Here is a 55,968-nt window from a genome sequence, read left to right on the forward strand (position 1 = left end):
ACCGCCGCGGCGAACGGCGTGATCTTCGCCTCCGCCAGCGCACGGACCGTCTCACGGAGCATCTCGTGCTCCTCCGGCAGGCGATACAGGTCGAAGTCCTTGGCCATGGTCTGGGGCTCCCCTAGCAATGCTTGTGGCACTTTTGGCACTGAGTACCCTCAGCAAAACACACTCAGTGCCATGGGTCCAGTAGCAGGGTGCCGACATGGGCAGGGGGAAGGGGCGGGGCAACTCCGGATCGCTCCGGTTCCACGAGATCGCAGGACGCGGGCCGGACGGTACGGAGTGCGTCGTGCGGCGCGTCGGCGGAGGGTGCGCCGGGGCGACCGGCTCGGTGAGGGCGGCACGACCGTCGAGCGGATCGACGCGTACACCCGCACCGACGTGGCGTTCGGCGATGCCGCGTGCTCCGCGCGGGTCCGGCTCTCCGGCCCGTCCTGCGGCCCTCGCTCGTGCTCTGCGCGACCGGACCGCGCCGCTACGGCTTCATCGGTCCGCGGGCCGCCCGCGGCTCGCGCCCCGGGGCGGCGAGCACTGCGCCTGCGCCGGGGGCGACGCCGTCCGGGTCGCCGGGGAGATCACCTGGGCGCGGGGCCCGGGGGCGCCTGGACCGCGGTCGAGGTGAGGAACCTCTCCACCGGTTACGCCCCCGACCCCGCGTGCCGCCCCTCGGTCGCCGCCGCCCTGGACGCGCCCGGCCTCGCCCGCCCCGGTGCCTTCACCCACCCCGTGGTGTTCCGCCGCGGCCCCGCCCCCGCGTGCGCGGAACCCGACCTCGTCAGGGACGGGGACCACGTGTGCGCGTGCAGGACGGGGCCGGCGGAGGTGTGGAACCCGGGGCCTCGGCGACCGCTCAGAAGCGGTCCGGGGTGAAGAGGGACAGGTCCTGGCTCGCCTTGCCCTCGGTGACGAGTTCCCGCAGGGACTCGCCGATGGCCGGGACGAACTTGAAGGCGTGGCCCGAGGTGCCGGCCGCCACCGTGACGCGGCCGTGTTCCGAGGCCCTGCCGATGACGAAGGCCTGGTCCGGGGTGTTGTCGTAGAGGCACACCGCGCTCCTGCGGTAGCGCCCGGTGCCCAGCGCGGGGATGCGGGTGCGCAGGAAGTCCTGGATCTCGGTGATCTCCTCGGGCCGGACGAAGCGGTCCACCAGGTCGGGGTCGGCCGGGGTGCCGCCGCTGTGGACGCCCGCCTTCACCCCGCCGTGCAGTCCGTTCGCCGCGGGGTGCCCGTAGCCGATCATGCCGGCGCCCTCCCAGATCCAGTACGGGAAGCGGCCCGGCTGGAACGCGGCGGCGCCGCCATCCGGTTCGAACCACAGCATCACCTTGCGCAGCACCTGCACGGGCAGGTCGAGGCCCGGCAGCAGGCCCGGTGTCCAGCAGCCGGCGGTGACCACGACGTGCCCCACGGCGTACGTCGTGCGCGCCGTGCGGATCTGCACCCCGTGCCCGCTCTCGGTGATCTCGTGGACCTCCTCGTCGAAGCGCAGGTCCGCCGAGTGCCTGCGGGCGAGGTCCAGCTGGACGCGTACGGTCTGCTCCGGCTGGACGTAGCCGGAACCGGGGTCGTACACGGCCGCGGAGTTCTCTTCCGGGGTGAACTGCGGGTAGCGGGCGTGGACTTCCTCGCCCGACAGGTACTCGTGCTCCAGGCCGCACTCCCGCGCGCTGGCGAGGGCCGCCGGGACGAGCTCCCCGTCGGCGGGTCCGACGCACAGGCCGCCCGTGCGGTGGAAGAGCTTCTCGCCGCTCGCCTCCTCCAGCTCCGCCCAGAGGGTGTAGGCGCGGCGCAGGTACGGCACGTAGCCCGGGCCCATGAAGTACGCCTGCCACACGCCGCGGGACTCGCCGTGGCTGGCGCCCTGGTCGTGCACCGGCCCGTACCGCTCCAGGCCGAGGACCCGCAGTCCGGTCGCGGCCAGCGCGTGGCAGGCGGCGCTGCCGAGCCCGCCCAGGCCCACCACGGCGACGTCGTAGCGTTCCATCACTCGGATCCCTTCACGTCGGGCTGCGGAGTCTCGAACCCGGCCATCATGGAGGCCAGTTGGCGGTGCGTGCCGTGCTCGCTCGCGGCGAAGTGACAGGTGGTCCGCTCGCGGGTGTCGGGCTTCAGCTCCTGGCTCAGCTTGAACATCCCGTCGACCTCGGCGACGTCCAGCTCGAAGGCGCCGACCCCGGGCACGATCCTCTCGAAGTACTCCAGCGAGCCCTTCATGTCCCAGCCCTGGCCGAAGCGCCCTTCGAGCACCTCGACGGTCCGGTGGATCACGGCGAGCGTCTCCTCGCCCGGCGGCAGCGGCCGCAGGGTGCCGCGGACGTGGACGGCGGTGAAGTTCCAGGTGGGGGCCGCCGGCGTGTAGCCGTACACCTCGGGGGAAAGGTAGCCGTGCGGTCCGCGGAAGATCAGCAGCGCGGGCTGCGCGCCTTCGGAGAGCCGCTCCCAGTGCGGGTTGGCCCGGTTGAGGTGTCCGAGGAGCCGGTGTCCGCGCAGGTCGGCGGGGCCGGCGGCGAGCGCCGTCTCGACCTCGGCCGGCAGCACGACCGGCAGGTGCGTGGCGAACGGCACCGGCTCCGCCCCCGTGACGAGGGTGGCCAGCGGTCCGGCGCGCACGACCTCGAGGGCCGCCGCCGGGCTGCCCCGGTAGTGGTCGGGAACGTACACGGCAGGTACTCCTTCACATCGGGAGGCGGTGGGGGAGCCGGGGTCTGCCTTCGGACACCGCGAGGCCGGGTGCTCCGCAAGGCTCGCCCTACGGGCGGCGCAGCAGCGAGGCGGCGATCTCCCCGGCCCGTACGGCCGTGTTGGAGAGCAGCGTCGAGGAGAGTCCGTGGGTGTGTTCCGTGGCGCCCTGGACGTAGAGCCCGCCGCGCACGGCGTCCTCCGTGGCGATCCGGTAGTCCCGGGTCATCAGCAGGCCGCCGTCGGCGTCCCGCCGGCAGAGCTTCATGACCTCCGCGTCGACCAGTTCGTCCGGGGCGACCGGGCGGTACCCGGTGGCGTACACCAGGTAGTCGGTGCCGACCTCGCGCCGTTCCCGGGTCGGCAGCGACTCGACGGTCAGCCGCAGCCCGTCGGTCCCCTCGCGTACGTCGAGCAGCCGGGAGACGTTGTCGATGACGAGTCGCCGCTCGTCGGTCACCTTCTCCTGGTACCAGATGCGGTACAGCTCCTCGATCAACTCCTGGTCGACGACCGAGTAGTTGGTGTTGGCGTGCCGTTCCACCAGCATGGACCGGACCGGCTGCGGGGCGCCGAAGAAGGTGTCGACCGCCGCCGGGTCGAAGATCCGGTTGGCGAACGGCGAGTCGTCGGCCGGATGGTAGCCGTAGGCCGAGAACACCGCCCGCACCTCGGCGCGCGGGAAGCGCCCGTGGAGGTACGCCGTGACCTCGGCCCCGCTCTGGCCGGCGCCGACCACGGTGAACCGCAGCGGGGCGTCCTCGGGGACGCCCTCCAGGCGGGTGAGCAGCCGGCCGCTGTGCCAGATGCGCTCCGACTCGGCGGCCCCGTCCGGGAGACGGGGGCGCAGGCCCGGGGCCAGGACCACGTTCCGCGCGGTCCGCACCTCGTGGCGGACGGCGCCGGTCTCCGGCGCCGTGTGGGCGAGGTGCACACGGAAGGAGCTCACCTCGGGCCCCGACCACGTGGGCTCGACCCGCACGACCTCGCTGCCGTAGCTCACCCGGTCCGCGCAGGCGCGCGCCGCCCAGGCGAGGTAGTCGTGGAACTCGACGCGACTCGGGAACAGCGCCTTGTGGTTGATGAAGTCGACGAGCCGGCCCCGGTCGTGCAGATAGCCGAGGAAGGAGTACGGGCTGCCCGGGTTCCGCAGGGTCACCAGGTCCTTGAGGAAGTGGACCTGCATGGTGGCGTCCTTCAGGAGCATCCCGCCGTGCCAGGAGAACCGGGGCGAGCGCTCGAAGAAACGGGTCCGCGGCCCGCTCGGCCCGGCCTCGCCGAGGGCGAGGGCGAGCGCCAGGTTGGACGGTCCGAAACCGACGCCGAGCACGTCGAGCGGGCCGTCGTCCGCCGCGCCGGGAGGGACGGCGGGCCGGGAGTCCCGGGCCGGGTTCACCGGGCCCGTCCGGGGTAGCGCGCGGTGGTCCGGCGGACCAGGCGCCGGTGCCCGTCCGGCACCTGCTCGGCGCGGTGCATCAGCGAGGGGTTGTCCCAGACCAGCAGGTCGCCGGGGCGCCACACGTGCACGTACTGCCAGTCGGCGCGCAGGGTGTGCGCGTACAGCTCGTCGAGCAGGGCGCGGCTCTCGTCCTCGGAGAGGCCCTCGATCCGGTCCAGGCACATCTCGTTGAGGTACAGGGCCTCTTCGCCGGTGACCGGGTGGGGGCGCACCAGCGGGTGCGAGACCGGCGGGAAGGCCGCCAGCTCCGCCCGGGCCTCCGCGTCGCCGACCGGCTTGGCCGCCCGCCGCAGCGTGGCGTGGTTCCGCCCGAAGTCGTGGACCGCGCGCAGCGGGGCGACCCGCTCCCGCAGCCTGGACGGCAGCGCGGCCAGGGGCACCCGCAGGTCGTTGAAGTGCGTGCGGCCGCCCTCGGGCGGGACCGTCACGCCGTACAGCAGGGTGGCGTCGGTGGGCTCGGCCCGGAAGGAGGCGTCGCTGTGCCAGTGCTCGGCCGGCCGCCGGGGCGCGCCGTGCGGCGCCTCGCGCATCTCCTCGACGTACGGGCTGTCGGGGTGCGCGAAGGTGGGGTCCCAGGGCAGCGTCGGCGCGCCGAACAGCTCGGTGATCCGCACCTGCGCCGCCGGCGACAGATCGACGCCGGAGAAGACCAGTAACTGGTGTCTGTACAGGGCCTCGACGAGTTCCGCCGCCTGTTCCCCGGCCTCCGGGGTGCCGAGGCCGGAGTCGAACACCTCGACGCCGAAGGATCCGTTCAGGGGTTTCACGCTGAGCATCCGCGGGCTCCTTGCCGCCAGTGTCGCCGTCGTCCGTACCGTCGCGGACGGGGAGCGGACATCACCGTCCCACCGTCACCGCATTACATCGCAGTCTCCACCCGATAACACCGGGGCGGGCGTGGGACCTTGGTCCTATTGATGGGTCAGGAGGCGCCCTGACACGCTGACCCACCATGGACGCAGCGAAACCGGAAATTCTCTACGACCCCCGTGATCCGAAGATGCGCAGCGACCCATATCCCTTCTATGCGCGACTGCGCGAAACGGAACCGGTCCACCGGACTCCCTTCGGGTTCTGGGTCGTCTCCGGATACGAAGAGGCCGGGCAGCTCCTGCGCGATCCACGACTCACCAGTGAATTCCACCGGGACAAGAAGTGGGCGGAACACCGGGGCGGCTGGCACAGCCCCGTCGTCGACGACACCCGCATGTGGATGCTGATGCTGGACGGCGGTGCGCACCGGCGTATTCGCGGCCTGGTGAATCCGGTCTTCAACGCGCGTTCCGTGCAGGAGATGCGCCCGCGCATCTCACGGATCCTGGCGAAGGTCCTGGACGACATGGGCGCGGGCGAGGGCATCGACCTCATCGACGAGCTCGCGCTGCCGCTGCCGGTGACCGTGATCTGCGGCCTGGTCGGCCTGCCCGTCGAGGACCGCGACCAGTGCCGCAAGTGGACCGAGGCGATCGGACACGTCGTCGACCCGGCCCTGGACGAGACCACCATGCGGGCCATGAACGACTCGGTGGTGGAGTTCCGCGCCTACATCGCGGAACACCTGGCCAAGCGGCGCAGCGAGCCCCAGGACGACATCCTCACCCGGCTGATGCTCGCGGAGGTGGACGGCGAGCGCCTGTCCGACGACGAGATCATCGCCAACGTCCTGCTGCTCTTCAACGCCGGCCACGAGACCACCGTCAACCTCATCGGCAACGGCATGCTGGCGCTGCTGCGCCACCCCGAGCAGCTGCGGGCCCTGCGGGAGGATCCCGGACTCATCGAGGAGGGCGTCGACGAATTCGTCAGGTACGACGCCCCCGTGCAGCTCGTCGCGCGCATCACCACCGCGGACGTCGAGGTCGGGGACCGGACCATCGCGGCGGGATCGAAACTCATGATTCTGCTGGGCGCCGCCAACCGTGATCCGCGCCGGTACGTGAATCCGGACACCCTGGACATGACGCGCTCCGACATCAAGCCCCTGGCTTTCGGCGGCGGACCGCACTACTGCATCGGCGCGCTCCTCGGAAAGATCGAAGGACGTCTCGTCTTCACCGAACTGCTGCGGCGCTACCGCGACATCTCGCTCACCACCGAGGACGTCGTCTGGCGCCCCCACGTGAATTTCCGCGGCCTCAGCGAACTCCGCGTCGACCTGGTTCCCTGACCGGTCCGCAATTCCCGGCGCCCACCGGTAACAGGCCCGTCGTCTCCAGGAAAGGAACATTCCCTTGCCGAGTCCGTTGTTGTCCGGCGACACCCTCACCGAATGTTTTCTGCATTACGTCAGGTCGGCACCGGACGCCGTCGCCGTCTTTCCCGGCAGCGAGGAGCGGATCACCGGCGCCGAGCTCGCCGAGTCCTCCCTCTCCTGCGCCCTCGGACTCATGGAGCACGGCGTCGGTCCCGGCTCCGTGGTCGGGCTGCTCGTCCCCACCGACGCCCGCTTCCTGAGCCTGTTCTTCGGCGTCCAGCGGGCCGGCGCCGCCTGCAGCGTCCTGCCGCTCCCGGCCGGGTTCGGCGACGAACAGGGCACCGCCCGCCGACTGGCCCGGGTGCTGCGGGTCGCCGGTATCCGTCACCTCGTCCTCGGCCCCGCCTTCGAGAACCTGGGCGCCCTGCTCACCGAGCAGGTACCCGGCCTCGTCCTGATCGACCCGGCGGTCGCCGCGCCCGGCACCGTCCACCGGCTGCCTGCCGTCGACCCCGCCGCGCTGTCCGTCGTGCAGTTCACCTCCGGCAGCACCAGCGACCCCAAGGGCGTGATGCTCACCCAGCGTGCCATGGCCGCCGGCGTCCTCGCCTGCGCGGTCTCCGGGGAGTTCACCCCCGACGACGTCTTCATGCAGTGGGTCCCCACCTTCCACGACATGGGCCTCGTCGGACTCTTCTCCCACCTGCTCAACGGGTCCGACGTGCACGTCTTCACCCCCACCGCCTTCCTGCGCCGTCCCGCGCAGCTCCTCGAGTACTTCGCCGAGCATCGCGGCACGGTGATCACCGGACCCAACTTCTCCTACGAGCAGTTCGTGGACTCCGCCCCCGCCGAACGCGTCAAGGAACTCGACCTGTCCGCCTGGCGCCTCGCCTTCAACGGCGCCGAGCCGGTCAGCGCCGAGACCGTCGAGCGCTTCACCCACCACTTCGCCCCCGCGGGCCTGCGCGACACCGTCATGTACCCGGTGTACGGGATGGCCGAGGCCACCCTCGGCATCACCTTCCCCCGGCCGGGCAGCCCGGTCCGCATCCTGTCCGTCGACCGCGACGAACTCGCCGTGAGCGGCCGCGCCGTGCCCGTGGCCCGCGGCGCCCGCGGCGCCAAGGACGTGGTCGCGCTCGGCGGCGTCGTCCACGGCCTGGAGATGCGGATCGTCGCCGAGGACGGCCGCGCGTGCGCGCCCGGCGAGCTCGGCGAAGTGCGCATCGCCGGCCCCGCCGTGACCTCCGGCTACTTCGACAACCCGCAGGCCACCGCCGCCGCCTTCGACGGACGCTGGTTCCGCACCGGCGACGTCGGCTTCACCCACGACGGGGACCTGTTCGTCACCGGCCGCACCAAGGACATGGTCATCGTCCGCGGCCAGAACTACTTCCCCGACGACATCGAGGCCGTGGCCCGCGAGGTGCCCGGCGTCTACCGCAAGCGCTGCGTCGCCTTCTCCGACACCGAGGGCGACGGGCGCGAGGTGGTCCGTGTGGTCGTCGAGGCCGACCCCCGGCAGTCCGGCGAGGACCTCGGAGCCGAGATCGCCGCCCGGGTGGTGCGCGAGATGGACTTCACCGACGTCCGCGTGCACCTGGTGAAGCCGCGCTGGATCACCCGTACCACCAGCGGCAAATGGCAGCGCGCCCGCACCCGCGAACGCCTCGCGGAACTCTCCCACGGCAGCGCCGCCGAGGCCGTCGCCGCAGCCCGAACCGAACCGGAGGACACCCCGTGACCACCCCCCAGAAGCTGGAGACCGCCCGCGACCTCGACGCGGAGCCGCTGCACAGCTACGACGTCTTCCCGATCTACCAGAACGCCTCGTGGGAGATGAGCGACATCCCCTGGGACGAGTTCCGGCCCGACCTGGTGCGCCCCGAGTACATCGCCTTCGCCATGGGCGCCGTGATGGGCGAGTCCAACTCGATCGCCGCGCAGCACGGCTTCTTCAACGAGTTCGTCGACGACTACGACTTCTCGGCCTTCGTGTGCCTCTGGGGCTACCAGGAGCTCCAGCACCACCTGGCGTTCAAGAAGTGGCTGCGGCTGGCCGGCACCGACGTCGGCTACGAGCAGATCAACGCGATGCGGGCCCCGTACCCGCCCGGCATCACCCCGTCGGCGACCCTCGCCACGAACATCATCTCCGAGATCGCCACCAACCACATGTACAAGTGCGTGAGCCGGGTGGCCGAAGAGCCGGTGATCGCCAAGATCATGAAGCGGGCGAGCGGCGACGAGGCGCGCCACGCCCGGGAGTTCATCCACTACACCGCCCGACGCCTGGTCAGCCGCCCCGAGGAGCTGGGCTCGGTCCTGGAGACCTTCTACGTCTACATGGCCGACCCCGAGGGCCGCTACAACCACCCGGTCAGCAAGTTCAAGGGCAACCTTCCCGAACTCGACGGCCACGTCACCATCGACGAGGTCTTCCGCTACTTCGGCCAGGTCGACGACGGCACCGAGTGGGACCGCATCCACAAGCAGCTCTTCAGCACCCTCACGGAGCTCACCGGCCGCCCCATCGAGAAGCTCCGCGACATCCGCCGCGTCCTCGCCGAACTGCCCCGCCCCCAGGACGCCGCCTGATGTCCGCGGCCACCCCCGTCGAACTGCCCTGGCTCGACGAACCGCGCTTCCGCTGCTTCGGCTGCTCCCCGCGCAACCGCATCGGCCTCGCCCTGGAGATGTTCCGGCTCGACGACGGCCGGCTCGCCACCGACATCACCTTCTCCGACGACTACGCCTCCTACCCCGGCGTCGTCCACGGCGGCATCGTCAGCGTCCTCGTCGACGAGCTCATGGGCGACCTGATCGCCCTCGACCGGGGCCTGCTCGCCTTCTCCGTCACCCTGCGCACCAAGTTCCTGCGCCCCCTGCGGACCGGTACGCCCTACCGGGCGATCGCCCGCATCAGCCGCGAGGGCAGCGGCGTCGTGCACGCCGAGGCCGATGTCCTCGACCTCGACGGCACCCCGCACGCCATGGCGAACTCCGCCTACCAGCCCATCAGTTCGGAGCAGGCCGAGGGCCACATGGGCCTCGTCGGCGCCGACCGCGAACGCCTCGCCCACTACTTCGACCACGCGATTGGATGACCATGTCCCTCCAGGAGTCCGCAGTCCTCGACGAGGTGCGCGCCCAGACCGCCAAGGAACTCGGCATCGACCTCTCCGAGATCGCCGACGAGACCGTCCTCAAGGAGCTGCCCGGCGCCGACTCGGTCCGGCTGCTGCGCGTCGTCGCCCAGATCGAGCGCGTCTACGACGTCGAGTTCGAGGACGAGGACATCTTCGACGTCCGCACACCCCGCCAGCTCGCCTCCCTCGTCCTCGCCCAGACGGCCGGCGCGGAGGCCTGACATGACCACCCACGCGACCGAGGACACCCGCCCGCCGGTGGTGCACGCCGGCCGCGACGGTGACCTCGCCCTGGCCCCCGAGGACGCCCGGCGCGCCACCAACGAGCACTACGAGCTGCCGCCGGAGGTCTTCCGGGCCTTCCTCGACGAGCGGGTCAAGTACAGCTCCGCGCTCTACCGCACGCCGAACGCCACCCTGGAGGAGGCGCAGACCGCCAAGCTGCACTTCGTCGCCGAACGGCTGCAGCTGCGCGGCGGCGAGTGCCTCCTCGACATCGGCTGCGGCTGGGGCAGTCTCACCCTCTTCATGGCCAAGGAGTACGGCTGCGAGGTCACCGGCGTCACGCCCTCCGCCCCGCAGGCCGCGTACATCCACGAGAAGGCGGCCGAACTGGGCGTCGCCGACCGCGTCGACGTCAGGGTCGGCTCGTACAGCGACCTCGACATCGACGGCCGCTACGACGCCGCCACCATGCTCGGCTCCATCATCCACATGCCCGACCGGGTCGCCGTGCTGCGCAAGGTGTACGACGCGCTGCGCCGCCAGGGCCGGCTCTACCTCTCCGAGAGCTGCTTCCGCAGCGACGAGGTGTACCGCGAGTTCGCCGCCCGGCCCGGCACCCGGCACGTCACCGAGACCATCTTCGGCTTCGCCGACATGGTCCCCTTCTCCCACCTGATCCAGGCCACCGAGTCGGCCGGCTTCAGCCTCGCCGGACTCGACGACCTCACCGCCCACTACCACCGCACCATCGAGGAGTGGGAACGCCGGGCCGAGGCCAACCGGGACCGCATCGAGGCCGCCGCCCCCGGCATGACCGACCCGCTCGTCCACTACCTGCGGGTCGCCAACGCCGGCTGGGGCTACACCTCCAAGCACTACGCCCTGACCGCCGCCAAGTCCCGGCTCGGACCCAAGGTGGTGGACTGACATGGCGGAGACCGCCCTGCTCGACGACCTGCTGCCGGCCCTCCAGATGCACGAGATCGTCGACCAGGCGGTGACCCGCGCCGGCGAGCGGACCTGGAGCCTCGCCGACCTCGACTGGGACGCCCTGCGGCCGGAACGCCTCACCGAGGCCGACCGCTCCGCCGTGCGGTTCATCACCTTCGTCGAGGACCACATCCCCGGCTACCTCTCGCACTTCCTGGAGGCCTTCCCGGTCGCCGACGCCGAGCAGGAGCTGGAGCGCTTCGGCTTCAACCGGGAGTACTTCCGCTTCCTCGTCGCCTGGGCCTCGGACGAGGAGCGGCACGCCTCCGCGCTCGCCCGCTACCAGGTCGAGACCGGCATGGCGACGCGCGAGGGCATTCTGCAGAGCCTGGCCGAGGAGGGCCGGAAGAAGTTCGAGCTGCCCTACGAGCACCCGGTCCAGTCCTTCACCTACACCCTCGTCCAGGAGAAGGCGACCCAGCTCTTCTACCAGCGCTTCCGAGAGACGGTCAGCGAACCCTTCCTCAAGGAGCTGCTCGGCCGCCTCGCCCGCGACGAGGCCCGCCACTTCGCCTTCTACAGCAACCTCGTCGGCGCGTACGTCGCCCGGGACGGCGCCGCCGCCGTCCCCGGCCTCAAGGACGTCATCGCCACCTTCCGGATGCCGCTCGCCGACACCATGAAGGGCTACTGGCGCTGGTCCCTCAAGGTCGCCGACTCCACCGCCTACGACCACACCGAGGCCTACGACGCGGTCGTACGCCTGGTCCGCGGCTTCGTCGACACCCCCGGAGAGCCGAGCGTCGCGGACCTGGGCGAGTTCGTCCAGGCGATCCGGCGCGTCCGGTGACCCCGGGCGTACGGATCCCGGGCGTACGGAGCCCGAGCGCACGCATCCCGGGCGTACGGAGCCCGGGTACGCCGTGAGCGCGGTCCCGGCCGGCCCGGGCGGCGCGCCCGCCCGGGTCACCGTCGTGCACTGCGACTGGGCCGGGCGACCGGCCCCCGAGACCCCGCTCGGCCCGCGCGAACGCGCATACGCCGCCCGGCTGGACGGCGCCCGGCGCGCCGAGTGGGTTCGCACCCGGCTCACCGCCAAGGCCGCGCTCCTCCGGGCCGGCGGGCCGCCGGACGCCGAGATCCTGCCGGATCCCGGCGGTGCCCCACGGCTCCACGAGCCGTCGGGCCGATGGGCCCTCTCCCTCGCCCACACAGGGGAGCTGACCGCGTGCGCGGTCTCCCGGACGGGGGCGGCCTCCTTGGTCGGCGTGGATGTCGAACCCGTCGACGCCCGCAACGACATCCTGCTGCCCCGGCTGCTCGGCCCGGACGAGCCTCCCCGGCTCGGCCCGGGACCACGCCCGCCGGGACTGCTCGCCACGGTCCTCGTGGCCGCCAAGGAGGCCGCCCTCAAGGCCTATCGGCGCCCCTCGCCGGCCCTGCGCGCCTACCGGCTGCGCCAGGACGCGGACGGGGGGCTGCACGTCCGCGTCGCGGACGCCCCGTACCCCGCGCTGCGCGTGTGGTGGACCTGCCACGCCGGGCTCGTGACGGCCGTCTGCGCCGCCGGCGAACGCCCGCCCGAGCAGTACGCAGCGTCCGCCGACGCCGTCCTCACCGCCCTGGCGGGCCCGCCCGTACGCGGGCACCCGCCCGCCCCGCGCCTCCCATGACGCCCTTCGGCGACGGCGGAGGCGCGGGGCGGGCGCGTGGGGGTGTCAGTGGCGGATCACTCCCGTGCTGTCGCCGCGCAGCACCGCCTCGCCGTCCTGGTTGGTGATCTCGATGTCGAACTCCACGCCCGTGCCCGAGCGCACCTCGCTCAGCGCGCGCACGGTCACCTCCGCGGTGATGGTGTCGCCGGACCAGACCGGCCGCAGGAACTCCCAGCCCATCCGCCGCGCGATGAAGTGCAACTGCCCGCCGATCTTCGTGGCGAGCGAGGCCGTGAGCAGGCCGTGGGCCATCGCCCGGCCGTGCTCGGGCAGATGGTGCCGGCCGCGGTCCCCGGCGAGGTCGGCGAAGGCGACGATGTCCTCGTCGGTGATCGTCCGGCTCTCGCGGAGCACCTGGCCGACCTTCAGGTCGGGGGCGTCGCTCATCGGGCACCCTCCGCGGCGGGGGCCTTCGGGGCCTTGTCGCGGATCAGGCAGCTGCTCTTGCCCACGGCGCACAGCCGGCCGTCCGAGTCCACCACCCGGCAGGACGCCAGTCCGCGGTTGCGGCCCAGGTGCACGACCTCGGCGTCCACCGTGACGAGGCCCGAGGCCTCGTGCACCGGGCGCAGGAAGTCCACGTTGAGATCGAGGGTGACGATGTCCTTGTCCTCGGGGATCGCGGACAGGATCGAGCAGCCGAGCGCCGAGTCCATGACCGTCGACAGGATGCCGCCCGCGAGCAGCCCGAGGTGGTTCGTGAAGAAGTTCTTCACCGGCATCGTGAACTGCACCGTGCCCGGGTCGGCTTTGACCACCTCGATACCGAGGACCTGTGCGACGGGCGGTGCGACGATATCGCCCGAGATGAGCCCGCGCAGATATGACAGACCCGTTGCGTCGGCCTGGGTGGCGAAAAGGGGCCCCTGGTCCCGCCATTCGAGTACGGCGGTGTGAGTGCGGGGGGCATGTACCTCTGACACTTCGCTCCTCCATGTGAGCGCCGGACATGAGGACGCCAGTCTGGCAGCCTGTTCCGACCAGCCGCAACATGCCGTGAAGCACAGAGAGTTGACGGCCCGGCAGCTCACTGGGCCAAACGTCCCAAGGCCCTTTCGTTGACAGTGGGGGATTGCGGGCCGTTTGATGAAATAACGTCCGGGTGCACCGCTCCGCGATTGGATTGATGACTTCGATGGACAGTGAAATTCGATCGTCGCCAAGCCGTTTCGCCCGCCTTCTCGGGGTGGGTGCCTACCGTCCGGGACGGGTGGTCGGAAACGAGGAGATCTGCCGGTTCATCGATTCCGACAGCGCCTGGATAGAGGCGCGTTCGGGAATTGTGACCCGGCATTTCGCCGATCCCGCCGAGACCGTTCCCGTGATGGGCGCGCGGGCCGCGGAGAAGGCGCTGAGCGCGGCCGGTCTCGCCCCGGCCGACGTCTCCTGCGTGATCGTCGCGAGCATGTCGTACCTCCATCAGGCGCCGCCCGCCGCGGCCGCATGTGCCGCCGAGCTCGGCGCCCGCGGGGCCGCCGCCTTCGACCTCGGCGCGGCCTGCGCCGGCTTCTCCCACGGCCTGGCCGTGGCCTCCAGCCTGGTGTCCGGCGGGCAGGCCGATCACGTGCTGGTGGTGGGTGCGGAGCGGATGAGCGACATCGTCGACCCCCGCGACCGCTCGACGGCCTTCATCTTCGGCGACGGGGCGGGCGCGGCCGTCGTCGGCCCGTCCCCCGAGCCGGGCATCGCCCGCGCCGTCTGGGGCACCGACACGGAGCACCTGCGGGCCATCGAACAGAGCCGGTCCTTCGCCGAGCTGCGGCACGACCCCCTGGTGCGGTGGCCGTTCCTGGAGATGGCGGGGCCGGAGGTGTTCCGCTGGGCGATCGGCGCGGTCGCCGAGGTGTGCCGGGAGGCGCTGGAGGTGGCCGGGGTGACCGCGGCGGACATCGAGGCCTTCGTGCCGCACCAGGCGAACGTGCGGATCATCGACGCGGCCGTGAAGGCGATGGGGCTGCCGGCCTCCGTCGAGGTCGCGCGGACGGTCCGCGACGACGGCAACGTCTCCGGGGCGTCCATCCCGCTCGCCCTCGACACCCTGATCGCCGGCGGCCGGGTGCGGCCCGGCGCGCTCGTCCTGACGGCCGGCTTCGGCTCCGGCCTCAGCTACTCGGCCCAGGTCGTCGTCGCCCCCTGACCCTCCCCTGCAACGCCCTCCGCGCGCCCTACTCGGCGCGTCCGGCCTTCTCCCCGCCCAGCCTGTGCGCGCTCGCCCTGTCCCGCGTGGGCACGCTCGCCTTGCCTCGCCCGTGCGCGCTCGCCCTGCTCCGCCTGTGCGCGCTCGCCCTGCGTGGGCACGCGCGCCCTGTCCCGCCTGGGCGCGCGTGCCCCACTCCGGCGGGTGTCCGTCCGCCGCACTCCGCGCGCGCGCCCTACTCGGCGCGTCCGGCCTTCTCCCCGCCCCGCCCGTGCGCGCTCGCCCCGTCCCGCGTGGGCACGCTCGCCTTGCCCCGCCCGTGCGCGCTCGCCCTGCGTGGGCACGTTCGCCCTGCCCCGCGTGGGCACGCTCGCCCCACTCCGAGCGTGCGTCCGCCGCACTCCGTGCGTGCGTCCGCCCCACTCCGTGTGGGCACGCTCGCCCCACTCGACGTGGGCACGCTCGCCCCACTCCGTGTGGGCAATCGTCCCGCTGGGGCGGGACGGGTGGGCACACGGGACGTCAGCCCCTGCCGGGCCCAGGCTCCCTGCACGCAGGCCCGCCCCATGCCGGCCCTCGCTCGGCGTCGCCCGCCCCGGGGCACTCACGCTCCGAGGTCGCCTGCTCCGCGGACGTCGCCCGAAACCCGTGGGGCACCGGGGTCCGGGACCTCCGCGGGGGTGGGGGGGGGGGGGGTGGGGGTGTCCGGACTGCGAGCTTCCCTTCGCTTCGCTCGGGAAGGTCGCCGCCACGTCCGGACACCCCCACCCCCGCTCCGGCCCCGCACCCCTTCCCGCCGTCGTCGGCGTCAGCCGTCGCGCGTGAGGTCATCGGCCCGACGAGGCCCGCGTCAGGCCCCCAGGACGTCCGGGCCCGCCGGCCCGCCGCCGTCCTGGGCGCCCGGCCCGAGGCCCTCCATCGCCCGCAGTTGGTCCAGTATCGCCTTCGCGAATTCGAGTCCCTTGGGCGAGAGGCCGACCGCGCGCATGGCCACACCGGTCACCCCCGCGCGCTCCAGGGATTGCAGGTCCTGTTGGGTGATTCCGGCGTCGCGCCAGGCCGCGAGTTCGTCGAGTTTCTTCTCCGTACGTGCCGCGGAATCGTCGTCGAAGAAATACGAGACCGGGACCCCGAAGAATTTCGCCAGGGCTTCCAGGTGGTGCAACCGAGGATTTCCCCGCTCACCCTTGCGGAGATAGGCGATGTACTGCTTCGAAATGTCTCCGCCCCGGTCCCGGATCGCCCGGGCGACCTCCTCGTTGCTGAACGGGCCACGGCCACGCGGGTGGACGGTCTCGAAGAGGCGGTTCAGCCTCTGGGCCAGCGATCCGGGTGGCTGTGTACCCATGTGTCCCAACTCCTCTGGTCTCTTTGCTGACAACTGGAGGCGTGCGTGGGGGGCGACGGCGGCCACGCCAGTTGACGAGGCTGTGACGGCGACGTAGTGTCCACGAGGGATCGACGGAGCATTCACGGTAGTACCTCGTACGGAGGTTACTGCATGCCATGTGCTCCCTCAATGTCCATGCCATCACTTGTTGTTGGGGTGTGCATGAAGCCTCCGGTCCGACCTGCCGTGAGGTCAATCACCTAGGAACCGAGCGACTTTCGACGACGCTCAGATGTGACTGTGCGGACATTCCTACCGGTCCGTTCCGCACGAATTCACCGAGCGCCTGTTTTCTCATGCCCTTCACGAGAGGCAAGGAGGAGGCAAGACGTGGAAGAAGCGCCGGCCACGAAACTCACCTGCCGGGAGTTAGGTGTACTGCGCCTGCTGGCCCGGGGGTTGAGCAACCGGCTCATCGCCCGAAGGCTCGACATCTCCGAGAAGACCGTCAAGAACCATCTCAGCGGGATCTATCCGAAGATCGGCGCCACCGACCGTACGCAGGCCGCCCTCTACGCGCAGCGCGTCGGCCTGACCGAGGCGGTGCCCTGTGCCCCGGACCCCGCTCTCCTCACCGGGGCGTCCACTCCCGTCGCCGACCCCGCCCTCACCGCCCGCGAACGCGGTGTACTCGGGCTGCTCGCCCGGGGGTTGAGCAACCGCCTGATCGCCCGCCGACTTGACATATCCGAGAAGACCGTGAAGAACCATCTGAGCGGCATCTACCCGAAGATCGGGGCCGCCGACCGTACCCAGGCCGCCCTCTACGCCCAGCGCGTGGGTCTCGCCGCCTGAGCGGCCGACAGCAGGATCTTTTTCCGAGCGCATCCCTGCCACATGATGGAACCAGGGCAGTGTCGTGTGGAGGGGGAGCCATGAAGCGCCGTCATCTACGTCGAAAATGCGGCGATCTGATCCAGAGTCTCGACCTCGCCGTCCCCTTCTCGGTGGAGGACCTCTGCGGCCAGATCGCCGAGCGGCGCGGGCGCGCCATCCGGCTCGCGCCCCTGGCGTTCCCGCCCAGCGGCCCCGCCGGGCTCCTCGTCTCCACCGGCACCGTCGACTACGTCTTCTACGAGGCGCACACCACGACCACCCATCAGACCCATGTGGTGGTGCACGAGTTGGGGCATCTGCTGTGGGGCCACTCGTCCACCGGTCCGGGACTCGGCGCCCTCCTCCCCGAGGACATCGACCCCGCCCTGATCCAGCACATGCTCGGCCGCACCCACTACAGCCGCCCCGAGGAGTACGCCGCCGAGTACTTCGCCACCCAGGTGCTGCGCCTCGTTAGCGGACCGCCCCTCGACACCGCCGCCGTCCCGCCCGACACGGTCGACCTCGTGGCCCGGCTCGAACGCTCTCTGCACCACGGACGCGGTCCCCGGACGTGACCGCCGGGACGCTCGACACCGTCTTCAGCTACACGCACACCCTCTCCGGGGTCGTCAGCCTCAGCGCCTTCGGCTACAAGTGGCGCGACCTCCGGCGCGACCCGGGCAACCTGGCCCTGCGCGCCCTGTGCGGCACGCGCCTGTTCAACGGGCTCGCCTATCTGGTGCTCGCCCCGGTGACCTACCGGTGGATCGGGGCGCACACCGGGATCCCCAACCTCGGCACGCTCGTGGGCCACTGCTTCATCGTCCTGGGCGCCCTGTCGGCGCACGTCATGGTCGCCGGCTGGTTCGGCTCGCCCGAGGAGGCCCGGCGCCGACTGCCACGGATGGCGATGCTCTACCTCACCGCGATCGCCGTCATGACCGGGCTGTTCTTCGCCGCGCCGCTGCCCGGCGCCCATCCCGTGGACTTCGAGGTCCACTTCGCGACCCATCCGACCGCCGGTGCCTACGTGGTCGTCTTCCTCGTCACGTACGGACTGAACCTCGCCAACACCGCCCGGCACACCTGGCCCTCCTCGCGCGGCCTGGCCCGGCCCTGGCTCGCCCAGTCGCTGCGGCTCGCCGCCGTCGGCTCCGTCTTCGTGCTGGGCTTCATCCTCGGGAAGCTGCTCGGGGTCCTCGGCCGCTGGGGCGGTACGACCTCCCTGGACCGGGCCGCCGTGCTGTGGAGCCCCCTCATGGCCAGCGCGGGCTCCCTGGTCATCGTCGTCGGCTACACCCTGCCGGGCTGGGGCGCCCGGCTCTCCACCCGCCTCGACGACCACCGCTCCTACCGCACCCTGCACCCGCTGTGGTCCGCGCTGTGCGAGGCGGCGCCCGGGATCGCCCTCTTCGAACCGCGCTCCCCGCGGCTCGCCCTCTTCGGCGCCGACCTCCACACCCGGCTCTACCGGATGGTCATCGAGATCAGGGACGGGCAGCGGCTGCTGCGCCCGTACGTGTGCGAGGACTGCGAGGAGCGCCTCCGGGAGCGGCTCGCCGGGTCCTCCGGCGACCGCACCGACCTCCTCCTGGAGGCGGCCGTCCTCGATCTGGCGATCCGCCGCAAACGCTCCGGCCGCGAGCCGTCCGGCGACGCGGGCGGCCCCGGTTCGCGCCAGTCCGGCAGCGAGTTCGCCGACGAGCTGACCTGGCTGCGGCACGTCGCGGAGGCGTACGTACGCGTGGCGGGGGAGTGCGGGCGGCGGCGTGGGCCCGACGTCTGTGGCTGCACGGCGGTCCCCGCCGCCGGCTCAGTACGATGGGATACCGCCTGACCGGCGGAAAGGGCGAGGCCGCCGGACCGCGGCGCGGTACGGCGGGCGGGAAGGACGAGGGCGTGACGGAGAGCGGCAGGGCGGGGCGCAGACGCGGCCAGGGAGAGCTGGAGGCCCAGGTGCTCGCCGTGCTGAAGGAAGCCCCCGGTCCGGTCCCCGTCGTCTGGGTGCAGGAACGTCTCGGCGGCGATCTCGCCTACACCACCGTCATCACCATCCTCACCCGCCTGCACGGCAAGGGCGCCGTCGCCCGCGACCGTGCCGGCCGTTCCTTCCGGTGGACGGCCGTCGCGGACGAGGCCGGGCTCGCCGCCCTGCGGATGCGCAAGGTCCTCGACTCCGAGAGCGACCGCGAGGCGGTCCTCGCCAGCTTCGTCACGGCCCTCCCGCCGAACGACGAACGACTGCTGCGTGAACTCCTCGCCGAAGAGCCCGAAGGGAGAGGGGAAGCCACCGAGGAGGGCGGACACTAGCGCCCATGGGGGTCTTCGTCTTCCTGCCGCTGCTGCTCCCGCTCACCGCCTGGCCGGTCGCGCGGCTCGCCGAGCACCGGCTGCACCCGCGCACCGCGACCCGGCTGCTCACCGGTTTCGCCGTCGTGCTCGCGGTCTGCAGCACCCTGTGCCTCGCGCTACTCATGGTCGTCGGCACCGCCCAGCTCCCCGGGAACCCGCTGCCGGACGGCTGGTCCGACCCCGAGGTGCGGGCCGCCCTCCCGTACGACGAGATCGCCGGGCGGGCCGCCATCCCGGCACTCGGTGCCGTGGTCGGCGCCTGTCTGCACGCCCTGGCCGGGCACCTGCGGGTACGGCGCCGGGCCGAGCGGGCGCTCGCCGGGCTGCCGGGCCGGCCGGTGGCGGTGCTGCCCGACCCCACCCCGTACGCCTACGCCCTGCCGGGGCGGCGCGGGCGGCGCGACCGGGTCGTGGTCAGCACCGGCATGCTCGCGGCGCTCCGCCCGGCCGAGCGCCGCGCGCTGTTCGCCCACGAACGCGCCCATCTGGACGGGCGTCACCACCGGCACCTGCTCACGGTGCGGCTCGCCGCCCGGGCCAATCCGTTCCTGCGCCCCTTGTGCGCCGCGGTCGCCTACACCGCCGAGCGGTGGGCCGACGAGGAGGCGGCCGCCGCCGTCGGCAGCCGCCGTGCCGTCGCCCGCGCGATCGGCCGGGCGGCGCTGCTCGCCCCCGCGCCCCCGGCGCACGCGCTCGCCGGATTCGCGCAGGCGGGACCCGTGCCGCGCCGGGTCGCCGCGCTGCTCGCCGGGGCGCCCGCGGCGCGGGACTGGCCGCCGGTGTTCACCGCCGTGGGCATGGCCGTGTGGGGAGCCGTCGCCGGGGCGACCGTGTCGGCTTTCTCCTCCGCCAACTCGGCCGTCACGCTCTACCAGGTCCTGCACGCGGCCACACCGCTGGCGTAAGGCCCGGCCCTTACAGGTCGAACTCGTGCGGCGGCAGGTCGAGGGCGAAGCAGGCCTCCCGCACCACGGCCTGCTCGGTCTTGTCGAAGTCGCCGTCGGCGCCGCCGATGACGATGCCGATCTGCACGACCGCGCGCGCCTCGGCCGGCTTCTTCTTCGCCTTGGCGATCTCCTGCAGCACGCTCACCTTGCCGAAGTCGAAGTCGGCGGCCAGCTTGTCCAGATTGGCGTCGAAGCGACGCTGCAGATCCGTCGCGTCGAAGTTCTGCAGCACCTCGTTGCCCGCGATGAGCTGGGCCACCCGGCGCCGCTCGGACGGGTCGACGGTGCCGTCCGCGGCGGCGACGAGCGCGCACATCGCCATGCTCGCGTCGCGGAAGGCGCCGCTCTTGAGGTCGTTCTTCTTCGCGATCAGCTGGGTCTGCATCGTCGATGCGGACTCCTTGAGGCGGTCCCACAGGGCCATGTGCCGGCACTCCAGAGGTCGGTTACTTCTACGTCTCTGTAGAACGCGGCGGGGCGGGGCCGAGTTCCCCGGGCGGCGGAGATCCTTCCGGGGCTACCGTGGAGCCGTGCTGTCCGTGCTGCGCAACCGCACCTTCAGGCGCCTGTTCACCGCCCAGGTCGTCGCCCTCCTCGGCACGGGCCTCGCCACCGTGGCCCTCGCCCTGCTCGCCTACGACCTCGCGGGCGCCGACGCCTCCGCCGTCCTCGGCACCGCTCTCGCGCTCAAGATGGCCGCCTACGTCACCGTCGCGCCCCTCGCCGGAGCGCTCGCCGCCCGGCTGCCCCGGCGCACCCTGCTCGTCGGAGCGGACCTGATCCGCGCGGCCGCGGCCCTCGCACTGCCGCTCGTCGGCGAGGTGTGGCACGTCTACGTCCTGGTCCTGCTGCTCCAGGCCGCCTCCGCCACCTTCACCCCCGCCTTCCAGGCCACCGTCCCCGAGGTGCTGCCCGGCGAACGCGCCTACACCGAGGCGCTGTCCCTCTCCCGGCTCGCCTACGACCTGGAGAGCCTCGTCTCGCCCGTCCTCGCCGCCGCACTCCTCGCGCTCGTGCCGTACTCCTGGCTGTTCGCCGGCACGGGCGTCGGATTCCTCGCCTCCGCACTGCTCGTCCTCTCCACCGCCCTGCCCGGGCGGCGGCCGCCCGCAGCCGCGCACGAGGACAGGGCGGCCTCCCGCGTGGCGGCCGGTGCCCGGCTGCTGCTCGCCACCCCGCGGCTGCGCGCCCTGCTCGCCCTCGACCTGGCCGTGGCCGCCGCGGGCGCGCTGGTCCTGACCGGCACCGTCGGCCTGGTCCGCACCGCTCTGGCCCGCCCGGCGGGAGACGTCGCGCTCGCCCTCGGCGCGTACGGCGCGGGCTCCATGGGCGTCGCCCTGTTGCTGCCCCGGCTCCTCGACCGGAGGGGCGAACGGCGCGTCATGCTCGCGGGGGCCTTCGCCCTGCCCGGAGTCCTCGGAGCGCTCGCGCTCACCGTCACCGTCGGCAGGGGCGCCGTGGCCTGGGCCGGGCTGCTCGGCGCCTGGCTGCTGGCCGGCGCGGCGACGTCCGCGGTGCTCACTCCCGGCGGCCGGGTGCTGCGCCGCTCGGCCGACCCCGCCGACCTCCCGGCCGCCTTCGCCGCCCGCTTCTCCCTCTCGCACGCCTGCTGGCTGCTCACCTACCCGCTCGCCGGATGGCTCGTCGCCCGTACGGGACCGGTGCCGCCGGCGGTGCTCCTGGGCGCTCTCGCGCTGCTCGCCGCCCTGGCCGCGGCCCGGCTCTGGCCGCGCACGGACCCGGCGGCGCTGCCGCACGCCCACCCCGAGCTGCCCGCCGACCATCCGCACCTGGCCGGGGCGGCGGGGCCGCACTCGCACGTCTTCCACATCGACGCCCTGCATCACCGCTGGCCCGCGGCCGCCTCCTGAGACGTCCGGACACACGAAACGCCGGACGGCGGCGGGGCACTGCCCCACCGCCGTCCGGCGTGTGCGTCCGTGTTCCGGCGGATCAGACCGCGGGAGCCGGGAAGGTCGGGTACTCGACGCCCGAGACGTGCTGGACGACCCGGATGACCTGGCAGGAGTAGCCGAACTCGTTGTCGTACCAGAGGTACAGGATCGCGTTGTCGCCGTCGACCTTGGTCGCGCCGGCGTCGACGATGGACGCGTGGCGCGAGCCGACGAAGTCCATCGAGACGGCGTCGGGGGCCGTGGTGAAGTCGATCTGGCGCTTCAGCGGCGAGTGCAGCGAGACGTCGCGGAGGTACTCGAGGACCTCGTCGCGGGTGGTCTCGCGGCCCAGGCGCAGGCTCAGGATCGCGATCGAGACGTCCGGCACGGGGACGCGGATCGAGCTGCCGGTGATCGGCGCCTTCAGGTCGGGCAGCGCCTTGGCCACGGCGGAGGCGGCACCCGTCTCCGTGATGACCATGTTGAGCGGCGCGGAACGCCCGCGGCGGTCGGCCTTGTGGTAGTTGTCCAGCAGGTTCTGGTCGTTCGTGAACGAGTGGACGGTCTCCACGTGACCGCGCAGCACACCGTACTCGTCGTCCATGGCCTTGAGCGGCGGGACGATCGCGTTGGTGGTGCAGGACGCGCAGGACAGGATCTGCTCGTCCGGCTTGATCGTGTCGTGGTTGACACCGTGCACGATGTTCGGGACGTCGCCCTTGCCCGGGGCGGTCAGGACGACCTTGTCGATACCCGGACGCAGGTGCTTCGACAGGCCCTCGCGGTCGCGCCACTTGCCGGTGTTGTCGATGAGGATGGCGTTGTCGATGCCGTACGCCGTGTAGTCGACCTCGGAGGGGTCGTTGGCGTAGATCACGCGGATCGCGTTGCCGTTGGCGACGATCGTGCTGTTCGCCTCGTCGACGGTGATCGTGCCCTGGAACTGGCCGTGGATGGAGTCACGGCGCAGCAGGGAGGCGCGCTTCACCAGGTCCTGCTCGCCGCCACCGCGGACGACGATGGCGCGCAGGCGCAGACCGTTGCCGGAGCCGGCCTTCTCGATGAGCAGGCGGGCGACCAGGCGGCCGATGCGGCCGAAACCGTAGAGGACGACGTCACGGCCGTCGCGGCGCTCGATCTTGTTGGCGCCGGTGGCGCCGGCGACGGCGTCGGCGGTGAACTCCGCCACCGACAGGCCGCGCTCGTCGGTCCGGAACGACTCGGCCAGGAGGCCGATGTCGATCTGGGACGGACCCAGGTCGAGCGTGGTCAGCGCCTGCAGGAACGGCAGGGTCTCGGTGACCGAGAGCTCCTCGCCGACGATCTGGCGGGCGAATCGGTGGGTCTTGAGAATGCTGACCACCGACTTGTTCACCAGGGAGCGGCTGTGAACGAGGACCGTGACGTCCTGCTCCCGGTGCAGCTTCCCGATGATCGGAATCATGGACTCCGCGATTTCCTCGCGGTGCTTCCAGTTTGTGAACGAGTCCTCGTTGACAGTCACAGTGCATCTTTCGAGCTAGACAGTGCTCATATGCTAACCCGCCTTATCTGATGTGCGGCAGGGGGGCCCTGTGTGGTTCTGGCCACGGGGGTGTCGTGGCGGGTTTCCGACGGGTAACATCACGCCCGCGTCTACCTGACGCTCCGTCAACTGCCGTGTCCATCCGCCCCGGAGGTCGCCGATGCGACGCACCGCCGCTCCGCTGCTCGCGTTGATCGCCGTCCTCGCCGCCGTCCTCGCGGGCCCCGTGTCCCCGGCCCGGGCCCGGACCGCCGCGGCTCCCCACCGCCCGGTGATCCTCGTCCACGGCTACAACGCCGACCCCGGCGTCTGGGGCGGGCTCGACGCCCGGCTCCGGGCCGCCGGCTACACCGACGGCGAGATCCACCGCTGGGGCTACGACACCCACCAGTCCGTCAACGAGGTGCTCGCCGGCCGCTTCGCCGCCTACGTCGACGACGTCCGGCGGCGCACCGGCGCCGACACGGTCGACATCGTCGCCCACTCCTACGGCAGCCTGCCCACCCGCTGGTACCTGAAGTACGGCGGCGGCACCGCCACCGTCGCCCACTGGATCTCCCTCGGAGGCCCCAACCACGGCACGAGCGTCGCCTGGGCCTGCGCCCTGTGGGACCAGGCCTGCCGGGACATGACCCCCGGCAGCTGGGTGCAGAAGCGGCTCGCCGAGGGCGACGAGACGCCGGGCGCGGTCGCGTACACCACCTTCTGGTCCGGCTGCGACGAGGTGATCAACCCCGACGACAGCGTCCCGCTCACCGGCGCCGACAACCGGCCGGCGGGCTGCCTCGACCACAACGCCCTCCTCGGCGACGAGACCGTCGGCCGCGACGTGCTCGCCGCCCTGACCGGCTGACGGCCGCCGGCGGGTGCCCGATGCCGGGTGCCCGGTGCCGGGGGGGCCGGTGCCGAGTGCCCGATGCCCGGGTGCCGGAGTCAGGGGTGCCCGAGGCCGGGTGCCCGATGCCGGGGGTGCGAGCCGGGTGCCCGATGCCCGGGGGCCGGTGCCGGGTGCCCGATGCCCGGGGACGCCGATGTCGGTGCGCGTCGGGATGCCGGTGCCGGTCAGGCGAAGCGGACCTGCGCCGTGGCGTGCCGCGGTTCCCGGCCGGTGGCGACCCGTAGCAGCGCGCCCTCGCCGACCGGTCCGCCGCCGGCCGTCAGCGGCTCACCCGCGTACACCGGGCGGCGCAGGCGGTACGCGAACGAGCGCACCCGCCGCTCCGGGGCGTGCCGACGCACCACGTCCAGCATGAGCAGGGCCAGCAGCGGGCCGTGCACGACGAGACCCGGGTGCCCCTCCTCGTCCCGGCAGTAGTCCGCGTCGTAGTGGATGCGGTGGGCGTTCGCGGTCAGCGCGCTGAAGCGGAAGAGGAGCGCCGGCCCGGGGCACAGGGCGAGCCGCCACGGATCCCCGGCCCCGGGCGGCCCCCCGGCCCCCGGAGGACCCTCCGGAGGGGAGACCGGCGGGCCGGCCGGGGGCGCGACCGGCGGTCCTTCCCGGGGCGTGCCGCCCCGTGGCGTGCCGCCCGCGGAGGCGGCCCCCGCCGCGGCCCGGAAGGCGCTCTCCCGAGATGCGTCTCGTGAAGGGTCTCGAGAAGCGGCCCCCTGAGGAGAGCCGTGCGGGGAAGCGCCCTCGCGGGAAGCCTCCTCCGAGGAGGCCCCCCGCTCCCCGCTCCGTGCGCCGCGCCCCGAGCGGTAGACGACGTCCTGCCACTCCACCAGGCACAGCCGCCCGCCCTGCCGGAACTCGCGCCGCTCGGTCACGAACAACAGGTCCCCGCTGCGCCCCCGTCTGGCCGTGACCTCCGCGAGGGAGGCGACCCGCTCGGCCGGCTCGCCGAGCCGCAGCGGCGCCGTGATCGCGCAGCGCCCGCCCGCCCACATGCGCTGCCGGTCGGGGACGGGCGGCAGGAAGTGCCCGTGCGCCGGATGCCCGTCCGGCCCCAGCTCCCGACCGGCCGGCCAGTCCAGGAAGTACAGCCAGTGCCACAGCGGCGGCAGCTCCCCGCCGTCCGCCGCGACCGGGCCCGGCAGGTCGAGCACCGCCGACAGGGCCGCCACGGGCCCGGCGGGCAGCGGGTCCAGGGCGGTGACGGGCCCCGGACGCCAGCCCGCCGCGTACGCGCCGATCGGCGGGGGACCGGCGCTCACGCGGACTCCTCCGCCGGGCCGGACCCCAGGAACGTGCGCACCAGTGTCCCGGCCTCCGCCCGACACTCCTCGAAGTAGGCGTGCCGGGCCCCCGGGAAGAGGTGGGTGAGTGCGCCGGGGATCCGCGAGGCGAGCAGCGGGAGGTTGTCCGGCGGGGTGAGCCGGTCCTGGTCGCCGTGCATGACCAGGGTGGGCGCTGCGATCCGCGGCAGCGCGTCCCAGGCGTCGTGCCCGTTGCTCGCGAGGAGGTGCGCGTGTCGCGCGTGCGCCGGCATCCGGGGGTCGCCGAGGGTGCCGTACGGGCCGGGGTGCGCGGCCCGCCAGGCGGGGGAGTACATCAGGTCGGCCAGGGCCAGGCGGACGGCGTCGGCGTCCGGCCGGGCGAGGGCGCGGCGTACGGTCGCGTCGCGTTCCACGGCCCGCGGGCCGCCGGGGGAGGTGCAGCCGAGGACCAGCCGGCGGACCCGCCGTGGGTGGGCGATGGCGATCCACTGGGCGACCCGGCCGCCCATCGAGGTGCCGTAGACGTCGGCCCGTTCGATCCCGAGCGCGTCCAGCACGGCGACCACGTCGTCCGCGAACTGCCGGGTGGAGTAGGGGCCTCGGGGCTTGTCGCTGTCGCCGGTGCCGCGCGCGTCCAGCGTCAGGGTGGAGTGCGTGGCGTGGAAGTCCTCGCGCACGTCGTCCCACCAGTGGTGGTCGTTGGCCTGCCCGGCGAGCAGCACGAGCGGCGGGCCCTCGCCGCGGTGCTGGTACGCCAGGGCGGTGCCGTCCTGGGCGCGGGCGAAGGTCGCGGGGCGGGGAGGGGGGAGGGGAGCGGGCTCGGCCATGGACTCCTCGTCACGGGCGCGTGGTGTCATGAGTCCCCCTGACGCTAGTGGGCGGAGGAGCACGGCATGAGCGTTCTCGACATCCTGTCCGACGAGGAGCGACTGGTCGTCGGCACGGTCCACGACTTCGTGGACAGGGAGGTGAAGCCGGTCGTCCGCGAGCTCGAACACGCCGACACCTATCCCGAGGCGCTCGTCGAGCGGATGAAGCGGCTGGGCGTGTTCGGGCTCGCCGTCCCCGAGGAGTACGGTGGCACGCCCGTCTCCACCCTCTGCTACGTCCTCGTCACCGAGGAGCTGGCCCGCGGCTGGATGAGCCTGGCCGGGGCCATGGGCGGTCACACCGTGGTCGCCAAGCTGCTGCTGCACTTCGGTACGGAGGAGCAGAGGCGCCGGTACCTGCCGCGGATGGCCACGGGCGAGCTGCGGGCGACGATGGCCCTCACGGAACCCGGCGGCGGCTCCGACCTCCAGGCCATGCGCACCGTCGCCCGCAAGCAGGGCGCCGGGCGCGGCGGGCCCGGCGAATCCCGTACGCCCGGCCCATCCCGTACGCCCGGCGAATCCCGTACGCCCGGCCCCTCGCGTACTTCCGACGCATCCCGCGGACCCGACGGGCCCGCGGGACCGGGCGGGTCTGCCGGACCCGCGGGATCCGGCAGGCCTGACGGACCCGACGCTTCCAGCGGACCCGACGGACCCGACGGACCAGACGGACCCGACACACCCCGCGGACCTGACGGATCCGGCGGATACGTGATCGACGGCGCCAAGATCTGGATCACCAACGCCCGCCGCTCCGGCCTCATCGCCCTCCTCTGCAAGACCGACCCCGACGCCCGGCCGGCCCATCACGGCATGTCGATCCTGCTCGTCGAGCACGGCCCGGGCCTCACCGTCTCGCGTGACCTGCCCAAACTCGGCTACAAGGGCGTGGAGAGCTGCGAGCTCTCCTTCGACGGCTACCGCGCCCCCGCCGACGCCCTGCTCGGCGGTGCCGAGGGCCGGGGCTTCGGCCAGATGATGAAGGGCCTGGAGACCGGGCGGCTCCAGGTCGCCGCCCGCGCGCTCGGCGTCGGCCGGGCGGCCCTGGAGGACGCCCTCGCGTACGCGCGGACCAGGGAGTCCTTCGGCAAGCCGATCTGGCAGCACCAGTCGATCGGCAACTACCTTGCGGACATGGCGACTTCGCTGACCGCCGCGCGCCAGCTGACGCTGTACGCTGCCCGCGAGGCCGACGCCGGCCGCCGGGTCGACATGGAGGCCGGCATGGCGAAGCTGTTCGCCTCCGAGACCGCCATGCGGATCGCCCTCGACGCCGTACGCATCCACGGCGGCTACGGCTACTCCACCGAGTTCGACGTCGAGCGCTACTTCCGTGACGCACCGCTGATGATCGTGGGCGAGGGGACCAACGAGATCCAGCGGAACGTGATCGCCGCGCAGCTCGTCAGGCGGGGAGGCCTCGACACCTGAACCGCACCCGGAGGGGCATCCCATGGACACCAGTGAACAGAGCCGGAGCGAGGAACGGGCCGGCACCGCGCCCGGGACGGCCGCCGAGGAGGGCGGCGGTGGGTTAGCGGCCTGGCTGGTGAACTGGGGCCTGATGCCCGAGACCGGCCCCCAGCGCGTCTTCGCCGCCGCGACCTTCGTCAACATGATCGGCAAGGGCCTGTTCATGGCCGGCGCCGCGCTCTTCTTCACCCGCTCGGTGGGCATCCCGGTGGCGCAGGTCGGATTCGCGCTCGGCGCCGCCGCCCTGATCGGCCTCGTCGCCGGCATCCCCGTCGGGCACGTGGCCGACCGGCGCGGACCGCGCGAGGTCTACCGGATCGCGGTCGTCGTGCAGGCGCTCGCCGTGGCGACGCTCGTCTTCGTGCACTCCTTCCCGTGGCTCGTCGCGTGCATGTGCCTGGCCGAACTCGCCAACTCGGCCGGCACGGCCGCCCGCGGCCCGCTGACCCGAGCCGTCGGCGCCCCCCACCCCACCCGCTACCGCTCCTACCTGCGCGCCCTCAACAACATCGCCGCCGGCTGCGGGGCCCTCGCGGCCGGCGTCGTCGTCCAGCTCGACACCCGGACCGCGTACGTGGGCCTCATCCTGGGCAACGCCGTCGCCTTCCTCGTCTGCGCGGCGCTGGCCTCCCGCATGCCGTCCGTGCCGCCGGTCGGCGCTCCGGCGGAGACCGGCCGCTGGCTCGCGCTCAAGGACCGGCCGTACGTGGTGCTCACCGCCCTGGACGGGATAATGTCGATCCAGACCCAGGTGCTGATCTTCGCGCTGCCGCTGTGGATCATCGGGCACACCGAGGCGCCCCGGTGGTTCGTCGGCGCGAGCGTGGCCGTCAACACCGCCCTCGTGGTCTGCCTCCAGGTGCGGGCCAGCCGGGGCATCGACGGCAACGTGGCGGCCGGCCGGGTGGTGCGCCGCGCGGGGGTGGCGTTCCTCCTGGCCACCGCCCTCATCGCGGCGGCGGGCGGCGCGCCCGGCTGGGTCGCCGTGGTGGTGGTCGCGCTCGGCGTGGTGGTCCACACGATCGGCGAACTCTGGCACACCGCGGCCTCGTTCGAGCTGTCCTTCGGCCTCGCTCCGGCCCACGCCCAGGGGCAGTACTCGGGCCTCTACGGCATCGGGCAGGGCCTGTCGAACGCGATCGGCCCGCCGTTGCTCGGCATGGTCTGCCTCGGCTGGGGCGAGCCCGGCTGGCTCGCCATGGGCGCCCTGTTCCTGCTGGTCGGGCTGCTGATGCCGTACGTCGTGAACTGGTCCGACCGGACCCGCCCACCCGGAGAATGACGGCGGGCCCGCCCTGAGCAGGGCGGGCGGATGCGCCGGCCGGGGCTGTGGCTGGGTCTGTGGTCGCACCGTGGAGGCAGTGGTGGGGGCCATTGCCCCACGTTGACAGGAAGGACTCTTTCGGCCGCCGGAGTTCCGTGCGTCTGTGGGTGGCGCCTGAGCCGTACATCCGGACCGCATGTTGCGGGTGCTGCGGCGCGGTGAGTGCGATTCGACCTGCCGGCCGGAGAAGAATATGCGCAAAGGCGTAGTAATCCGGCCGCAATAGGCGCGTTCTATGCCAACCGGTCACGGCAGTGCCCGGGCGCTCACGGGCGGCCGAGCACCGAAAGGAGTCCCCTCATGGCAGACGTCAAGGTCGGGCTGTACGTAAGCATGGAGGCCAAGCCCGGCAAGGAGGAAGAGGTCGCCGACTTTCTCCGCAAGGGCTTTGACCTCGTGCGGGAGGAGCCCGACACCGTCGCCTGGTTCGCTGTGCGCCTGAGCGCGACCTCGTTCGCGATCTTCGACGCCTTCCCCGCCGACTCCGCACGTCAGGCCCACCTCAACGGCCGGCTGGGCGAGGCCCTGATGGAACGGGCCGGCGATCTGTTCTCCCAGCCGCCTTCCGTCGAGCGACTCGACGTTCTCGCCCACAAACTGCCCTGAGGACCGGACGCGGCCGGCGGCCCGGCGTGGCCGCCTCCGCCCCCGATGTTCGCACTCTCTGACCACTCCTGGTACCTGCCGCGCGACGTTGACGGGCAGGGTGAATCCGATGCTTCGCACAGGCGGGCCCCTTCACCCACGCCGTCCGACAGGGATTTCCCGCCACGGAACACCGGTCCGGACCCGGAACCGTATGCCGTCGATCAGCTGCCGCCGAGGCCGGACGGGCGGCCGCCCCGCCTTCGCCCCCTTCGGTGACAACGGCTCCACCACCGCCCACTGCTCGTCCGTGAGGCCTCCCGCCCCCTGAACGGTGATCATCAACCACCCGGGACGCACTTTCGATCCACGGCCTAGACGCCGCTCCCTCTCCCGCGCAAGCCCGCAACGCGAGGGCCCTGCTGGGACTTAGGTCCTATTCTGGCCGCGCCGGTCGCGTGCGAGGCTGGGGCAGCGCGAGAGCGACACGGCGGAACGGCCGGGCGGCCGGCACACCGGGCGCCGCATCGCACCGCGCGTGTCGCATCGTGGTCGGTCGCAGGGCGGAAGCCCGCAGTTCGACAGGCCGCGCTCCGCACGTCCCTGGCATCCCGTGAACGGTGAGGGTGGCATCCCCATGTCGGGCTCAATCCTGTTCCTGAACCGCTGGCCCCGGCCCGACGACGAACGGCGCTGGGAGAACCGGCTGGCCGCTCCCGAGGGGCTCTTCCGCCCGGAGACCGACCGCGTCACCTACGTCTGCGACGCGGGGGGCCGCAGCGGCGTGCCCGCCGACGCCGAACGCGTGCACGTCGTGCCGGACTTCGACGACCTGGACGGGGTGCTGCGGATCCTCGACGAGGTCGTCCGCGACGAGGGCCCGTTCGAGCACGTCATCGGGTTCTCCGAGCTGCTGCTCGACCTGGCCGCCACCCTGCGCGAGCGGTACGGGATCCCCGGCGCCGGCCCGGAGGAGACCGCCCGCTTCCGCGACAAGACCGTCATGAAGGAGACCCTGGCCCGGGCCGGGGTCCGCGTCCCACGCTGGGCCTCCTGCGTCTCTCCCGACCAAGTTCGCACCGCAGCAGCCGAGTTCGGCTACCCGGTGATCGTCAAGCCGGTACGCGGGGCGTCCAGCCAGGGCGTCCGCGAGATCGCCTCGGAAGGGGAGTTGGCGGCCCTGTGCGAGGAGCACGACCTGCGGGGACACGAGATCGAGGAGTTCGTACGGGGCGAGATCCTGCACGTCGACGGTGTCGTGGACGCCTCCGGCAAGCCGCTCTTCCTGTGCACCTCGCGCTACGTCTCCACCTGCCTGGACTTCGAGCTCCTGGGTGAACCGCTCGGATCGGTCCTCCAGACGGATCCCTCGGTCCGCGCCCGCTGCGAGGACTTCGCGCTGCGCTGCCTCGACGCCCTCGGTCTGCGTTCCTCCGCCTTCCACCTCGAACTCTTCGACACCGGCGCGGAGCTGGTGTTCCTGGAGGTCGGTGCCCGGGTGCCGGGCGCGGACGTCCCCTACGTCATTCACGACGTCCACGGGGTCAATCTCTTCCGGCTGTGGGTCGACGTCCTGCTCGGCCGTCCCGTGGACCCGCCGGTCGCCGACCCGGCGCTCAGCGGCGGCTGGCTGACCGTCCCGGGCCCCCGGCCGCTGCCCCAGAGGGTGCTGTCCGCCACCCCGCTCCTCGGGGAAGTGCCTTTTCTTTACCGCGAGTTGGTGCCGGAACCGGGCGAGCTGCTCGTGTCGCGGCCCGGCTCGTACGCCATCCTCCAGGCCGGCCGCTTCCTCTTCCGGGGCGGCACCCAGGCCGAGATCGAGGAGGCCGTCCGCCAGGTGCGCGCCCGCTACCGCCTGACGGCCGAGCCCGCCTCGTAGCGCCCCCGTTCGTGCCCCGTCCGTACCGACCGAACAGCGCGTCCCGCAACAGAACCGTCGAGTCCGTGGAGGAAGGCGTGGGTCAGTTGAATCATGCGGAGCTGGTCGACAAGAACTTCGTGGTGTTCGCCGAAGGCTGCTTCGGACTGTTCACCAGCAAGATCGCGGCGTCCCTGATCCGCTACCGCGGGGACCGCTGCGTGGCCGTCGTCGACGGCCGCAAGGCCGGCCAGACCGTCCAGGACGTCCTCGGCTACGGCGGGTCCATCCCGATCGTCGCCCGCGTCGAGGACGCCCTCCACCTGCGCCCCGAGGTCATGGTCATCGGCAAGGGGCTGCACTCGGCCGAGCTGCCCTCCGGATGGAAGCCGCATCTCCTCGCGGCCGTCCGGCACGGCCTGCACCTGATCAACTCCATCCACTTCCGTCTCACCGACGACCCGGACATCGCCCGGGCGGTCGGCGAGCACGGCGTCACGGTCTGGGAGACCAAGGACGCGCCCACGGTGCCGCTCAACAAGGCCCGGGTCCTCGACCTCGACGACACCTGGATCGTGCACACCTGCGGCAGCGACTCCAACATCGGCAAGAAGACGGCCGCCCTGCAGATCTGGAACGAGGCCAACGCGCGCGGTATCTCCACCGGATTCGCCGCCACCGGCCAGAGCGGCATGATGATCTCCGGCCACGGCGTCGCCGTCGACGGCGTGCCCGGCGACTTCATGGGCGGTGCCGTCGAGCAGGTCGTCCTGGAGGCGGCCGTCGGCAACGAGTGGGTCGTCGTCGAGGGCCAGGGCTCCCTCAACCACATCGGCGCCAGCGGTGTCGCGCTCGCCATCCTGCACGGTGCCCTGCCGCACGCCCTCGTCTTCTGCCACCGCCTGGGCGCCGAACGCGTCAAGGTCTGGGAGACGCCGATCATCCCCCTCCCCGAGCTCATCCGCATGAACGAGGAGCTCACCGTCTTCGAAAGGCCCGCCAAGGTCGCCGTCGTCAGCGTCAACAGCGCCGGCTTCACCGAGGAGGACTACCGCCGGGAGGCCGAGAAGCTGGAGGCCGAGACCGGCCTGCCCGTCGTCGATCCGGTCCGCGAGGGCGGCGCCGCCCGGCTCGTGGACATCCTGCGCGCCCACCAGCGCGAGACCGCGGACCGGCAGCCGCTGCGGCGGCGCTGAGTGCGGACCCGTACCGTCGAGGAGGTGCACAGATGAAGCCGGCAGTCCTGCTGCTCATGCACCAGGGCAGGTCGTTCACCGAGGAGGCCGCGGCGGCCGCCGCCGGGCTCGGCCGCACCCTGGTCGCGCTCAGCTCCCGTCCCGAGCACCCCGGGGTTCTGGACGACAGCCGCCGTCACGTCGCCGACTGCCTGGTGACCGAGGAGCCCGAACTCCGGTTCGGCGACGTCGAGAAGGCCGTACGCGAACTCGCCGACCGCGGCTACCGCGTCGAGGCCGCCCTCGCGACCTTCGAGGGCTACCGGCTCCTGATGGCCGAGCTCAACGAGCGGCTCGGCGCGCACGACTCCGCCGAGCCCGCGCTCCGCCTGTGCCTCGACAAGTACGAGCTGCGCCGCTTCCTCTTCGCGCAGGGCCTCAGCGAGGTCCGGGCCCGCCGGCTCGCACCCGGCGTGGTGCCCGAACTCGACCCCTCCGCACGGTGGTTCGTCAAGCCGGTGCGCGGCGCCTCGTCCTTCGCGGCGTTCCTCCTGGACGACGTCACCGCCCTCGCGGAACTCCCCGCCATGCAGCAGCAGATGCGCGCGGACCGGCGCATGAAGGCGATCTTCATGGACCGGTACGACTTCCTCGTCGAGGAGTACGTCGAGGGCCCGGAGTTCAGCTTCGAGACCCTCGTCCTCGACGGGCGCGCGCACCACCTGTGCGTCCACGAGAAGGCCCGCGTGGAACGCCTGGAGCGGACCACCCTGGAAGGGATGTCGGTCAGTCCGCCCGCGAGCATCGACCGCGGACTCGTCCTGGAGGGAGCCCGTTTCGTCACCGACTGCCTCGCCGCCCTCGGCGGGCACGGGCTCGCCGCCGGTGCCTTCCACATCGAGGTCAAGTACTGGGCCGACCGCGGGCGCTGGGAGATCATCGAGATCAACCCGCGGATGGGCGGCAGCCTCATCGACGCCAGCGTGCGCACCGTCACCGGGCACTCCCTGCTCGACCTGTGGACCGAGTCGCTGCTCGCCGCCGACGACGAACGGGACGCCTTCCACGAGCGCCTCACCCGGATCTCCCAGCTGGAGGCGCTGCGCACCGGCGCCCCCACCCGGGCGACCGTGTTCCTCAGCAAGTACGGCGAGAAGGGGCGGACCGTCGACACGATCCGCTTCGACCCGCCCACCCGCCCGCCCCGGATCCTCCGCCTGCACGTCGCGGAGGGCGCCCGGCTCGACGCGTCCGACCGGGCGATCTGCCTGATGGACGCCCTGTGGGACGTGGCGGCCGACGCCCTCGACGCCGAGACCGCCTTCCTCGACCGACACGCGACGGAGCACTTCCATGTCCGCTACCGCTGAGCCCGCCGGCCCCCTGGGGCCCGACGACGTGATCCTCGACCTGCACGCCGGCGGCAAGCTGGAGGTCCGCGCCACCGTCCCGCTCCGCAACCGCGAGGACCTCGCCCGGGTCTACACCCCGGGCTTCACCCGGGTCGCCGAGCGCATCGCCCGCGACCCCTCCGCGGCCGCTCGGTGGTCCCTGCGCGGTCACACCGTCGCCATCGTCACCGACGGCTCCGCCGTCTCCGGCCTCGGCGACCTCGGACCGCTGGCGGCCCTGCCCGTCATGGAGGGAAAGGCGCTGCTCTTCAAGGAGTTCGCGGGGATCGACGCGTTCCCCCTGTGCCTGGCTACCCAGGACGTCGACGCGATCGTCGACACGGTCGCCCACCTGGAGCCGACCTTCGGCGGCATCATGCTGGAGGACATCTCCGCCCCCCGCTGCTTCGAGATCGAGGACCGGCTGCGCGAGCGGCTGTCCATCCCCGTCCTCCACGACGACCAGCACGCCACCGCCGTGGCCGCCACCGCCGCCCTGATCAACGCGGCCAAGGCGGTCGGCAAGGAGCTCGCCGACCTCAAGGTCGTCGTCGCCGGCACCGGGGCCGCCGGCACCTCCACGGCGCGGCTCCTCATGAGCATCGGCGTCCGCCGGATCGTCGCCTGCGACCGGCAGGGCGCCCTGCACCCGGGCCGTACCGACGTCACCGGCGCCAAGCGCTGGTTCGCCGACCACACCAACCCCGACCGGGAGACCGGCCCGCTGCGCTCCGTCCTGGCCGGCGCGGACGTCCTCGTCGGCTACGCGGGCCGCGGCGTCCTCGCCCCCGAGGACCTGCGCAGCATGGCGGACCGGCCGGTCGTCTTCGCCCTGTCCAACCCGCACCCCGAGTTCCTGCCCGACGAGGTCGCCGACATCGTCGCGATCCTGGCGACGGGCCGCAGCGACCTCCCCAACCAGATCGACTGCGGACTCTGCTACCCCGGCATCTTCCGGGGCGCCTTCGACGCCGGCGTACCCGGCATCACCGAGGAGATGAAGGTCGCCGCGGCCCGCGCGATCGCCGGCCTCGTCGACGAGGCGGCCCTCGCCCGCGGCCAGGTCGTGCCCGACATCTTCGACGGCGTCGCCCCGCACGTGGCGAAGGCGGTGGCCGAGGCCGCCGCCGCGCCCACCGCCCCCTGAACCCCCGCAGACCTGTTCCGAACGTCCCTCCCCAGCACCCTCCCGCGAAGGAGAACGCGATGAACCGCGTGCAGAACACCGGGATCACCCACCCGAAGCCGTTCTACAACGAGGAGCAGAGCCGACTGAAGAAGGCCGAGCTCGACCGCTACATGGACAAGAAGATGGAGGAGTGGAAGGCCACCGTGCCCTTCGCCTCCCACATGACCGCGGCGGAGCTGCACCAGGCGTACTACCGCCGCACCCTCATCGAGCACGTGTGGCGGATCCGGCTCTCCCGGGTCAGCCAGTCCAAGGCCATCTACAAGATCGCCCAGATCTCGCCCAAGGCGGCCCACGACTACGCCCACTACCAGGCCGACGAGATGCTGCACGACAAGCTGTACGTCAGCGACGCCGCGGCCGCCGGCATCACCGAGGAGGAGATCCTCGCCACCGAGCCGTACCTCTCCACCCGCCTCTTCGAGGGCTTCTTCTACTACGCCCTGGAGCACGAGTCGGCGCTCGCCCCGGTCGTCTCCAACTACCTGGTCGAGTACACCCAGGCCAAGCTCCAGCCGTCCATCGTGAAGAACCTCCAGGAGCGGCTCGGCAAGGAGAACGTCAAGGGCCAGGCCGCCCACCTCCACGTCGACACCACCGACGACCACTCCCAGGAGATGTGGAACATCCTCCACCAGCTGATCTTCAGCGAGGAGGACTTCCAGAAGGTCTTCAAGTACATCGACGACGTCCAGGAGATCCTCGCCATGTTCTTCCGCGAGATCTACGAGGACACCGTCGCCCGGCACGAGGCGACCGCCGCGTGATGCTGAGGGCCGAACCGATCACGAGCTTCACGGGGACCTTCCACGTCCCCGCCTCGAAGCCGGAGACGCAGCGGGCGATCCTGGCGAGCACCCTGGCCGAGGGACGCTCCCGGGTCACCAACGACCTGCGCTGCGAGGAGACCGAGACCATGAAGCGCGCCTGCCGCGCGCTGGGCGCCGAGATCGTCGAGCACGACGGTTTCCTCGACATCACCGGCACCGGAGGGCAGTTCAAGGACGACGGGCGCACCGTGATCCGTTCCGACGGCTCCGGACTCGTCTTCCGCACCATGACCGCCCTCACCTCCGTCCTGCCGTCACCCGTCGTCGTCACCGGCGACGAGACCCTGTGCAAGCGGGTCATGTCCCCGCTCCTGGACGCCCTGCGCGACCTCGGCGCGGACATCGAATCCGTCGTCCGCGAGGGCAACGCACCGGTGGTCAACTGGGGCGGCCGGCTCGCCGGCGGCGTCTGCCGGCTGCCCGGCGACGTCAGCTCCCAGTTCATCACCGCGATCCTGTTCGCCGCGCCGTTCGCCGAAGGCCCCGTGGAGATCGAGGTGGCCGGCCGGGTCCACTCGAAGTCGTACATCGAGCAGACCCTGCACACCCTGCGCGAGGCGGGCGTCGACGTCACCGTCTCCGAGGACCACCGGCGCTACCGCGTGGAGCCCTCGCTCTACCGGGCCCGGGACGTCGCCGTGCACGAGGACTACACCTCCGCCTCGTACCCGCTGGCCGCCGCCGCGCTCTACCCGGGCCGCACGGTGTTCACCGGCGTCCACGGCACCAGCACCCAGGGCGAGTCGGCGATCGTGCCCATCCTTGAGCGGCTCGGCGTGCGCACCGCGCTCGACCGCGCCGCGGGCACCCTCACCGTCGACACCCCGCAGGGCGCCCTGCGCGGCGACTTCGACATCGACGCCACCGACTGCCCCAACATCGTGCCCACCCTCGCCGCGCTCGGCGCCTACGTCGACGGCACCCTCCGGGTCACCGGCGCGCGGGTGACGCACTTCCACAAGGCCTCCCGCATCGAGGCCATGACCGGTGAACTGTCCAAGGCCGGCGTCGACATCCGGGCCCGGTACGACCGCGGGGTCTGCGACGGTTTCGAGGTACGCGGCAGGTCCACGTACCCCGGCGGCGTCACGTTCTCGCACTGGGGCGACCACCGGATCTTCATGTCGCTGTTCGTGGCCGGCCTGCGCATGAAGTCCGCGAACCTCTACTCCGGTTCCGAGGAGGTCCGGCTCTCCTTCCCGGCGTTCTTCGAGGAGTTCGCCAAGGCGGGCGTCGTCACCTCCACCGTGGACGGGCCGGGCGCCGACCCTACCCCGTCCGGCCCGCGCCGGGCCCCGGCCGCGGTGCCGGTCGGCGGCGCCTGAGCCGCAGCGGGGCCGCCGGGCACCGTCCCACGCCCGGCGGCCCCACCTCCCGCCCCCTGAGAGCGCCCACCCAGAGAGGAACCCCGCGGATGTCCGCACCCGACACGGCCGCGCTCGTGAAGGAGTACCGCGAGAACGGCTTCGCGGTCGCCGAGCGCCTCTTCGACCCGAACGAGGTCGCCGAGCTCAACCACGCCATCACGGAGATCCTGAGCGTCCCCGACATCGGCGCCGTCGCCGAGGTCGAGCCGGGCGACGGGGGCCTGGCCCGCCGGATCTGGTCGCCCACCAAACAGCACACCGCCTTCGAACGGGCCGCCGCCCACCCCAGGCTGCTCGACCACGTCGAGGCGCTCATCGGCCCCGACATCCTCTTCCACTACAGCAAGCTCCACCTCAAGGCCCCGCAGGTCGGCAGCGAGGTCGACTGGCACCAGGACTTCGCCTACTACCCCCACACCAACACCGACCTCGTGACGGCCCTCGTCTACCTCGACGACACCACCGTCGAGAACTCCTGCCTCCAGGCCGTCCCCGGCTCCCACCTGCGCGGCCTCGCCGACCACTACGTCGACGGCTACTTCCGCGGCAAGGTGAGCGGTCCCGGCGCGCCCGACCCGGCGCACGCCGTGCCGATCGAGGCACCGGCCGGCAGCGTCGTCTTCATCCACTGCCTGCTCCTGCACTACTCCTCGCCGAACCGCTCCGAGCGCTACCGCCGTGCCTTCCTGCCCGCCTACCGGGCCGCCGACGCCTACCCGATCCACTTCGGGGCGCACGCCGGCCACAACGAGGCCGGTGTACGGCTGCTGCGCGGTAGCGTGTCGGACACGGCCCGCGTGGAACCCGGCACGTGGCGCCTCCCGCTCGCGGAGCGCCCCTTCGGCTCCCTCTTCCAGCTCCAGGAAGGTGCCCACACCGGCGAGCAGTCGGCACGCACCGGGTACGCCACCCTGGAGGACCCGAAGTGACCGCAGCCACCCCGCACGTGACCGTCGTCCGCGCCTGCCTGCGGGGCGGCGCGGGCGGCAGCCCCACGGCGGTGGTGGTGGAGGACGACACGCCCGGCGCGCGGCTCGGCGACGCGGAGCGGCGCCGGATCCCGGCCGCGTGGGGCACCTCGCACGCCGTGTACGTGCGCCGCGACGGCGACCTGACCGACCTGCGCTTCTTCACCGCCGAGGGCGAACTGCCCGCCTGCGGGCACGGCACCGTCGCCGCCCTCGCGCTGCTCGCGGCCCGCGAGGGCGGCGACCGGCCCTACCGGGCCGGCCTGCGCACCGGACAGCGGGTCTTCGCGGGCCGCGCCGAGCGCGCCGGGGACCGGCTCACCGCGGCCTTCGACCCCGGCCGGGTGGACCTGCGCGAGCCCACCGCCGAGGAACGCGCCCTCGTGCTGCCCGCGCTCGGCCTGGACCCGGAAGCGGCCGGGCCCGACGTGCGGATCGCCGGAGTGGGCCGGGAGCGCGTCCTCGTGCCCGTCGCCACCCGCGCCGCGCTCGCCGCCCTGACCCCCGACCTCGACGCCCTGCGCGCGGCCTGCGACCGGTTCGGCCTGCTCGGCGCGTACGTCCACTCCGCGCCCACGCCCGAGGGGGCCCTCGCGGCCCGGATGTTCGCCCCGTCGATCGGCGTGCCCGAGGACATCGCCAACGCCAACAGCACCGCATGCCTCGCCGCCCATCTGGCCGGCCGCGGTATCACCGGCATCGCCGTCGACATGGGCGACTCGCTCGGCAGCCCGGCCACCATCACGGCCACCACCGGCCCCGGCCGCACCGTCGAACTGGGCGGCACAGCCGAGATCATGACGGACTGACCTCGGAACCGACGTCCCGGGCCCGCGGGCCGTGGTCCCGGGCCGGTCGCCGTCCACGGGCGGCCCGACGCCGTGGGCCGTGGTCCCGGGCCGGTCGGCGTCCACGGGCGGGCCACGTCCGCGCGTCGAACCGGCCGGTCGCTAGGACGGGTTCCTGCCATCCTGGCCCGCGCGGGGCCGTCCGGCCGTCCCGGATTCGCCGATCGGCTCGAACCGTCGCGGCGAGCCTGGCACGCTCTCCGTCGTGACCTACGTCGTGACCGTGGAAACCTGCATACCGGACGGCGCCCCCGACCTCGACGAACTGGGCCGGGTCGGCGCCGTCGTCCTGCTCGAACGCGGCTTCGGCTCCGTGGCCGGCGCCGAGGGGCCCGACGGGGTCGAGGTGGACGTCTTCGACGTCGACGTCGCCGGCCACCCGCGCGGCCTCCTGCTCACCGTGAGCGTGGCCGCGCCCTCTCTGGAGGCCGCCGAGGACGCGGTGGGTGCCGTGACCCAGGAGATACTCGACCGGACCGACCAACTGGCCGCCTGGGTGGTGGTGAGCAGCGAGGTCAGACTCCACACCGACCGCGCCCGCGAGAGCCTGGAGGCCGCCGACGGGCCCGACGCCCCGCCCAGCGATCCCGCGGTCCGCCGGGCCCGGCACACCGCCCCGCCCGCCGGAACGCCCGGCACCGACGGCGGGGACGGCGGCGCGGCCCTCCCCGACGTCGTCGAGGAGACCCCCGACCCCGAGGCCGAGATCCTGGCCATGGCCCCGGCCCTGCGCTCCTTCGACCCCGCCGTCTTCGGCACCGGCCCCGACACCGCACGGCTGGCCGCCGGAGCCCTCGTCCACGCCGCCGAGGTCCTCATCGACGAGCTCTGCGACGACGTCCAGGCCCTCGCCGAGGAGGACACCGACGTGGCCGCATGCGAGGGCCACCTCTGGCACCTCGACCGGCTGCCCGCCCGGCACGCCGACCGCTACGACGAACTCTTCGCCCGCCGTTTCCTGGTGACCGCCGTCGCCCTCACCACCCGCTTCACCGACGGCAGTTTCCGCCGGCTCGGCTGCCTCGCCGACGAGCTCGTCCTGCGGTTCCTGGTGGAGCAGGCCCACGTGGCCCTCGACCTCTACGGCCTCCTGGACGAAGAGGTCGCCGCCGCCCTGGAGCGCTTCCGCATCCACGTCCTCGACCGGCCGCACCAGGGCACCGACGAGGACACCGCGCCGCTCGGCTTCGGCAGCTGGTTCACGCCCTTCGGCACGGACCGCTACGTCCACCCGTACGCCGCCGACTCCGCCCTGGACGAGCCGGCCGAGGAGTACCGGGAGGAGGCCGGGGGCGCGTGACGCAGGGGGCGCGTGAGGCCGGGGGGGCGTGAGGCCGGGGAGGCGTAACCGCGATCGACACCGTGCTCGCCGTGCGCCTCGACGACGGCCGGGTCACCGGGCCCTACGCCGTCCGCGACCCCTGCAAGCTGTCCCGGATCGCCCGCGAGGCCGTGATCTGCCGCCGGGCGCCCCGGGGCCGGCCGTCAGGCCCGTACGGGCGGCATAGGATCGGGCGGAACCAGCGGAGGAGGGACAGTGTTCGTCAAGGTGTGCGGGCTCGCCACGCCCGCCGACATCGACGTGGCCGCCGAAGCCGGCGCCGACGCGATCGGGCTCGTCATCAGCGGGAGCAGCGTCCGCGGCCTCGACCGGGACACCGCCGTGCGCCTCGCCGCCCACGCGCGCGCCCACACACCCGCGCACGTCCTGTCCGTCCTCGTCGTCAACGACACCCCCGCCGCGGACGCCGCCGCACTCGCCCGCGAGCTCGACGTCGACGCCCTCCAGCTGCACGGCCGCTACGACGCCGACGACTTCACGGCGGCCGCGCGCGTCTTCCCCCGGCTGTGGCGGGCCACCTCGCTCAAGGAGCGCCCCGACACCCGGGTCGGCGCCTACGGCGAAGAGGTCCTGCTCCTCGACTCGCCCCGCGCCGGCTCCGGCGCCCGCTGGGACCTCTCCCTCCTCGACACGGCCCGCCCGGAAGGGACGTGGCTCCTCGCCGGCGGCCTCGCCCCCGGCAACGTCGCCGAGGCCGTCGACCGGGCCCGCCCCTGGGGGGTCGACGTCTCCAGCGGCGTCGAGTCCGCACCCGGTGTCAAGGACCACGCCCTGATCAGGGACTTCGTCACCGCGGCGAAGGCGGCCGGCGCCCGGCGCTGAGGCGTTGTCAGACCCTCCCGGTAGCGTTTCGACGGTCACCCGACCGCACATCCTCCGGGAGGAACGCCCGTGGACATCCTGCTCATCGCCGGCATGTGGCTCGACGGAACGGCCTGGGACGAGGTCGTGCCCGAGCTCACCGCGCTCGGCCACCGGCCCGTGCCGGTCCACCTCCCCGGCCAGGGGGACGGGAACGGCTCGGCCACGCTCGACGACCAGCTGGCGGCGGTGCTCGCCGCCGTCGACGCGGCGCCCGGCAAGCCGCTCGTGGTGGGGCATTCCGCCGCCTGCAGCCTGGCCTGGCTGGCCGCCGACGCCCGGCCGGAGAAGGTGGCCAAGGTGGCCCTCGTCGGCGGCTTCCCCGCCCCCGACGGGCGCGCCTACGCCGACGCCTTCGCGATCGAGGACGGCTTCATGCCCTTCCCGGGCTGGGGACCCTTCGAGGGACCGGACGCCGACGACCTGGACCAGGCGGCCCGGGAGCGCTTCGCGTCCGCCGCCGTCCCCGTCCCGGAGACCGTGGCCCGCGGGACGGTGCGACTCACCGACGAGCGCCGCTTCGACGTTCCGGTGCTGCTGGTGTGTCCGGAGTTCAGCCCCGCCCAGGCGAAGGAGTGGATCGACGACGGGGAGAGCCCCGAGCTCGCCCGGGTCGCCCACCTCGACTACGTCGACCTCGACTCGGGCCACTGGCCGATGACCACCCGGCCCCGCGAACTCGCCCGACTGCTGGCCGAGGCCGCGGCGACCGAAGCCTAGACGAGTCGTTCCGAAGTGATCAGTGGTCGTAGGCGATCAGGGACCGTGTGATGGGCTGGAAAATCGGGAAGATCTCAGGTCTTCCGCCGTCCGCTGCCCGCCGCTGTCGAAGGCGGCGACGACCTTGCCGTCCGCGTGTCCCTGTCCGGCCCGGAATTGCCCGAACCCCGGCCGCATGTCCATGCCATCGATGTCATAGTCTGACGTTGTGTGGACAACGCTTGCGCCGCTCATCGGCGTCCTGCTCGGCGGGCTCATGTCGATACTGACCCAGCGCTCTGCAGGACACGCCCTGGAACGCGGCGAGGCGCGCCGCAGTGCTCGTGAGCTTGCCGAGGCGCGCCGTAACGAGCGTCTCACTCACCTCATCGCATTTCTGTCTGCGGTGCAGGAAGCAGAACGAGTCGCGGTGGACCGGCATCACCACAACCTGGCCGACGAGCAGTGGCAGGCCAGGGAACGGCAGGTCCTTGACAGGGTGTGGGTGACGCAGAAGACGATCCACGTACTGTGCGCGCCGGAGGTCAGCGAAGCGGCACGCAGCCTCGCCTGGGCAGTACAGGAGGTGATCAGAAAGGGCCCCGAAGACCCGGGGGATCCGCAGGACGAGAAGGTCTGGGCGCACATACATCCGAGCCGACAGGCATTCCTTGATCTCGTGCGCGACCAGCTGAGTTGAACCCCCGGGCGGGATTCGGCAGCTGTCGTGAGCGGCCCGGGGCAAGCAGCACCGGCTCCGGCCTCCCTTGTGCGGCGAGCGTCATCTCAGGCCGGGGCCGTTCCTGCCTCAGGCGGAGCGGAGGACCCGGAAGTGCTCCGGTGCGGCCGGATCCCGGTCGACGACCTGGAGCGGAGCTCCCACCCACTGCCACACGTCGATGCCGGGCGTACGGGAGAACCGGATGCGCCCGCGGGTGCCCTCGACGGCGATCTCCGGCCAGGACTCGGCCAGGCTCACCCGGTCGACGCCGTGGCGGCGCAGGGCCTCGGCGAGCGTGATGCCCGTGTCGTAGCCCTCGAAGGCGACGAAGGAGGGTGCGACGTCCAGTTGCCGGCGGAGGGCCGCGCCGACGCGCACGCCCAGCGGGCCGAGCCGCTCCGGCAGATAGCGCAGGAACGGGATACCGGCGCCGTCGGCGCCGAGCAGGGCAGCCCACTCGGCGAACTCCGGCTGCCCGGCGGGAGCGCCGATCAGGACCTCGGTCAGGCGTCGGTCCCGGCGGACGGCTTCGACGATCGGTACGGCCGGCTCGGGGTGGCCGACGAGGAGAAGGAGGGCCGTCGCGCGACGGGCGACGAGCGCGTCGCACAGGGCCGTGGGGGAGAGTTCGCGCGTGTCGAGCTCCACGACGCAACCCCCGCGCGCGGCGAGGTGGTCCCGCAGGACGCGGGCCCCGGAGGCCCAGTAGACACTCGGCTGGGTCGCCACGGCGATCCGGCTGTGGCCCGCGTCGAGCAGGAAGTCCGCGTAGGTCCGCCAGCCGCGGGACTGCGGTGGGGCCAGGCGCGCGACCCGCTCCGTGGGTCCGTCGGTCAGTGCGTCGAGAACGGCCGACGAGCACAGGAACGGCAGGCCGAGCGCGTCGGCCCGGGTGGCGGCGGCGCGGGCGACGACGCTGTGGTACTCGCCCACCAGGGCGACCACGCCCCGGTCCGCCAGCTCGTCCACGGCCGCCGCGGCCCGCTCCGGATCGGCCGCGGTGTCCCGGACGGCCAGCTCGACCGGCCTTCCGCCGATCCCGCCACCCTCGTTGGTCTCGCGAACGGCCAGTTCCAGTCCGGCGAGCAGATGCCGGCCGGCCTCGACCCAGCCGGGGCGGCTCAGCGGGACGAGGGCGCCGACCCGGACCGGCGTTCGGTCGGTCCGTGGTGCGGCGGCGGGCGAGGGTGGCGTAGGCATGGTGTGGGCGTCTCCCGTCCCGTGTGGCGATGCCGGACATTGCATACACGGCCCTCGCCAACTGGCAAGCGATTATGGGTTCGTCGAGAGCGGGGAGTGGGGGTCCGGGAGCGGGGGCCGGGCGTGAGGCCTGCGGTGGCGACCTCAGACGGAGGTGACTCGCAGGATGATCGCGCCGCTGATGATGGACGCGAAGGACAGCAGGCGGGCGAGGGTGAGCTTCTCCTTGAAGAGGATCGAGCCGAAGACGACGGTGCCGACCCCGCCGATGCCGGTCCAGAGGGTGTAGCCCACCGACACGTCGAGGTCGAGCAGGGCGCGGGACAGGGTGTAGATGCCGCCGGCGGCGGCGATCAGGGTCAGCACGCTGGGCCACAGGCGGGTGAAGCCCTGGGTCGCGTTGGTGCCGAGGGCGAAGAGGATCTCGAAGACGATGGCGATGCCGAGGAACACCCAGGTCATGGCAGTGACTCTCTCCTGGTCGGGGCTGGTCGGGGCTGGTCGGGGCTGATCGGGGTCGGTGGCGGTCGGTCGGGGTCGGTCGGGACGTGGCGCGCCGGACGGTCCCGAGTCGAGCGGGCGGGGCTGTGCGGGGCGCAGCTGAGCGGGCGGGGCTGTGCGGGGCGCAGCTGAGCGGGCCGGGCCGGGCGGGCCGGGTCGGCTCGCGGTCGGCGGGCCGGGGGAGTGCCCCTCAGGTCGCGGACTTCGCGGCGGCGATTCGGTCCGTGACGCGCAGGGCCGTGCCACCACCGATGATCAGGACGAAGGCGACGACCTTCCACACGGTCATCGGCTCGTCGTAGATGAGGGTGCCGAAGATGACGGTTCCGACGCCGCCGATGCCCGCCCAGACGGTGTAGCCGACGCCGACGTCCACGTACTTCAGGGCCTGGGAGAGGCCGTAGATGCCGAAGGCGGCGGCCACGGCGGTGAGCAGCGAGGGGCCGAGTCGGGTGAAGGCGTGGGTTGCCTCGGTGGAGAGCGCGAAGGTGATCTCGAAGAGGGACGAGAAGAGCAGCCAGGTCCAGCCGACGTTCTGCTTCTTCCGTGCCTCTTCGGCGGACGCGGTGGACGCGGTGGACGCGGTGGACGCGGCGGACGCGGAGGACCCGGTGGACGTGGCGGACGTGGCGGGCGGAGCGGGCTCCGCCGGTGTGACGGGAGCGGCGAGTGTCTCCGCGGCGCCCGCCCTACCTGCCGCCCCCGCCGTACCTGCCCCGCCCGCCGTACCGACCGCATCCGTCCCGGATGTCGTGGCCTTCGCTTCTGTGGACATCGGAATCAAACCCCCATTTGATTGCTTGTACGTGCAAGTACCTGTCGCTCCAGAAGCTTGCACGGGCATATAACCTGCTGTCAAACCCCCGAGAGGAGAGGCCGATGAACGACCGGGCCGCATGGGACCGTGTGCTCGCCCTGCACGCGCGCGTGGAGCGGGAACTCGCCACCGCCCTGCAGCGACGGCACGGCATCGGGCTCTCGGAATACCGCGCCCTGGAGAACCTCTCCGCCTCGCCCGAGCACGAACTGCGCATGCAGGAGCTCGCCGACCGGATCGGTCTCGGCCAGTCCTCGGTGACCCGGCTCGTCGACCGGCTCAAGGGTGCCGGTTACGCCTACAAGGACAACTGCCCCTCGGACAAGCGCGGCGTCTACGCGGTGATCACCGACGCCGGCCGCAATCGCTACGCCGACGCCCGGGCCACCTACGCCGAGGTGCTCTCCGGCGCCCTGGACTCCCTCGGCGCCGACCCCGAACTCGCCACCACGGTGGCCGCGGTGCGCGGCACGCGGGGTGCCCAGGTGTCCTGATCACGAGCGTCGTGGGGACATGGCCCGGCATCCGGCTCACGTTCCGGGGAGGATACGGCGCGTTTCGTAGGCCCACATCGCGATCTCGACCCGGTTCCGGGCGCCGAGTTTGGCCATCAGGCTGGCCAGATGCGTCTTCACCGTACTGAGGCTGATGTGCATCGCATCGGCGATCTCGGTGTTGGTCAGCCCGCGAGCGACGGCGAGGAGCACCTGCTCCTCGCGGGCGGTGACGGGGGAGACCGGCTGGACCACGGGCCGCCCGGCGGGCAGGTCCGCGAACGCCCGGAGCAGACGGACGGTGACGCTGGGCGCGATGAGCGCCTCACCGTCGGCCGCCGACCGTACGGCCTGCGCCAGAAGGTCCGGTCCCGTGTCCTTGAGGAGGAATCCGCGGGCGCCGGCACGCAGCGAGCCGTAGACGTACTCGTCGAGGTCGAACGTGGTGATGACGACCACGGCCAGCGGGTCGGCGACGCCCGGGCCGGCGACGAGCCGGGTGGCCTCGAGCCCGTCGAGTACGGGCATGCGGATGTCGAAAAGGCAGACGTCGGGGCGTAGTTCGCGTGCCAGACGTACCGCTTCCCGCCCGTCGGCGGCCTCGCCGACCACCTCGATGCCCGGCTGGGCGTTCAGCATGATCCGCAACCCGGTGCGGATGATCGTCTGGTCGTCAGCGACGAGGACGCGAATGGACACCGCTCTCGTTCCTCGCTCTCGGCAGTTCGGCCTCGACGTGCCAGCCCCGGTCGGTACCCGGGCCGGCTCGTAGTGTGCCGCCGAGCAGGGTCGCGCGCTCGCGCAGTCCGGTAAGTCCGTATCCGTCGCGACCCCGGCCGGTGCGCCGGCCGTTGTCGCGCACGCTCACCCGTACCTCGTGCCGTTCCGCGGCGACCCGGACGACGAGCTCGGTCGCGTCGACCGCGTGGCGCAGCGCGTTGGTCACCGACTCCTGCACGATCCGGTAGACGGCCGCGTCCACGGCCGGGGGCAGCGCGTCCAGTTCGCCGTCGAGCCCCAGGTCGACCCGCAGGCGACCACCCGGGGTGCGCACCAGGCGCTCCAGATCCGCGACTCCGGCAGGGGGCGCCAGCTCGGCGCCGACCCCGCGGTCGCGCAGCGCGGCGACCATGGCGCGCATCTCCTCCAGCGTGCGCGCCCCTTCCTCCTCGACCCCCTCCAGCGCCTCGACGGCGGCGGACGGGTCGGTGCCCGCGAGCACCCGGCCCGCCTGGGCGATGATCACCATGGCCGACACGTGGTGGGCCACCGTGTCGTGCAGTTCCCGGGCGAGCTGCTCGCGCTCGCGGGAGCGCACCTGGTCCAACTGCCGTTCGCGAGCGGTCACCCGGAACCGCACCGCAGCCCCGACCACGCCGGGCACCAGCAGGAAGACGTAGCCCACGGCCCTTTCGACGAACGGGGTCCCGTCCGTGACGACGCACAGCGCGCCGACCGCGAGGATCACCGCGCCGCCCAGCACGATCTCGCGTCCCGATCCCCACCGGGGCAGCGCGTACACCAGCACGAGCACGACCGCGTTGGTGTACAGGCCGACGGGCTCGCGCGGTGCGGCGACGAGCGAGGCCACCGGAAGCAGGATCACCGAGCCGAACGCCAGCGTCACCATCGCCAGCGGGCGGGTCCGGCGCCACAGGGGCAGCAGGCACAGCCACGCGGCGAACACCACCGCCACCGGCCGCCACACGACGTTCTCGCGCAGGGTGGCCTCCAGCGCCACACCGGTAAGGCCCGCGGCGAGCAGCGCCCAGTCCCGACGCACCCGGGCCGGCGCGTCGGGCGGCCGGGGTTCGGTCCACAGGGTTCGCAGGTCGTCTCGGAGCACGGTTACCAGCCTAGGGACCGTGGCGTGCCGCGCATCGGCCGAAAGGACGGGTCGTCACTCCGCCCCGGGGCCGACGGATCCGCGGCCCGCGGGCCGATGCCGTTGGAGCGCCGTGGCGACGAGCCTCGGCATCGGCGGCCGTACAAGGACGGCCGCCGAGGTGGTTGGAGGAACCGATGCTCTCGAAAGCCCTGACGAGCCTGGGCGCAAGCGCCGCCCGCCATCCCTGGCGGGTGATCGCGGCATGGCTGGTCGCCGCCACGCTCGCCGTCCTCGCCGCCGTCGCCTTCGGCGGGCGGACCGCGGACTCGATGACCGCTCCGGGACTGGACTCCGAGCGGGCCGCGGAACTGATCGAGCGGGCCGGCACCGGCCAGGAGGGGATGACCGCCCAAGTGGTCGTGACCCCCCGCGACGGCGGTGCGACGTTCTTCGACGACGACGGCGCTCGCACCGCTCTCGCCCGGCTGCGGACCGAGGTGGGGCGGCTGCCGCACGTGCTCGGCACGAGCGACCCGGCGGGGGCGCTCGGCGCGGGCGGGGACACCGCCGTGCGCGGCGGCCTCGTCTCGGCCGACGGGCGGATCGCGGTCGTCCGGGTGCAGTACCCCGACCAGAGCCGGCTGTCGGCCGAAGACCTCGGCGCCCTCGTCGACCTCGGCGACCGGCTGCGCGCCGAACTGCCCCTGCGCATCGAGATGGGCGGGAGCCTCTTCTATGCCTTCTCCGACCCCGACGGCGGCGCGAGCGAGCTGATCGGCCTCCTCGCCGCGGCCGCCATCCTGTTCCTGGCGTTCGGTTCGCTCGTCGCCGCCGCGCTGCCGATCGGCATGGCGGTCTTCGGACTCACCGTCGGGGTCGCCACGATGACGGTACTGGCGGGGGTGACGGACGTCCCGGCCTTCGCCCCCGTCCTGGGCAGCATGGTCGGGCTCGGAGTGGGCATCGACTACGCGCTGTTCGTGCTCGCCAGGCACCGGGAGTACCTCGCGCGCGGGCTCGATCCCCGCGAGGCGGCGGGGCTGGCGGTGGCCACGGCGGGGCGGCCCGTGGTCTTCGCCGGCGGCACCGTCGTCGTATCGATCCTCGGCCTGGCGGTCGCGAACGTACCGTTCATGACGGTGGGCGGGCTCGCCGTCTCGATCGTCGTTCTGATCATGGTGGTCGCGTCGGTGACGCTGCTGCCGGCCTTCCTCGGCGCCGCCGGCCCACGCCTGGCCCGGGCCGGCCGGATCGGCCGGGCTCTGCAGGCCAGGAAGCCGGGCCGACTCGCACGGCGGCGGGACCCGGCGGCAGGCGCCGCCCACGCCGCCGGGTGGCGTCGCTGGATCGGGCACGTCGGCCGGCACCCGGTGCCGTACGCGGTCGGCGCGGCTGGGCTGCTGCTGACCGCGACGCTGCCCGTGCTCGGCCTGCGCGTCGGCCTGCCCGACGACGGCTCACTGCCCCACAGCCGTACCGAGCGCCGGGCCTACGACCTCGTCGCCGAGGGGTTCGGTCCGGGCACCAACGGTCCCCTCGTCATCGCCGCGGACCCCGCCGGCGATCCGGGAGTGCTGGACCGACTCGTCGCGACGGTCGCGGCGGATCCGGGCATCGCCTCCGTCGCGCCGGCGCACATCGACCGGGCCACCGGCATCGCGACCCTGGTGGTGTTCCCGACCACCAGTCCTCAGGACAAGGCCACGGCCGACACCATCGCCCGGCTGCGCACCGGCGTGCTGCCCGCGGCGATCGGGCACGGCCCGGCCAGGGCCCACGTCGGCGGCGCCGCCGCGAGCCTGTCCGATGTGGGGCGACGCACCAGCCAACGCCTGCCGGTGTTCGTCGCCGCCGTGCTCGCGATGTCGTTCCTGCTGCTGATGCTGGTCTTCCGCTCGGTACTCGTACCGCTCAAGGCGGTACTGCTGAACCTGCTGAGCATCGGCGCGTCCTACGGCATCATGGTCGCGGTCTTCCAGTGGGGCTGGGGAGGCGCACTCATCGGGCTGGAAGCGACGGTTCCGATCGTGTCGTTCATCCCGATGTTCCTCTTCGCCATCCTCTTCGGCCTGTCGATGGACTACGAGGTGTTCCTCCTCTCCCGGGTACGCGAGGAGTACCTGCGCACCGGCGACAACGGCACGGCGATCGTCGAGGGTGTCTCGGGCGCCGCCCGGGTCATCACCTCGGCCGCCCTCATCATGGTGGCGGTCTTCCTGTCCTTCGCCGTCGCCGAGGACCCCTCCGCCAAGATGTTCGGGCTCGGCCTGGCCACCGCGATCTTCATCGACTCCACGGTCGTCCGCATGGTGCTGGTACCGGCGACCATGACACTCCTCGGCCGGACCAACTGGTGGCTGCCGAAGTGGCTGGACCGGATGCTTCCCCGCGGCCCGGTCGGCACCGACGACACCGACGCGGAACCCACGGGTGAGGCCCCGCGCCCACGGCTGGTCGACCGTTGACCCGACCCCTGCCCACCCTTGGCGTTCGGCACCTCGGCACGTCACCGAAGGGCACATCGAGTCGTGATCACCGCGTGGTCCTCGTGGGGGCCCGCACATGGATCACGGCTCGATACGCGCCCGGTCGTTCGGCCGCCGCGCGTGCCGCGCCTCGTGCGAGCCCCGGACGGGCGGGTGTCAGCGCACCGGGCGGTCGAGGCGGACGCGGACGAGCCGCGTCTCGACGCCGCTGTCGACGAGCCGGCCGTTCACGTCGAACGCGCCGCTGCCGTCGGTCATCCCGAAGTCGTTGTCGTTGAGCAGCACCAGGGTCCGGGAGCCCTCGACCGCCACGCCCTCGATCTTGCCCGGGACGCCCTCGACCCTGCCCAGGTCGACCACGAGACGCTTGGCCGCCAACGGGACCGCCGCGCCCGCGGGGTCCGCCAGCTGCTCCAGAGACGGGCTCGTGGCGGCGGAGTCCCAGGCCGAGCCCAGGATGTCCGAGCCGCGTCGCAGCCGGATCTCGTAGAGGCGGGCGGCCTTGTCGGTGCGCTCCTGTACGAGGAGGCGGTCGCCGCCCAGCGCGACCAGCGCGGAGATCTTCAGCTCCGAGGTCCTGGTCTGGCCCGGCTCGACCTCGCCGACCGGGTCGAAGCGGTACGCGTACTCGGCGGTGACCGCTTCCCTGCGGGGCGAGAAGCGCAGCAGGCGGGTGGTGCGGGACTCCTCGCCGCTGTTCTTGTCGGGGTTCGGCAGCGGGCTCTGCAGCGCCATCACCAGATCGCCGTTCGGCAGCAGGGCGAGACCCTCGAAGCCGCGGTTGATCTTCCGCTGGCGGAAGATCGCCGGCAGCGACTCGATCACCGGGTAGTCGGCTCCCTCGAGGCCGAGCCCCTTGGGCACGTGCCGTTCGAGCACCCGGCCGCGCGGCGAGACGTGCACGAGCGAGGGCCCGTACTCGTCCACCAGCCAGAAGCTGCCGTCGCGGTCGCGCACCAGGCCCTCGGTGTCCAGGCCGTTCGGGTCGTAGGCCAGCGGTGTGGCGGCGTCGTAGGTGTACGGGGCCTCGTCGTGGCCGGGCTGGTTCGGCAGGCCGGTCACCGGCCTGCCGGACGAGGTGGTGAGCGGGAAGGCCTTGAGCACCTCGACGGTGTCGCCGACGGCCCGGATCTTCACGATCGCCGGGTCGAAGCCCGGTACGGGGAAGGTGCGCCGCTTCTCCTTGCCCACCGCTGTCTGGCCGTTGGGGCCGCGGTCGGTGACGGTCCAGTACTCGCCGGGCCGCTCGGCCGGGTACAGGTCGCTGCCGATGCCGCCCAGGTCGATCCCGCGGTCGTCCGCGACGCTGCCCGGCAGCAGCCGGTTGCTGAACGCCGCCAGCGGGAGGTCGGGCAGCGTCGAGGTGGACACCACCCGGGCGCCCGAGCCGGCCGGCTCGGCGGCGGTGCCGCCGTGCGGCGTGGACGCCCCCTGGGCCGGCCACGCGGCGGCGGTCAGGGCGAGCGCGGCGGACAGAGGGAGGACGACGGCGGCCGGGCGCCGGAGGACGCGCGGATGCAGGGCGGCGGACGCGGCGCGGAGCACGCGCGAGGCGGAGGTCATGGCCGGGATGGTGATCGCCCCGGGTGAGGTCCGTATGGCGCCCGGGGGTTGGCCGGGTGAACCGGGGGTGGCGGGTCGAGCGGAAGGGGGGAGGGGACGAAGGAAACTCGTGCGGTGGAGGCGTTAGCGGGACGGCAGTGGAACGACAAGGGGCTGCCGCAGCCTGGGCCCCCACCCATCCGCCTGACCGCCTCGGGGGCACCATGCGACGACGTACCTTCCTCACCGGCACCCTGCTCGGCACGGCCATCGCCGCCGTCCCGGCCCTCGCCTCGGCGAAATCCGCGCGCATCGCCGCCGCCGAGGCGGCCACCGTGACCGTCGGCTCCCTCGCCGAGCTCCAGAAGGCGATCGACCGGGCCGTGCCCGGCGACCGGATCGTCCTCGCCGACGGCACATACACCGTGCCCTCCGCCGGCATCGCCGTCTCCGGCCGCAACGGCACCACCAGCGCGCCCATCACCATCGTCGCCGAGTCGCGCGGCGGGGTGGTCCTCCAGGGCGCGCGCAGCTTCGTGTTCGCGGACTCCAGCAACATCGTCATCAGCGGCTTCGCCCTGCGGCAGAGCACCACCCTGGAGATCCCGGCGAGCTGCCCGCGCATCCGGCTGACCCGTAACGACCTCCGGTTCGCCGACGTCACGGGACTCGACTGGGTGCTCGTGCGCGGCGACGACGCCAAGATCGACCGGAACCACTTCCACGACAAGACCACGCAGGGCATCTTCCTGGTCGTCGACGGCCCCGGAGCGACCGCGATGGCCCAGCGGCTCACCGTCCTCCGCAACCACTTCTCCGACCACGGCTACGGAGGCGAGAACGGCGGCGAACCGATTCGACTCGGGGTCAGCGCCCGCGCCCTCTCCAGCGCGAACGCCGTGGTCGAGTACAACCTGTTCGAGCGGTGCGACGGCGACCCCGAGACGGTCTCGGTGAAGTCCTCCGACAACACCGTCCGCTACAACACCGTCCGCGACAGCCGCGGCGGCATCGTGCTGCGCCACGGCAACCGGACCACCGTCGCGGGCAACCACCTGCTCGGCGGCGGTGAGGGCGTCCGCCTCTACGGCAACGACCACCTCGTCGTGAACAACTACTTCGGCGCCCTGACCGGCCGCGCCCTCGTCGTCGGCAGCGGCACCACCCGCGACCACCACACCGGCGAGACGACCGACGAGCGGCGCGGCAACGACGCCTGCGACCGTGCGGTCATCGCCCACAACACCTTCGTCGGCAACGCCCGGACGCTCTCGGGAGAGAGCCGTACGTACGCGCCGAGCGACGTGGTCGTCGCCGACAACATCCTGGTCGCCGCGAGTGGAACCCTGGTCGACCTCCTGCAGGGCACCGGCTTCCTCTGGCAGGGCAACATCCTGTGGGGCGCCGCCGCCGACGGCACCCTCCCGAACGCCGGCTACCGCCGGATCGACCCGAAGCTCCGTCCGGACACCGACGGGGTGCAGCGGCTGACGGCGGGCAGCCCCGCGATCGACACGGCGACGCTGACCTCTCCGGCCGTCACCGAGGACCTCGACGGGCACGTGCGCACGGGCGCCCGTGACGTCGGCGCGGACGAGTACTCCACCGCGGCCCCGGTCCGCCGGCCGCTCACGCCGGCGGACGTGGGCCCGAACGCCGCCTGAGGCCGTCGATTACCGGTGGCACGGCGACGGCCGCACCCCACGGGGTGCGGCCGTCGCCGTGCCGCTGTCCCGGGAGCCGTGCCGCTGTTCCGGGAGCCGTGCTGCTGTTCGGGGAGCCGTGCCGCTACCCGGCGTCCGTGCCGCTACACGGGGTGCGTCCCGCTACCCCGGGTCCCGGCCGGGGGCACCGGCGAGGACCCGGGGTGCGACGCGTCAGTGCCGCTCGGGCAGGTCCCGCTCGGCCGGGCGGTCGGTCGCGCCCGGAGCCGTGAGGGAACGGGCCGCCGGGGACTTCGCGGCCGGGGCCGGCTTCTTGCCGCAGAACGCGGCCTCCAGCGTCCCGCCGAGCGCCGTGTTCGCCGCACCGTGGTTCGAGGTGTTGGCGACCGCCGACAGGCTGCGCCTGCCGTCCCGGGTCGTGAAGGCGTACGTGTAGAAGCCCTGCACGGTGCCGGTGTGGCCGAAGATCTGCGTGCCGCACGACAGGTCGTACCGGCGCAGCCCGAGCCCGTAGAACCGGGTGTTCGTGGCGTCCGTCGGCGTCACCGTCGTCATGGCGTCCAGCATCGCCGGGGAGAGCAGCCGGCCGCGCAGCAGCGCGCTCATGAAGGTGTTCAGGTCCGCCGGGGTGGAGATGACCGCGCCCGCCGACTGCGCCCACGACACCGTCTGCTCGGTGGAGTCCACGAGCGGCGCGCCGGCCTCGTCCGGGTGCAGGTAGCCGCGTACGTGCAGGCCCTTGATGCGCGTGTCGGGGTGCACGTACGACGTGCCGCTCAGCTTCAGCGGCTTGAAGATGCGGTTCTTGTACGAGTCCGCCACCGGCCGGCCGGTCAGCTTCTCGATCAGCATGCCGACCACGACGAAGTTGGCGTTGGAGTACTTGTACGAGACGCCGGGCTCGGTGGTACGGGGCAGCGCCAGGGACAGGTCGACGAGTTCCCGGTAGGTGAAGACCCGGTTCCGCACGGACTCGAAGCCCGGCACCGTCTTCTCGAACATGGCGTCGGTGTAGTCGGCCAACCCGCTGCGGTGGGTGAGGAGGTGACGGACCGTGATGCGATCGTCGGGCAGCAGGCCGGGAAGGTAGCGGTTCACCGGCGCGTCGAGCTCGAGCCGGCCCTCCTGCACCAACTGGAGCAGCACCACCGTGGAGAACGTCTTGCTGACGCTGCCGATCCGGAAGCGCGCGTGGATGTCCATCGACGCGCCCGACGCGCGGTCACGGACGCCGGCGGTCCGGTACGTGACCCCGTCGGGACCGGCGAACCGGGCCATGGCCCCCGGGGCGCCGTTCGCCATGGCGGCGTCGAGTGCGGCGGCCACGCCCTCCATGTCGGGCGCGACGGTGGCCGCGGGGGTGGGGGCCGTCGTGGACGGGCTGACGGGGACGGGCGCGGCGGACGCGCCGGCGGCCGGGGCGAGAGCCCCGGCGAGTGCGGCGATCAGAGTGGCGCCCACGGCCAGGCGGCGTCGGTGCGGCGAACGGAGCACAGGTTTCCTCGGCTTCTTCCTCGACTGGGTCGTTCACCGATCATGAGTGCCGTGGAGCGCGGCGGGTTCCCGGCGGGAAAGGCGTGTTTCGGCCAAGTCCGGGCCACGGGCCGCCGGTCCGGCGGCACGGCCCTTACGGGTTCGCTCCAAGCAGGGGTACGGGCCATACGGTTCGCTTCTGTGACGCGGAAACACATGGAACGTTTCCGCCGGAGGCGCTCGCCCGGAGCCGCTATGGGCTGCGCGCCCACTTCCACGGTGTGCTCAGGCCCCGCTGGTGCTGGCCCCAGAGCCGCTTCCTGATCATCGGCATGGCCGCCGTCGCCGTCCCCGACGGAACCCGCGTCGCCTCACCGGCGGCGTCCGCGTCCCGGGGCGCCCGGCCCTCGTCCCCTTCGGCACGCGAACCGAACTGATCCGAGCCCTCCACCGCCTCGAAGCCCGCGTCACCAGCCCATGACCCCGCCGCCTCCGTGCGCTCGCGTTCGCCCCCTCCGTCCGGGCCGTCCGGGCCGTCCGGGCCGTCGTCCGGTGGGCCAAGGGCCACCGGACGGCGTTCGTGGGAGGGCGGGTCCACGGGACGTCAGCCACCCGCCGGGCCCAAGCTCCCCGCCCGCCCGCACGCATACGCGCCTGTACGCCGCACGCACGCCGCCCCCACGGGCGCCGCGCCGAGCCCCCGCCCCGACCGGGGCCCGTGGGCGTCGGCGCGGGTGCCCGGCCCCGTCCGGACGTAGACTCCGAAGAGTACGAGCGCCCGCTCCGGAGGTCGTCTTGGCCGGTTCCGAAGGCCCCGAGGGAAGCCCCCCGGGGATGTCCGACGGCTCGGCGGAGAACGGGTTCGCGGGGCTCGTGGCCGAGAA

The 55,968-nt window shown here is 72.8% G+C and carries 54 protein-coding genes (1 of these 54 only partly in view); 35 read left to right on the top strand and 19 right to left on the bottom strand.

Annotated elements, in window-relative coordinates; translation table 11 throughout:
* Positions 1–853 precede the first annotated feature (853 nt).
* The 4 genes from solA to ACIRQF_RS32900 form a co-directional block, all read right to left on the bottom strand.
* Complete coding sequence (gene solA / locus ACIRQF_RS32885) at positions 854–1,987, bottom strand: N-methyl-L-tryptophan oxidase (RefSeq protein WP_404097925.1); 1,134 nt, start codon at positions 1,985–1,987, stop codon at positions 854–856.
* Positions 1,987–2,664, bottom strand: coding sequence for an FMN-binding negative transcriptional regulator (locus ACIRQF_RS32890; RefSeq protein WP_404097928.1), 678 nt, complete (start codon positions 2,662–2,664; stop codon positions 1,987–1,989). The genes solA and ACIRQF_RS32890 overlap by 1 nt, the downstream gene beginning before the upstream one ends.
* An 88-nt stretch (positions 2,665–2,752) precedes the next feature.
* Entirely contained in the window at positions 2,753–4,078 is a 1,326-nt protein-coding gene (locus tag ACIRQF_RS32895) for a lysine N(6)-hydroxylase/L-ornithine N(5)-oxygenase family protein (protein ID WP_404097931.1), read from the bottom strand.
* Positions 4,075–4,917, bottom strand: a complete 843-nt coding sequence (locus ACIRQF_RS32900) for a TauD/TfdA dioxygenase family protein (protein ID WP_404097934.1) — start codon at positions 4,915–4,917, stop codon at positions 4,075–4,077. Before ACIRQF_RS32900 ends, ACIRQF_RS32895 begins: the two co-directional genes overlap by 4 nt.
* Positions 4,918–5,093: 176 nt before the next feature.
* On the opposite strand from ACIRQF_RS32900, the gene ACIRQF_RS32905 reads away from it, so the two are divergent.
* The 8 genes from ACIRQF_RS32905 (at position 5,094) to ACIRQF_RS32940 (ending at position 12,315) form a co-directional block, all read left to right on the top strand.
* Positions 5,094–6,308 (top strand): cytochrome P450, encoded by a 1,215-nt coding sequence (locus tag ACIRQF_RS32905; RefSeq protein ID WP_376638621.1) that lies wholly within the window; start codon positions 5,094–5,096, stop codon positions 6,306–6,308.
* Positions 6,309–6,372: 64 nt separating this feature from the next.
* Positions 6,373–8,082 (top strand): AMP-binding protein, encoded by a 1,710-nt coding sequence (locus ACIRQF_RS32910; RefSeq protein WP_404097937.1) that lies wholly within the window; start codon positions 6,373–6,375, stop codon positions 8,080–8,082.
* The gene (locus ACIRQF_RS32915) at positions 8,079–8,936 is read left to right on the top strand and encodes a ferritin-like domain-containing protein (RefSeq protein ID WP_376638619.1); all 858 of its coding nucleotides are present in this window, start codon (positions 8,079–8,081) and stop codon (positions 8,934–8,936) included. The genes ACIRQF_RS32910 and ACIRQF_RS32915 overlap by 4 nt, the downstream gene beginning before the upstream one ends.
* Entirely contained in the window at positions 8,936–9,445 is a 510-nt protein-coding gene (locus ACIRQF_RS32920) for a PaaI family thioesterase (protein ID WP_376638618.1), read from the top strand. Before ACIRQF_RS32915 ends, ACIRQF_RS32920 begins: the two co-directional genes overlap by 1 nt.
* Positions 9,442–9,708 carry an acyl carrier protein gene (locus ACIRQF_RS32925; protein ID WP_382487486.1) on the top strand — a complete coding sequence of 89 codons (267 nt, stop codon included), beginning with the start codon at positions 9,442–9,444 and terminating at the stop codon, positions 9,706–9,708. Before ACIRQF_RS32920 ends, ACIRQF_RS32925 begins: the two co-directional genes overlap by 4 nt.
* Before the next feature lies 1 nt (position 9,709).
* Positions 9,710–10,639, top strand: coding sequence for an SAM-dependent methyltransferase (locus tag ACIRQF_RS32930; protein ID WP_376638616.1), 930 nt, complete (start codon positions 9,710–9,712; stop codon positions 10,637–10,639).
* 1 nt (position 10,640) lies between these two features.
* Entirely contained in the window at positions 10,641–11,492 is an 852-nt protein-coding gene (locus tag ACIRQF_RS32935; protein ID WP_376638615.1) for an acyl-ACP desaturase, read from the top strand.
* Between the two features lie 73 nt (positions 11,493–11,565).
* Positions 11,566–12,315 (top strand): 4'-phosphopantetheinyl transferase family protein, encoded by a 750-nt coding sequence (locus ACIRQF_RS32940; protein WP_404097943.1) that lies wholly within the window; start codon positions 11,566–11,568, stop codon positions 12,313–12,315.
* Positions 12,316–12,360: 45 nt separating this feature from the next.
* Here the strand turns inward: ACIRQF_RS32940 and ACIRQF_RS32945 are convergent, their stop codons facing one another.
* Complete coding sequence (locus ACIRQF_RS32945) at positions 12,361–12,744, bottom strand: hypothetical protein (RefSeq protein WP_382487495.1); 384 nt, start codon at positions 12,742–12,744, stop codon at positions 12,361–12,363.
* Complete coding sequence (locus ACIRQF_RS32950) at positions 12,741–13,280, bottom strand: PaaI family thioesterase (protein WP_376638612.1); 540 nt, start codon at positions 13,278–13,280, stop codon at positions 12,741–12,743. The genes ACIRQF_RS32945 and ACIRQF_RS32950 overlap by 4 nt, the downstream gene beginning before the upstream one ends.
* A 212-nt stretch (positions 13,281–13,492) precedes the next feature.
* Here ACIRQF_RS32950 and ACIRQF_RS32955 point away from each other — a divergent pair, with 212 nt between their 5' ends.
* A complete protein-coding gene (locus ACIRQF_RS32955) occupies positions 13,493–14,494 on the top strand; it encodes a beta-ketoacyl-ACP synthase III (protein ID WP_404097947.1) in 1,002 nt (333 codons plus the stop codon).
* A gap of 850 nt (positions 14,495–15,344) precedes the next feature.
* On the opposite strand, the gene ACIRQF_RS32960 is transcribed toward ACIRQF_RS32955, so the two are convergent.
* Complete coding sequence (locus tag ACIRQF_RS32960) at positions 15,345–15,842, bottom strand: helix-turn-helix domain-containing protein (protein ID WP_376633725.1); 498 nt, start codon at positions 15,840–15,842, stop codon at positions 15,345–15,347.
* 372 nt (positions 15,843–16,214) lie between these two features.
* On the opposite strand from ACIRQF_RS32960, the gene ACIRQF_RS32965 reads away from it, so the two are divergent.
* From ACIRQF_RS32965 to ACIRQF_RS32985, 5 genes are all read left to right on the top strand, one after another.
* Positions 16,215–16,679 carry a LuxR C-terminal-related transcriptional regulator gene (locus ACIRQF_RS32965; protein ID WP_376633723.1) on the top strand — a complete coding sequence of 155 codons (465 nt, stop codon included), beginning with the start codon at positions 16,215–16,217 and terminating at the stop codon, positions 16,677–16,679.
* 80 nt (positions 16,680–16,759) lie between these two features.
* Positions 16,760–17,278, top strand: coding sequence for a hypothetical protein (locus ACIRQF_RS32970; RefSeq protein WP_382487958.1), 519 nt, complete (start codon positions 16,760–16,762; stop codon positions 17,276–17,278).
* On the top strand, positions 17,275–18,540 hold the full coding sequence (locus ACIRQF_RS32975) for an MAB_1171c family putative transporter (protein WP_404097952.1): 1,266 nt from the start codon (positions 17,275–17,277) through the stop codon (positions 18,538–18,540). The genes ACIRQF_RS32970 and ACIRQF_RS32975 overlap by 4 nt, the downstream gene beginning before the upstream one ends.
* Complete coding sequence (locus tag ACIRQF_RS32980; RefSeq protein WP_404097955.1) at positions 18,525–19,013, top strand: BlaI/MecI/CopY family transcriptional regulator; 489 nt, start codon at positions 18,525–18,527, stop codon at positions 19,011–19,013. Before ACIRQF_RS32975 ends, ACIRQF_RS32980 begins: the two co-directional genes overlap by 16 nt.
* Positions 19,014–19,018: 5 nt before the next feature.
* A complete protein-coding gene (locus ACIRQF_RS32985; protein WP_382487964.1) occupies positions 19,019–19,960 on the top strand; it encodes a M56 family metallopeptidase in 942 nt (313 codons plus the stop codon).
* Positions 19,961–19,970: 10 nt separating this feature from the next.
* On the opposite strand, the gene ACIRQF_RS32990 is transcribed toward ACIRQF_RS32985, so the two are convergent.
* Positions 19,971–20,426, bottom strand: a complete 456-nt coding sequence (locus ACIRQF_RS32990; protein WP_376633713.1) for a tellurite resistance TerB family protein — start codon at positions 20,424–20,426, stop codon at positions 19,971–19,973.
* A 106-nt stretch (positions 20,427–20,532) separates the two neighbouring features.
* Here ACIRQF_RS32990 and ACIRQF_RS32995 point away from each other — a divergent pair, with 106 nt between their 5' ends.
* The gene (locus ACIRQF_RS32995) at positions 20,533–21,873 is read left to right on the top strand and encodes an MFS transporter (protein WP_404097959.1); all 1,341 of its coding nucleotides are present in this window, start codon (positions 20,533–20,535) and stop codon (positions 21,871–21,873) included.
* 82 nt (positions 21,874–21,955) lie between these two features.
* Here the strand turns inward: ACIRQF_RS32995 and ACIRQF_RS33000 are convergent, their stop codons facing one another.
* On the bottom strand, positions 21,956–23,401 hold the full coding sequence (locus tag ACIRQF_RS33000) for a glyceraldehyde-3-phosphate dehydrogenase (protein WP_376633709.1): 1,446 nt from the start codon (positions 23,399–23,401) through the stop codon (positions 21,956–21,958).
* Between the two features lie 181 nt (positions 23,402–23,582).
* Here ACIRQF_RS33000 and ACIRQF_RS33005 point away from each other — a divergent pair, with 181 nt between their 5' ends.
* Positions 23,583–24,275, top strand: a complete 693-nt coding sequence (locus ACIRQF_RS33005) for an esterase/lipase family protein (protein ID WP_404097962.1) — start codon at positions 23,583–23,585, stop codon at positions 24,273–24,275.
* A 209-nt stretch (positions 24,276–24,484) separates the two neighbouring features.
* Here ACIRQF_RS33005 and ACIRQF_RS33010 read toward each other — a convergent pair whose 3' ends face one another.
* Both ACIRQF_RS33010 and ACIRQF_RS33015 read right to left on the bottom strand, forming a co-directional pair.
* A complete protein-coding gene (locus ACIRQF_RS33010; RefSeq protein WP_404097965.1) occupies positions 24,485–25,573 on the bottom strand; it encodes a hypothetical protein in 1,089 nt (362 codons plus the stop codon).
* On the bottom strand, positions 25,570–26,403 hold the full coding sequence (locus tag ACIRQF_RS33015) for an alpha/beta fold hydrolase (RefSeq protein WP_404098283.1): 834 nt from the start codon (positions 26,401–26,403) through the stop codon (positions 25,570–25,572). Before ACIRQF_RS33015 ends, ACIRQF_RS33010 begins: the two co-directional genes overlap by 4 nt.
* Positions 26,404–26,469: 66 nt before the next feature.
* On the opposite strand from ACIRQF_RS33015, the gene ACIRQF_RS33020 reads away from it, so the two are divergent.
* The 3 genes from ACIRQF_RS33020 to ACIRQF_RS33030 all read left to right on the top strand — a co-directional run bounded on the left by ACIRQF_RS33020 (position 26,470) and on the right by ACIRQF_RS33030 (position 29,851).
* Positions 26,470–27,879, top strand: a complete 1,410-nt coding sequence (locus ACIRQF_RS33020; protein WP_404097967.1) for an acyl-CoA dehydrogenase family protein — start codon at positions 26,470–26,472, stop codon at positions 27,877–27,879.
* 22 nt (positions 27,880–27,901) lie between these two features.
* Positions 27,902–29,203: an MFS transporter gene (locus ACIRQF_RS33025; RefSeq protein ID WP_404097970.1), complete on the top strand. Its 1,302-nt coding sequence runs from the start codon at positions 27,902–27,904 to the stop codon at positions 29,201–29,203.
* A gap of 342 nt (positions 29,204–29,545) precedes the next feature.
* The gene (locus ACIRQF_RS33030; RefSeq protein ID WP_404097973.1) at positions 29,546–29,851 is read left to right on the top strand and encodes a putative quinol monooxygenase; all 306 of its coding nucleotides are present in this window, start codon (positions 29,546–29,548) and stop codon (positions 29,849–29,851) included.
* A 132-nt stretch (positions 29,852–29,983) separates the two neighbouring features.
* Here ACIRQF_RS33030 and ACIRQF_RS33035 read toward each other — a convergent pair whose 3' ends face one another.
* A complete protein-coding gene (locus tag ACIRQF_RS33035) occupies positions 29,984–30,172 on the bottom strand; it encodes a transposase (protein WP_404097975.1) in 189 nt (62 codons plus the stop codon).
* A 295-nt stretch (positions 30,173–30,467) separates the two neighbouring features.
* Between ACIRQF_RS33035 and ACIRQF_RS33040 the strand changes: the two genes are divergently transcribed.
* The 12 genes from ACIRQF_RS33040 to ACIRQF_RS33095 all read left to right on the top strand — a co-directional run bounded on the left by ACIRQF_RS33040 (position 30,468) and on the right by ACIRQF_RS33095 (position 43,058).
* Positions 30,468–31,709, top strand: a complete 1,242-nt coding sequence (locus ACIRQF_RS33040; RefSeq protein WP_404097978.1) for an acetyl-CoA carboxylase biotin carboxylase subunit family protein — start codon at positions 30,468–30,470, stop codon at positions 31,707–31,709.
* Positions 31,710–31,786: 77 nt separating this feature from the next.
* Entirely contained in the window at positions 31,787–32,884 is a 1,098-nt protein-coding gene (locus ACIRQF_RS33045; protein ID WP_382480781.1) for a DUF1611 domain-containing protein, read from the top strand.
* A gap of 32 nt (positions 32,885–32,916) precedes the next feature.
* Positions 32,917–34,233 (top strand): acetyl-CoA carboxylase biotin carboxylase subunit family protein, encoded by a 1,317-nt coding sequence (locus tag ACIRQF_RS33050; protein WP_404097981.1) that lies wholly within the window; start codon positions 32,917–32,919, stop codon positions 34,231–34,233.
* Entirely contained in the window at positions 34,217–35,401 is a 1,185-nt protein-coding gene (locus ACIRQF_RS33055) for an NADP-dependent malic enzyme (RefSeq protein WP_404097983.1), read from the top strand. Before ACIRQF_RS33050 ends, ACIRQF_RS33055 begins: the two co-directional genes overlap by 17 nt.
* A 59-nt stretch (positions 35,402–35,460) precedes the next feature.
* Entirely contained in the window at positions 35,461–36,210 is a 750-nt protein-coding gene (locus tag ACIRQF_RS33060; RefSeq protein WP_376633694.1) for an iron-containing redox enzyme family protein, read from the top strand.
* The gene (aroA, locus tag ACIRQF_RS33065; RefSeq protein ID WP_404097986.1) at positions 36,210–37,598 is read left to right on the top strand and encodes a 3-phosphoshikimate 1-carboxyvinyltransferase; all 1,389 of its coding nucleotides are present in this window, start codon (positions 36,210–36,212) and stop codon (positions 37,596–37,598) included. Before ACIRQF_RS33060 ends, aroA begins: the two co-directional genes overlap by 1 nt.
* Positions 37,599–37,687: 89 nt before the next feature.
* Complete coding sequence (locus ACIRQF_RS33070) at positions 37,688–38,569, top strand: phytanoyl-CoA dioxygenase family protein (RefSeq protein ID WP_404097988.1); 882 nt, start codon at positions 37,688–37,690, stop codon at positions 38,567–38,569.
* Positions 38,566–39,417: a PhzF family phenazine biosynthesis protein gene (locus tag ACIRQF_RS33075; protein ID WP_404097991.1), complete on the top strand. Its 852-nt coding sequence runs from the start codon at positions 38,566–38,568 to the stop codon at positions 39,415–39,417. Before ACIRQF_RS33070 ends, ACIRQF_RS33075 begins: the two co-directional genes overlap by 4 nt.
* 244 nt (positions 39,418–39,661) lie before the next feature.
* Positions 39,662–40,756 (top strand): hypothetical protein, encoded by a 1,095-nt coding sequence (locus ACIRQF_RS33080; protein ID WP_404097994.1) that lies wholly within the window; start codon positions 39,662–39,664, stop codon positions 40,754–40,756.
* Between the two features lie 237 nt (positions 40,757–40,993).
* On the top strand, positions 40,994–41,620 hold the full coding sequence (locus ACIRQF_RS33085) for a phosphoribosylanthranilate isomerase (RefSeq protein ID WP_404097997.1): 627 nt from the start codon (positions 40,994–40,996) through the stop codon (positions 41,618–41,620).
* 69 nt (positions 41,621–41,689) lie between these two features.
* Entirely contained in the window at positions 41,690–42,379 is a 690-nt protein-coding gene (locus ACIRQF_RS33090; protein ID WP_404097999.1) for an alpha/beta fold hydrolase, read from the top strand.
* 208 nt (positions 42,380–42,587) lie between these two features.
* A complete protein-coding gene (locus ACIRQF_RS33095) occupies positions 42,588–43,058 on the top strand; it encodes a hypothetical protein (RefSeq protein WP_404098002.1) in 471 nt (156 codons plus the stop codon).
* Between the two features lie 108 nt (positions 43,059–43,166).
* On the opposite strand, the gene ACIRQF_RS33100 is transcribed toward ACIRQF_RS33095, so the two are convergent.
* From ACIRQF_RS33100 to ACIRQF_RS33110, 3 genes are all read right to left on the bottom strand, one after another.
* A complete protein-coding gene (locus tag ACIRQF_RS33100) occupies positions 43,167–44,279 on the bottom strand; it encodes an ABC transporter substrate-binding protein (protein WP_404098004.1) in 1,113 nt (370 codons plus the stop codon).
* Between the two features lie 144 nt (positions 44,280–44,423).
* Positions 44,424–44,741 carry a DMT family transporter gene (locus ACIRQF_RS33105; protein ID WP_376633676.1) on the bottom strand — a complete coding sequence of 106 codons (318 nt, stop codon included), beginning with the start codon at positions 44,739–44,741 and terminating at the stop codon, positions 44,424–44,426.
* A 229-nt stretch (positions 44,742–44,970) separates the two neighbouring features.
* On the bottom strand, positions 44,971–45,555 hold the full coding sequence (locus ACIRQF_RS33110) for a DMT family transporter (RefSeq protein WP_404098008.1): 585 nt from the start codon (positions 45,553–45,555) through the stop codon (positions 44,971–44,973).
* 104 nt (positions 45,556–45,659) lie between these two features.
* Here ACIRQF_RS33110 and ACIRQF_RS33115 point away from each other — a divergent pair, with 104 nt between their 5' ends.
* Positions 45,660–46,091 carry a MarR family winged helix-turn-helix transcriptional regulator gene (locus tag ACIRQF_RS33115; protein ID WP_382480805.1) on the top strand — a complete coding sequence of 144 codons (432 nt, stop codon included), beginning with the start codon at positions 45,660–45,662 and terminating at the stop codon, positions 46,089–46,091.
* 36 nt (positions 46,092–46,127) lie between these two features.
* On the opposite strand, the gene ACIRQF_RS33120 is transcribed toward ACIRQF_RS33115, so the two are convergent.
* Complete coding sequence (locus tag ACIRQF_RS33120) at positions 46,128–46,790, bottom strand: response regulator (RefSeq protein WP_404098011.1); 663 nt, start codon at positions 46,788–46,790, stop codon at positions 46,128–46,130.
* On the bottom strand, positions 46,765–47,937 hold the full coding sequence (locus ACIRQF_RS33125) for a sensor histidine kinase (protein ID WP_404098014.1): 1,173 nt from the start codon (positions 47,935–47,937) through the stop codon (positions 46,765–46,767). Before ACIRQF_RS33125 ends, ACIRQF_RS33120 begins: the two co-directional genes overlap by 26 nt.
* Positions 47,938–48,113: 176 nt before the next feature.
* Between ACIRQF_RS33125 and ACIRQF_RS33130 the strand changes: the two genes are divergently transcribed.
* The gene (locus ACIRQF_RS33130; RefSeq protein WP_404098017.1) at positions 48,114–50,384 is read left to right on the top strand and encodes an MMPL family transporter; all 2,271 of its coding nucleotides are present in this window, start codon (positions 48,114–48,116) and stop codon (positions 50,382–50,384) included.
* A 177-nt stretch (positions 50,385–50,561) separates the two neighbouring features.
* Here ACIRQF_RS33130 and ACIRQF_RS33135 read toward each other — a convergent pair whose 3' ends face one another.
* A complete protein-coding gene (locus ACIRQF_RS33135; protein WP_404098020.1) occupies positions 50,562–51,968 on the bottom strand; it encodes an esterase-like activity of phytase family protein in 1,407 nt (468 codons plus the stop codon).
* 203 nt (positions 51,969–52,171) lie between these two features.
* Here ACIRQF_RS33135 and ACIRQF_RS33140 point away from each other — a divergent pair, with 203 nt between their 5' ends.
* Positions 52,172–53,611: a chondroitinase-B domain-containing protein gene (locus ACIRQF_RS33140; protein ID WP_404098023.1), complete on the top strand. Its 1,440-nt coding sequence runs from the start codon at positions 52,172–52,174 to the stop codon at positions 53,609–53,611.
* A gap of 213 nt (positions 53,612–53,824) precedes the next feature.
* Here the strand turns inward: ACIRQF_RS33140 and ACIRQF_RS33145 are convergent, their stop codons facing one another.
* Positions 53,825–55,105 (bottom strand): serine hydrolase domain-containing protein, encoded by a 1,281-nt coding sequence (locus ACIRQF_RS33145; protein ID WP_404098025.1) that lies wholly within the window; start codon positions 55,103–55,105, stop codon positions 53,825–53,827.
* Positions 55,106–55,918: 813 nt separating this feature from the next.
* Between ACIRQF_RS33145 and ACIRQF_RS33150 the strand changes: the two genes are divergently transcribed.
* On the top strand, positions 55,919–55,968 hold the beginning of the coding sequence (locus tag ACIRQF_RS33150; RefSeq protein ID WP_404098028.1) for a PP2C family protein-serine/threonine phosphatase. It continues 2,227 nt past the right edge of the window; the window shows 50 of its 2,277 coding nt (coding positions 1–50); it begins with the start codon at positions 55,919–55,921; its stop codon lies off the right edge, out of view.

Origin of the sequence: Streptomyces sp. NPDC101191 (assembly GCF_044767915.1) — a bacterium.
Taxonomy (GTDB): domain Bacteria; phylum Actinomycetota; class Actinomycetes; order Streptomycetales; family Streptomycetaceae; genus Streptomyces.

What these genes read in the sequence shown, in the direction of transcription:
- aroA (WP_404097986.1), top strand. Translation starts at nt 36,210, where the DNA reads ATGCTGAGGGCCGAACCGATCACGAGCTTCACGGGGACCTTCCACGTC.
- ACIRQF_RS33015 (WP_404098283.1), bottom strand. Translation starts at nt 26,403, where the DNA reads ATGGCCGAGCCCGCTCCCCTCCCCCCTCCCCGCCCCGCGACCTTCGCC.
- ACIRQF_RS32985 (WP_382487964.1), top strand. Translation starts at nt 19,019, where the DNA reads ATGGGGGTCTTCGTCTTCCTGCCGCTGCTGCTCCCGCTCACCGCCTGG.
- ACIRQF_RS33130 (WP_404098017.1), top strand. Translation starts at nt 48,114, where the DNA reads ATGCTCTCGAAAGCCCTGACGAGCCTGGGCGCAAGCGCCGCCCGCCAT.
- ACIRQF_RS33060 (WP_376633694.1), top strand. Translation starts at nt 35,461, where the DNA reads ATGAACCGCGTGCAGAACACCGGGATCACCCACCCGAAGCCGTTCTAC.
- ACIRQF_RS33070 (WP_404097988.1), top strand. Translation starts at nt 37,688, where the DNA reads ATGTCCGCACCCGACACGGCCGCGCTCGTGAAGGAGTACCGCGAGAAC.
- ACIRQF_RS33115 (WP_382480805.1), top strand. Translation starts at nt 45,660, where the DNA reads ATGAACGACCGGGCCGCATGGGACCGTGTGCTCGCCCTGCACGCGCGC.
- solA (WP_404097925.1), bottom strand. Translation starts at nt 1,987, where the DNA reads ATGGAACGCTACGACGTCGCCGTGGTGGGCCTGGGCGGGCTCGGCAGC.
- ACIRQF_RS33105 (WP_376633676.1), bottom strand. Translation starts at nt 44,741, where the DNA reads ATGACCTGGGTGTTCCTCGGCATCGCCATCGTCTTCGAGATCCTCTTC.
- ACIRQF_RS32925 (WP_382487486.1), top strand. Translation starts at nt 9,442, where the DNA reads ATGACCATGTCCCTCCAGGAGTCCGCAGTCCTCGACGAGGTGCGCGCC.
- ACIRQF_RS32900 (WP_404097934.1), bottom strand. Translation starts at nt 4,917, where the DNA reads ATGCTCAGCGTGAAACCCCTGAACGGATCCTTCGGCGTCGAGGTGTTC.
- ACIRQF_RS32930 (WP_376638616.1), top strand. Translation starts at nt 9,710, where the DNA reads ATGACCACCCACGCGACCGAGGACACCCGCCCGCCGGTGGTGCACGCC.
- ACIRQF_RS32970 (WP_382487958.1), top strand. Translation starts at nt 16,760, where the DNA reads ATGAAGCGCCGTCATCTACGTCGAAAATGCGGCGATCTGATCCAGAGT.
- ACIRQF_RS33025 (WP_404097970.1), top strand. Translation starts at nt 27,902, where the DNA reads ATGGACACCAGTGAACAGAGCCGGAGCGAGGAACGGGCCGGCACCGCG.
- ACIRQF_RS33020 (WP_404097967.1), top strand. Translation starts at nt 26,470, where the DNA reads ATGAGCGTTCTCGACATCCTGTCCGACGAGGAGCGACTGGTCGTCGGC.
- ACIRQF_RS32960 (WP_376633725.1), bottom strand. Translation starts at nt 15,842, where the DNA reads ATGGGTACACAGCCACCCGGATCGCTGGCCCAGAGGCTGAACCGCCTC.
- ACIRQF_RS33005 (WP_404097962.1), top strand. Translation starts at nt 23,583, where the DNA reads ATGCGACGCACCGCCGCTCCGCTGCTCGCGTTGATCGCCGTCCTCGCC.
- ACIRQF_RS32935 (WP_376638615.1), top strand. Translation starts at nt 10,641, where the DNA reads ATGGCGGAGACCGCCCTGCTCGACGACCTGCTGCCGGCCCTCCAGATG.
- ACIRQF_RS33100 (WP_404098004.1), bottom strand. Translation starts at nt 44,279, where the DNA reads ATGCCTACGCCACCCTCGCCCGCCGCCGCACCACGGACCGACCGAACG.
- ACIRQF_RS33035 (WP_404097975.1), bottom strand. Translation starts at nt 30,172, where the DNA reads ATGATCACCGTTCAGGGGGCGGGAGGCCTCACGGACGAGCAGTGGGCG.
- ACIRQF_RS33110 (WP_404098008.1), bottom strand. Translation starts at nt 45,555, where the DNA reads ATGTCCACAGAAGCGAAGGCCACGACATCCGGGACGGATGCGGTCGGT.
- ACIRQF_RS32980 (WP_404097955.1), top strand. Translation starts at nt 18,525, where the DNA reads ATGGGATACCGCCTGACCGGCGGAAAGGGCGAGGCCGCCGGACCGCGG.
- ACIRQF_RS33040 (WP_404097978.1), top strand. Translation starts at nt 30,468, where the DNA reads ATGTCGGGCTCAATCCTGTTCCTGAACCGCTGGCCCCGGCCCGACGAC.
- ACIRQF_RS33030 (WP_404097973.1), top strand. Translation starts at nt 29,546, where the DNA reads ATGGCAGACGTCAAGGTCGGGCTGTACGTAAGCATGGAGGCCAAGCCC.
- ACIRQF_RS32920 (WP_376638618.1), top strand. Translation starts at nt 8,936, where the DNA reads ATGTCCGCGGCCACCCCCGTCGAACTGCCCTGGCTCGACGAACCGCGC.
- ACIRQF_RS32945 (WP_382487495.1), bottom strand. Translation starts at nt 12,744, where the DNA reads ATGAGCGACGCCCCCGACCTGAAGGTCGGCCAGGTGCTCCGCGAGAGC.
- ACIRQF_RS32955 (WP_404097947.1), top strand. Translation starts at nt 13,493, where the DNA reads ATGGACAGTGAAATTCGATCGTCGCCAAGCCGTTTCGCCCGCCTTCTC.
- ACIRQF_RS32990 (WP_376633713.1), bottom strand. Translation starts at nt 20,426, where the DNA reads ATGGCCCTGTGGGACCGCCTCAAGGAGTCCGCATCGACGATGCAGACC.
- ACIRQF_RS33135 (WP_404098020.1), bottom strand. Translation starts at nt 51,968, where the DNA reads ATGACCTCCGCCTCGCGCGTGCTCCGCGCCGCGTCCGCCGCCCTGCAT.
- ACIRQF_RS32905 (WP_376638621.1), top strand. Translation starts at nt 5,094, where the DNA reads ATGGACGCAGCGAAACCGGAAATTCTCTACGACCCCCGTGATCCGAAG.
- ACIRQF_RS33140 (WP_404098023.1), top strand. Translation starts at nt 52,172, where the DNA reads ATGCGACGACGTACCTTCCTCACCGGCACCCTGCTCGGCACGGCCATC.
- ACIRQF_RS33055 (WP_404097983.1), top strand. Translation starts at nt 34,217, where the DNA reads ATGTCCGCTACCGCTGAGCCCGCCGGCCCCCTGGGGCCCGACGACGTG.
- ACIRQF_RS33050 (WP_404097981.1), top strand. Translation starts at nt 32,917, where the DNA reads ATGAAGCCGGCAGTCCTGCTGCTCATGCACCAGGGCAGGTCGTTCACC.